The following is a 57,671-nucleotide window of genomic DNA, read 5'->3' on the forward strand; positions in this document are numbered from 1 at the left end:
GTCACCCGCTGCTAGCCCGAGGTCGCGGAATCCTGTGGCGAGTTTCCTGACGACGTCTCGCATCTCCTCGTAGGTGAGTTCGGCGTACTCGTGGTCGGGTGCCGCCGGGATGACACCCGATTCGACGAGCGACCGCTCGTAGATACCCCCTTTGTACCGTTGTGCAGCTCGCGAGGCGTTGCGCTCCGCGCTCTCTTCGAACATCCATGGAAGAGTCGTCCGTCCGATGGCCGGGTCATCGTACGCCGCCTCCGCGTCCTGCCAATCCATGTCCTGTTAGTTTTGATTCAACATTTAAAACTATGTACGTTCGGTTGGTTGAAAATCCACAGTACCGGGTATCGTGGGGTGAGGCTGCGGTTCTCTCGACGTGCGAGTCCAGCGTCCGCTTACGCTTGCTTGCTCATGTAGTCGAGATAGCCGAGGACGCCTCGAGTGTTCAGTCGCTCTTCGTCGTGGGCTTTCCGCGTGCCCCACACGTCGGCCACGTCGGAGTGTTCGACGAAGTACTCGATGACCGCGTCGTCGTCGTCGAGTTCTTCGCGCTTTTGGCGGACGGCCTCGACCCACTCGACGAGGACGCGTTTGTACTCTTCTGCGAACTCCGCTGTGTACGCCCGTGGGCCGAAGTGACCGAAACAGAGCATCTCGGGGGCGATGTCTTCGATCGTTCGAACGTCGTCGAGTGCTTTCTCCAGATGGAACTGTGCTGGCGGCGAAGTCTGTCGGACCATCTCGGTCTTCGGTTCCCAGATTCCCAGTGCGTCGCCGACGAAGAGCAGGTCGTCGCCGTCGTCGTGGAACATCACTTGATGGGGTGCGTGTCCAGGCGCGTGATAGACGGTGAGCGTTCGGTCACCGAGGTCGATTTCGTCGCCGTCGGTGAGTGGTTCGACTCGGTCTTCGTCGATTGGGAGCGGTTCGTCGTAGAAGCGCCACTGCTCTTCGACGGCAGCCTTCGTGCCTTCGACGAGGCGCGTCGGGTCCACGAGGTGCGGGGCACCGATTTCGTGCGTCATCACGGTCGCGTCCGGGTAGCGCTCTGCGAGATAGCCTGCGCCGCCAGCGTGGTCGAGATGGACGTGTGTCGGCAAGATGTATTCGAGGTCGTCGACGCCGATTTCGTCGAGCATTCCGAAGACGTGCTCACGGTCGGCGGCGATGCCAGTGTCGATGAGCGCGGGTCGTTCGGCGTCGATGAGGTAGACCGACCCGTACTTCTCGACTTCGTACATTCCCGTATCCACGTAATAGACGTCCGTGCTGTTCGGCACGGGTTCGACATCGCCAATTGCCATAGTTGACGGCCGTCGTCGGGGAGTAAAAGCATTCGGTCGGTCGCGAGACACCTCCACCGCACGGCTACTGAGTCGAGTTGATTCTCTCCCGGGTCGGCCCGATTCTGGCGATGCGATACGATTTTGCCGCCGGCGCAGGAACCACGGAGTAATGATCGACAGGCAAGTGCTCCGTGACGACCCGGAGCGAATCCGTGACGCACTCTCGGCCCGCAGCATGGAGGACGTGGACCTCGACCACATCCTCGACGTGTACGACGAGTGGCGCTCGCTGAAAGCCGAAGGCGACAACCTCCGACACGAGCGCAACGAGGTCAGCCAGAAGATTGGCCAGTTGAAACAGGAAGGCAAAGACGACGAAGCACAGGCGGCAATCGACCGTTCGGGTGAACTCAAAGACGAACTGCAAACGCTCGAAGCCCGAACTGCCGACCTCGAATCGGAACTCGACCAGGCGCTCCTCGAACTCCCGAACATCCCGAACGAGTCGGTCCCGATTGGAACCGACGAATCGGACAACGAGGAAGTGCGCCGCGTCGGATTCGACGACCTGCGTGCCCTCCCGGACGACGTGACACCCCACTACGAACTCGGTGAGAGCCTCGACATCATCGACGAGGCACGCGCCGCGAAGACGACCGGGTCGGGCTTCTACTTCCTGAAGGGCGAAGGTGCGATGCTCGAACACGCGCTCATCCAGTTCATGCTGGACGTCCACCGCGAACAGGAGTACGTGGACCTCTTCCCGCCGATTCCGGTCAAGACCACCTCGATGGAAGGCACCGGCCAGCTCCCGAAGTTCGCCGAAGACGCCTACCGAATCGGCGGGTCGGAGACCGAAGACTACGAAGAAGACGACCTGTGGCTCTGCCCCACCGCAGAGGTGCCGGTCACGAACATGTACCGCGACGAAATCCTCCTGAAAGACGACCTGCCGCTGAAGCATCAGGCGTACACGCCGAACTTCCGGCAAGAGGCCGGTGAACACGGGACCGAGACGCGCGGTATCGTCCGCGTCCACCAGTTCAACAAGGTCGAACTCGTCAACTTCGTCGAACCCGAGGAGTCGTACGACCGCCTCGAAGCCCTCGTCGACGAAGCGGCCGAAGTGCTCGACCGACTCGGCCTGCCGTACCGCGTGCTCTCGCTCTGTACGGGTGACCTCACCTTCGCGTCGGCCAAGACGTACGACCTCGAAGTGTGGGCACCCGGAACCCAATCGGACGACGCGCCCGAGGGGCTTGGTGGCCGATGGCTCGAAGTCTCGTCGGCGTCGAACTTCGAAGATTTCCAGGCACGCCGTGCCGGCCTCCGCTACCGCCCCGAGCGTCACGAGTCGGCCGAGTACCTCCACACGCTCAACGCGTCGGGCACCGCTGTCGGTCGCGTGATGGTCGCACTGCTCGAATACTACCAGAACGAAGACGGCACCGTGGACGTGCCCGAGGCACTCCAGCCCTACATGGGTGGCCGCGAGGTCATCGAGGGCCACGAACCGGTTGGCGAAGCGGCAGTCGGCGCGGGTAAGAAAGACTGAGACAGTCGTCTCTTCTGGCGCTCAGTTCGGCGATTTGACGAACGTTTTCAGTTCGGAAATCTGCCCTTCGCGCGTTCGAAACCGGTCGAGAAAGACGAACAGTTCGTCGCCAGTGCTATCTTCGAGGTGGCCGCGAACGACGATTTCGTCCTCGCTCTTCGACTGGATGTAGCGGTCGATGACGTGTGTCGTGTCTTTCTGTGGTCGGTCGTCACGCATGAACGAGACGAACTCTTCGCGCCCGTCGAGCGTCATCTCGCCTCGGTGCTGGACGAAATCCGGGTCGAGGATGTCCCGAAGCGTGTCGTAGCCGTGCTCGTCTAACGCCGTGTAGTACAACCGGGCCAGAAATGTCGCGTCGGGGTGCACGGTCCTCCTTCGTCCTCGGGTGACAAGAATCCGCCGCCGAGTTGGAGTTCGCTCTGGGAGATTTTCTCGACGAATCTGTACCCTGTTTTCGAGACGCAGACGAATCTGTGCCCTGCCTTCGGGACGCTTTTCTCTCGGACCCGCGTACGCGAGGTGTGGACCTGCACGTTCGATACGAGGGTGACGACGACCCGAAGAAGTGCACGGCGAAGAAACTCGAACGGTTCGACATGGCGGCCCTCCACGGGTCGGACCGGGCGACACCGTACGGCGTCGTGCTCAACCCGCACGCAGAGAAGGCGCTCTCGCCCGCCGACAGAGACAGTGGCGCGCTCGTCGCGCTCGACTGCTCGTGGGAATCCGCCGAGGAGGCAATGTTTTCGCTCCCCGGTGAACACCGCGCGCTTCCCTATCTCGTCGCCGCCAACCCGGTCAACTTCGGCCGGCCGATGCAACTGACGACTGTCGAAGCACTTGCGGCGGCGCTCGTCATCTTCGGCGAGAAACCGCAGGCCGAAGCGATTCTCTCGAAGTTCCGTTGGGGACACACCTTCCTCGAACTCAACGAGGAACCCCTCCGGCGGTACAGCGAGTGTGAGAATTCGACCGAAGTCGTCGAAATTCAGCGCGAGTACCTCGAACGCGGCGAGTGAGTAACTCGGCCAGCGGGCGCTGATTGGTTGTGGGTACTCTCCGCAGCGTTTGCCGAGCGATGTGTGCCGAATCGCTCGGGTGTGTTCGCTGTATCGAAGATACACATATGTGTCACTGGACGACTCTGTATGGAGTGAACAGACGATGAGTGATTGGCGAGTCAAACTTCAGCACAGAGTGGATATCTCTGTCCAGGACGACCGAATCCTCCCTCTCACCCGATGGGTCGCACGCATCATCATCCCGTTTCTGGCTGCAGCGTTTCTGGTTCTCTTCGGCCTCCCAGCTCGGACCACCGAACTGTTCGCGTGGACGATACGCCCCGAGATGACGCCCATCATCATGGGTGCTGGTTACGGGGCGGGCGTGTACTTCTTCTATCGGGTTTCGACCGCAGAGGAGTGGCACACTGTCGCCCCAGTCTTCCTCGGCATCGCCACGTTCACGTGGTTCATGGCAATCGCCACTGTGCTCCACTGGGAAAATTTCAACCACACTCACGTCACGTTCTCCCTCTGGGTCTTCCTCTACGCAATAACACCGATACTCATCCCTGCTCTGTGGGCACTCAACCGCCGGACCGACAGTGGTGAACTACGGGCTGGTGAGATCCGTCTTCCACGGGCTGTTCGTGTTCTCGGTGGGCTTCTCGGACTCGTCGTCACAGCCAGTGCCGTCGCCCTGTTCGTCTTCCCCGACCTGATGATTGGTGTCTGGCCGTGGACGGTCTCTCCGTTGACGGCTCGGATTTTGGCAGGGTGGTTCGCGCTCTTTGGTGTCGTGAACGTCGCTGTCGTCCTCGACGAGCGCTGGAGTGCTGCGCGGATACTGGTCCAGAGCGAGTTGCTCGGCTTCTCCTTGGTACTGGTCGGTGTCGGCAGAGTGTGGGACAACTTCGACACATCGAACGTGCTGACGTGGGGTGTCGTCGGGGGGATGATACTGTATCTGGGTGCGATACTGGTGCTGTATCTCGGTATGGAACGCTGGTGAAGTAGTCCAGTTATCAGCTAGTTCGAGCCTTGTGTTCTCCCTTTCACCCACGCGCCAACTGCCCCAGCGAGTGCGCTGTCGATGGCGAACAGGAGCGTCAGGATGATTCCGAGGACGAACACGCCGATGCCACCGAAGAGCCCACCCAGTGGCCCGCCGGCGAGTCCGAGAAGCCCGCCGAGGAATGCCGCGAAGAGGCTCACGACGATTCCCGAAATCGACCCCGCAACGAGGCCGTTCCACGCACCGTTCCCAAGCGACCCACCAGCGAGATAGCCCGTCGCGAACCCGCCGATGAGGCCGGCACCGATTTGCCCGACGACCGGGATAGCGAGGCCACCGGCACCGATAACGAGCATGACGACGAACCCGACGCCGACTGCTTTCCACTCAGTCATAGACCGAGGTACTGCGTCTTCGTGTAAGAACTTCGTGGCACGTGGGGGTCGAATCGTGTGGGCCTGTTGCACGCCTAATTCACCTCGCGAGGCTTCGAAACCCAAACAAACGCGCTTTTACGCCTCCGCCTTGTAGCCGAGTGCAATGATTTTCGAGTCTCTCCCGACCACGCCCCGGTCGGACGAACTCATCGACAAGGCCTTTTCGCGGGCCGCACGCTCGGGGCGAGCGAAGCAGAACAAGTTGGAGGCTCAGCAGTCGATGCTCCAGACGGCGTCGAACATCCTCTCAGACAACCTCGAAAACGTCGTCGTCGAGTGGCCGGACTTCGAGACGGTCGACCCCTTCTACTACGAACTCGCCGACGCCATCGTCGACGTCGACGAGGTTCGAAAGAGCCTCTCCGAAATCATGTGGGCGTCTCGGCAGGTCGACAACATCGCTCGCGAGTACCAGCCGAAACTCCGCAAGACCGACGCCGACCTCGCTCGCAAACACCGCAAGCAGGCGTTCGCCCGTATGGCCAGCGTCGTCGAAGAAGTCGAAGACGACTTGCTCCGAATCGGTGAGGCCCGCGACGCACTGAAGGGACTTCCAGACATCCGCCCCGACGAACCCGCAATCGTCGTCGCTGGCTACCCGAACGTCGGCAAGTCGTCGTTCGTCAATAACGTGACCCGCGCGTCCAATGAGATTGCGCGGTACCCGTTCACCACGAAGGGCGTCCAGATTGGACACTTCGACCGCGACCGCATCCGCTACCAGATTATCGACACGCCGGGTCTGCTCGACCGACCCGAAGACGAGCGAAACGACATCGAGCGACAGGCCGTCAGTGCCCTCGAACACCTCGCAGACGCGGTCATCTTCGTCGCCGACGCCAGCGGCGAGTGTGGCTACCCCATCGAAGCACAACTCGAACTTCGCGACGCCGTCAAAGCGCGGTTCGAAGAACGCGATATCCCCGTCCTCACTGTCTGTAACAAGAGTGACCGCTCGACCGACATGGACGCAGACCTCTACATGAGCGTCGAGACCGGTGAAAACGTCGATGCGGTCCTCGGTGCTGCGGCCGACGCAGTTGGGTTCGACCCCGACATCCCGCCATCGCGCAACGAGTAATCTGGGGTGGCAGCACGTCACCTGAGGCGTCGCGTCGGGGCACTGGCTTCGGCCTGCGGTGACTTGTGAACGTTGTTGCATCAAGGCCACACCCGCTTGCAAGTCGTGGGCTTTGCGCGGGACATCACCGAACGGACGACACACAAGCGCGAACTCGAACGCTACGAGTCGATGGTCGAGGCCTCGGGCGACCCAATCTACACCCTCGACAGTGACGGCCGATTCATCACGGCCAACTCTGCGTTCACCGAGTTGACTGGCTATTCTCTCGAGTCGATTGTCGGCACACATGCATCGACGGTTATGGGAGACGCCAACGTTGCGACTGGAGAAAACCTCATCAACTCGTTGCTGTCGTCTTCGGAAGACAACGGAACGTTCGAGTTGACGCTCGTCACGGCCACGGGTGAGCGCATCCCGTGTGAGAATCACATCGCACTGCTTCCGTTCGAAGACGAGTTCCGGGGTACCGTTGGTGTCATTCGGGACATCTCAGCGCGGGTCACCCGGGTAGAAGACCTCAGACACGAGCGTGACCTCCTCGACGAGTTCGCGAGTGTGGTGAGCCACGATTTACGGAGTCCGTTGACGGTTGCGTCGGGCAGACTCGCCTTGGCTCAAGAAGAGTGCGAGAGTTCTCATCTCGATGTCGTCGAGCGTGCACACGGCCGTATCGAGAGGCTCATCCAGGACCTGCTCACACTGGCGCAGGAGGGTGACGAAATCGGAGAGACCGAATCTGTCTCCCTCGCGAATCTCGCCATCTGTAGCTGGGACTCTGTCGTGGTGGGTGACGCCACGATAGACATCCAAACCGACCGGTCGGTCGAAGTCGATGCCAGTCGGTGCCAGCAACTGCTGGAGAACCTGTTTCGAAATTCGATTCAACACGGCGGTGACGGCGTCACGATTACTGTTGGCGACGTCGCGGGTGGATTCTACGTGGCGGACGACGGTCCCGGGATTGCGGACACCACTCGTGACCATATCTTCGAAGCCGGGTACACGACATCGACCGAGGGGTCTGGACTCGGGCTGAACATCGTCAAGGAGATTGCCGCAGCTCATGGGTGGGACATCGAACTCTCGTCGGGTTCTGACGAAGGCGCGCGGTTCGAGTTCACCGGCTGCTAAGAAGAGCGTGGGTGCGAAAACTGGACGGAGCAGAACTGGACGGAGCGGAGTTACTCGGCCGTGTAGACCATCTGGACGGTCGCCGAGACGGTCACCGGACCGGGAGTGAGTTCGGTCGGTGCGCCTGCGCTGGAGGCCCGAGCGGAATCTTCAGCGTAGGCGACGGGGTACGGACCGGGTGAGTAGCCCCCACCGACAGAGGCGGTGTGAACGCCGGTGATCTGCAGATTGGCAGCGGTAGCGACGGTGTCGGCGTCAGCTTTGGCCGATTCGACGGCTTTGGTCAGGGCTTCGCTTCGGAGCTCAGCACGCTTCTCGTCGGTAAGGGTGAAGAACACACCACGGACCTCGTCGGCGCCGGCACCGACAGCGAGGTCGATGACTTCACCAGCACGGTCGGGGGCGACTTCGATGGTGAGGCTGTGGATTGCGCGGTAGCCGATGAGTTCGCGCTCGTCACCGCCGTAGTTGTACTCGGGGTAGATGTTGAACCCGGTGCTCTGAATCGCATCCTCAGCGATGCCAGCGTCGGTGAGTGCGGTCCGAATCGCCGCGACGTCGTCGGCGACGACACCACGGGCCTCGTCAGCGGAGTCGGCAGTGTGTGTCACCGCGATGTTGACGACGGCGAGGTCGGATTCGGCGGTGACCTCGCCGGTGCCAGTCGTCGAGATGGTCGTCGCGTCCGTCCCGACATCGCCGCCGGAGGTCGTCTGGAGGGGAGCAGAGAGGCAGCCTGCGAGCAATACAAGACCTGCGATGAGGAGCGGACCGATAAGTCGTCGTTTCATACCTCTATAAGGAGAGATGAGATATTCAATCCGCGCTAGAGACAAAGAGCGATTGTCGCTACGAGGTCTGACGATTTTGTCGAAAGCGAACTCCCGGTGAGAGTCTCAGTCGGCGACGGCGATGTAGCGAACTTCGACCGTAATCTCCTCAGGTGCCCACGGCGAAAGCGGGTCGGGGGCGACAGCATTCACCCGGTCGCTGAGCGTGTCCTGAACGTCTGGTGGATCAGTTTGCGGGTCGTATCCGACGGTGACGACGACGTGGTCGGGTTCCGGGAGCGGGCCGGTGTTGTATCGAATGTCGAGCGACAGTAGCCGAGCATCTGCGTCTGCGAGCACTGTTTCGATGGCGTCCTGTGCGTCACTCTGGAATCCGGCGTTCCGGTACGTCGTGTACGTGACTGCACCGAGAAACGACGACAACACGAGCAGCCCCATCCCGAGGGCGACGATGCGGTAGGCGGTGGTTCGTCGGGCCTCACTCTGTCGAATCCAGCGTTCCGGTTGGTAGCCTTGCTTCCAGAGGACGGCAATCGCGACGAAGTTGACAGAGAGGATGTTGACGAGGACGAGAATCGCCGACCCGACGACTGCTTCGGGCGCACCCCACGCGATACCGATACCGACGACGGCAGTCGGTGGAATCAACGCGGCGGCAATCATGACGCCCACGAGCGCTGTCGACACACCGGTCGAGAGTGAGATTGCACCTGCTGCGCCGGCCCCTAACGCGATGACGAGCGAGAGGAGATCCGGTGAGAGTCGTTCGTCGATTTCGGGAACCGTCAGCACGTCCGCTGCGGAAAGCGGAACGGCACCGCTCTCTTTGAGGACGAATGCGAACACGGCGGCCGAACCGACGGCCAAGATTCCCCCTAACGCTTGCAGTCGGACGCCTCTGACGAACATCTCGTCATCGTCGACGACGGTTCCGACGCTGGCGGCCATCGCCGGGCCGACGAGCGGCGCGATGACCATCGACCCGACGACGACTGCCGGCGAATTGAGGAGGAGTCCGGCGGTTGCGACGAACGCCGATATGACGGTCATGATGACGTACGTCCGGAGTGACGGTGCGAGTTCAGCCGCCTTCGACGCCAACTCCTCGCGGGCGATTCGGTCACCGTTCTCCTCGTCTTCTTTGTATTTCTCTGCTAACGCGTCGAACCGTTTGGACGCCACCGTCTCCGCGTTCACGACGACGGTGTACGCGTCGCGCTCGATGCCGGCGTCTCGCAGTCGCGCCAAGACCGGTTCGACTGCTTCTTTCGGAACGGGGAAGGTGACGACGGCGACGAACTCTCTGCCGGAACTCTCGTCGGAGACGGCGTAATCGACGCCTTCGTCGTCGAGGGTGCGGAGGACTGTCTCGCGTTTTCCTGCCGGCACCAGTACCTGTACGAGTCGCACGCTCTCACGTCACTCCGGGCGGCCAAATAAGCAGGGGGCGTCTGGGTCGATTACTCGGGACGAAGTCGCTGTAAGACCGGCATCTCGTCTATCTGTTCGTCCGAGAGCGCGCTCCAGTCGATTCCAGGTGGTCGCGGATAGGGCGTCTCGGTTCGAATCGTTCTGTCGGGTGTGACGACGAGGTCCATCGGGACGTCGTGGTCAGCGGGTTCGGGGGCATCGTCTCGAATCTGTAACTCGTGAACTGTCGTCGCAATCGTCGTCGTCTCGTCGACGAGACCGAGACCCCGTAAGATTGCGTATTCGAGGTCGCTGAACCCTTCACCTTTGCCGATTCGTGCGCCCTGTTCGGTGACGACCACCGACCCCGAGACGACGATATCGATTGGGGGGACATCGTCGGGGGCGACGGTGTCGGCGTACGTCTCGACGTGTGACACCGTGGGTGCGCTGTCGAGGTTCTCGTCGTCGATACGAGCGGGGTCGAGTTCGTAGAAACATTCCTCGTCGCGGAGGCGCGGCACGGCCATGTAGACGGTCTTTCCCTCTCGGAGTGCACGCCGGCGAACCGGGAGCTGTGGCGAGTCTGGATTCGCTTTCACCGTCGTCGCAGCGTCCCATTCCGGTGTCGAAGCGAGACGGTCCGCTGCTGTCGCTGCGTCGGCGAAGTTCGGGATTCGTCCGTGTGGCGGGAACGGGAACCGGGCGGCACCCGACGCGTCTAGTTCGTCCCACACCGCCGTTCTGAGCTCTGCTTTGTCCATCAGTCGCGTCGACTCGTACTCGGGGTGAGCGGAATACTCTTGCCACGCTCGTGAATAGAAATTTCTCCGTTTTTGAGTAACGTTTTATCCACGTATATTTTGCACGAAAGAATTTTGGAACACCTACGCGAATAGTCACGTATGTTCGTCCGGACTGCGAGAGAGACCGACGTATCGGACATCGCGCGCATCTGTACCAGCAGGTCGCACCCCACAACTGGCGGGAGTATCTCAGTCGGTGACGGCGGGTCCGTTTCCGAGTTGCAGTTCGACGAGACACGTCTCGCACGGCACGTCCAGCAGTCTGACGAGCCCGGGTGGGTCGTCGCCGTCGACGACGACAGAATCGTCGCTGCCGCTGGCGGTGCGGTTCGCGACAGTTCGGTGGGTGAGGTCGTCTCGCTCCACGCCCACCCGGAGGTGCAGCTGACAGATGCCGGGTCGGCGGTCCTGCAGACCATAACCGCACAACAGGTCGTCGCGGGCGCACGCGAACAGTACGCGACGTGTTTCGCTGACGACGACGAGGCGCTCTCGTTCTACCGGGCACAGGGGTTCGACGTCGTCTCCGCAGACGCTGCTGCCGACGACTCTGCCGACACGGTTCGCCTCGTCAGACGCATTTGAACAGGCTGTTCGACCTACGATATCCTGGTCGACGGCACTCGCTGTCCGGGTCGTCAACAGTTTAATCCAGGTCCGCGGCTGACCGAGACAGGAGTACTTTTCGGAGAACAGTGTCCGCCCCGCGGCGGATTCGTTCGGAGGCGGCCTGCGGACTAATCCCAATCTCGTCTGCAACGTCCTGGAGCGTCGTTCGCCGCGGCACCTCGAAGTAGCCTCCGGAGACGGCTGCGATGAGGGCTTCCTGCTGTTGTGGTGTGATGTCGAACGTGTAGACGCCTGTCTCTTCTTCTGTGAGGGTGTAGATTCGTTCGACGTGGAAGTCGATTCCCTCCTCGTGACTGAGGTTGTGGAACTCGGTGAGGCCAGCGTGGTCCTTGAACCGAAGTCGGAACGTCCACGGATTGTTGCCGTGTGCTTCGAGGATGGTCGCTTCGCTTTCGGTGAGGATGGTGGTGAGACTGGAGACAGTATCACCCCAGTAGACGTGGTAGAGGACTCGGTTCCCGACACGCGCGACTGCTTCCAGTTCTTCGACGATTCTGTTTTCGCGTACTGCTCGCTCGAACTCCTCGAACTCCGACCCTTTCGCCCAGAAGAATGGCATCACGTCCCCGCCAGTCGGAACGACACGCTCCAGTTCGATGTGCATGTCGCTCGTCACTGCGGTGACTCTCCCGAGGTCGAAGTCCTCGGGTTGGATTGTTAGTTCGACGACGACTGCCATTCTATTAGTGCATACTCTACACACACCCTCTTAAACCGAGGTGACGATTCACTCCTGTTCCCCCCATTTGAATGGCAGGAGTGTGAAAGCACAATGAGAATACAACTCTGCTAAACACACTACTGTGGGGAAGTGAGCGTGACTACAACCAACTACCGACGACCGAACGCACGTGGTGCGTGCCGTGGGGGCACCACTGCGTACGGCGATGTGTCGAACGTGACCGTCGAGAGGCGGACCAGACTGCGGTCTGTCTCGCGACGGCCCGTTTCCAACCGTCCATGGAGTGCCATCGACGGGCGTACTGCTTCGGCGTCTTCCGAACGCCCGGAATCACCCGCTCGGATGCAGTGGGGTCGATGACGATGGCAGTGTCCGCTACCCCCCGCCTCGACGAGGCGTTTGACGCACTCAGAAACGTCCATCGGCGGCGATTACTCCTGAATCTCCGCCACGGGTCCGTCACACGTCTCGGCGGGGCGACACGGGTCGTTGCAGATGGTGGTACCAACGACCACGAACAACTGGAGGTGGAACTGTTTCATCTCCACCTTCCGAAACTCGACAGTGCCGGGTACGTCTCGTGGCACCGTGAGAGCGGTGTGATAGAGAAAGGGCCAGCGTTCGAGGACATCGTGCCGTTGCTCGAACTGCTGGAGAACAACGCTGAGGAGTTACCCGAGACGTTCGCCTAGGGTGGATTCAGCCCGCTGGTAACGCACGAGTCGGGCACCGAATCGGTGTTCTCCGACTCGTGTTTCTCTGGTGATGCTCTCCGACGAGTCGCATCCGTGTCTTCACGAGTCGCAGTCGTATCTCCGACGCATCGCTTCCGTCTCTCTTATCAGTCGTGATGGCGAACTGCGGGTATGTTCGAAGACCGACCGAATCGCGACGAAATCATTCTCGTCGGCCGGTCGAACGTGGGCAAGTCCACCCTGATGCGAGAACTGACGGGTCACAGCAAGTTCACGACGGGGAAGAAACCGGGTGTCACCCGCAAACCGAACCATTTCGACTGGACCGCAGAGAAGTTCATGTTCACCGACCTCCCGGGGTTCGGATTCATGTCCGGTGTCGAAGCCGACACTCGTGAGGCGATCAAGACCGACATCGTTCGCTACATCGAAGAGAACGCCGACGACATCCTCGCGGCGGTCCTCGTGGTGGACGGAAAGAGCGTCGTCGACATCATCGACCGCCACACGACCGACGAATCCATCCCGCACGACGTGGAGATGTTCTACTTCCTCGACGAACTCGACATTCCGACCGTCGTCGCGGTGAACAAGATGGACAAAGTCGGTGACCGAGACGAACGCCTGAACGAACTCTGTGACCGGCTCGGACTGTTCCCGCCGTGGAAACAGTGGCGGAACGTCATCGCGCCAATCACCGCCAAACGCGGTGACATCTCGAATCTCGAAGATGCGCTTCGAACGCATCTCCACGAACAGGGGCGCGACGACCTGTTCAAGTTCGTCTGACCGTCGTTTCTGACTGGAAGCGCGTCTCGTTCAGACGATACGGTTCATCATCGCTTCGCCGGCGCGGACGTTGTGAACGTTCTCGCGGACGAGTCCCGCGATGTCTTCGTGATACTTCCCCGTCGCAGGGCTCACGTGGGGAGTGAGGAGAACTTCGTCGAAATCCCAGAATGGCGAGTCCTCCGGGAGTGGTTCTTCGGTGAACACGTCGAGCGCCGCGCCGGCGATGTCTCCGCTTCGGAGTGCGGAGATGAGGTCCGATTCGTCTGCGACTTCCCCGCGTGAGACGTTTATCAGGTAGGCATCTTCGCGCATCGTCTCGAACTCCGGTGTGGCGAACATGCCTTCGGTCTCTCGCGTCAACGGCGTCGCCAACGCGACGAACCGGGCGTCTTCGATTGCTTCGTGGAGTCGGTCGGGTGTGTAGACCACCGAGACGTTGTCGACCGGGTCACCTGACCGCCGAACGCCGACGACGTCCATCCCCAGGGCTGCCGCCCGGTCTGCGATGCCGCGACCGAGCGTGCCGAGACCGACGACGCAGAGTTGCTCGTTCTGGAGCGTGAACGATTCGTCGTATCGCGGGCGTCGCCACTCGTGGTCGAACTGAACGTCACGGTAGGTGTGGAGTCGCCGGGCGAACGAGAGCATATAGCCAGTGACTGTCTCTCCGATGGTCGTCCCGTGGATGCCGGTGCTGTTGGTGAAGACGGTTCCTGCTTCGTCGTAGACTCCGATTGGGAACTCGTCGTATCCAGACCGGACACCATGGACCCAGTCGGCGTCGATGAAACTGTCGTGGTGGTCGAACGTCACGACGACGTCTCCCGGTCCGAACTGTTCGTCGTCGCCGACGACTTCGACCGAGACGCCGAGGTCGGAGAGTTCCTCGACGAGAAGCTGTCGCGGCATGACGGTTCCCACTGACTCGTGTACGGCGAGTCTATCGATGTCCATAGCCGACCGTCACACTGATAGACGAAGGAACTTGCGCCCACGTCGCCCACCGTCCTACGCTGTCGCTTACGGCCCCCTCATTCGGTGCTCACGTCACTCTCATTCGGTGCTCACGACCTCCTCCATTCGTCGGCTGATTCACTGTCGATTACGCCGTCTTCAACCACGGTGAAGAGCGCGACTCGATTCTGGGTTACTCCTCGTCGCGTTCAGTGTCGGTCTCTCCCTCCACTGGTCCGTCTGTCGTCTCGAGGCGGTCTGACTCCGAATCGAACGCTTCGCGGTCTTCTCCGAACTGGACAGCGAAGATGCTCCGCAGAACGACGACGAGGTTGTTCTTCGTCCCCCGACCCCAGATTGCGACCTCGATGGATTCGCCGTCTCTCAGCGGGCGGTCGACGCTCACGAGCGTAATCTCGTCGTCGACGAGGAGAATCCGAGAGATGTGCGACCCAGACCACGTCCAGAGCGTCTCGACGACGGTCGAATCCGATGGAATCGCATCGGTGGTCTCAGTTTCGTCGGTGACGCCGGTGACGTAGACGTCGACATCCCTCTCTTCGGCCCTCGCGAGTGCGTCCGTGATGGGTTCGGTCAGCATCGCTGCATCGCTCATCAACACGATTTCTCCGTGGGCATTGTCGACGAACTCGACGATTCGTCTGGTGACGTTCTCCGAACCGGTGACCGTCCAGACCCCAATCTGTTCTGTCACCGTCTCGGTGGGGCGCAGTCGGTTCAACGTCACCGAGAGTTCTTCAGTTAGGTCTTCGTACTTCACGGCGAACTTCTGAACAGTCGTCTCGTGAGAGACCGGGATGAACTCCTTCGGCGTTCCGTACCGAATGTCGACGAGTCCCATCTCGTGGAGTGACTCGACTGCGTCGTACACACGCGAGCGGGGAACTTCGACGACATCGCTCACCTCCCGTGCGCTCCCCCTCCCCAGACGCAGCAACCCGACGAACGTCCGTGCCTCGTAATCGGTCAACGAGAGTTCAGTCAAAAGCTTGACTGCCCTGTCCTCTGTCCGTTCACGATCGAGAGACACCATGACAACGATACGTCGTATTGAGTCTTCAATGTGGGCGTGACTCTCCGACACAATCGTGGACGAGACGCCGCCAATTCGTGGACGAAAAACCGCAAAAAGTGACTCTCTGGGTGTCTGGAACGAGGATATCTGTTGTTACAACCGAAGTCTTAATACTCGCTTATCTAACTGAACTTCGTCTGGTCGACTATGAACGCGAAGAGACCATCGAAACGACGCCACACGTCTACCGATGAGATATTCCACCTCCTCGGAGACAGACGCCGACGAACCCTACTCACCGAGTTCGGTTCGACGACTGACTCTATCACACTCTTTGCTCTCGCAGACAGACTCTCGCAGTCCGAGACGAACCACGAAGGCACGCTCGATACGGATATTCTGGTGACGTTGCACCACGTCGACCTTCCGAAACTCGACAACGCTGGGCTTCTCACGTACGACCCGTCCCACCAGGTCGTCAGGTTCGATTCTGCCGCCGTGGACCTTGGAACTGCGCTCGAGGACGTGGAATCAGTACTCGAGTCGATGCGCAACGCGCTGTAGGACCGTTGTTTGACGGTGGAGGAGAGAACAGAATCCACGCAGAGACTTGTCCGTGTTGATGGTGTGTTCGTACGGTGGTGGGAAGATGGAATCCATCATCACAGAGGGCTGCGTGCTCCCCGACGACGAGCAACTCTATGCGTATACGCGAACGCTCAGCGACGAGACGGTGTTGGTCGTTCTCAACTGGTCCGACGAACCTGCGACCTTCGACAGTAGTACGGTGGAGATGACCGATGCAGAAGTGATGAGTAGCAACTACACTGATTCGACGAACGCCGTCGTCACAGCTACTCGTACGTGCTCCCCGAGCACATCGGTGTCTTTTTCGAAACAGTTCGATTTTCAAAACAGTTCCTTTTTTCCAATTTTGTGCATTTTTCCAATATTCTAATTGAGATTACTGTGTGGTTTTCAAGAAATTCCACAAAGTATTTACTAACAACTCCTGTTTTTCAGAACTGTACCCCTACCCCACGTGATCCCAGCGAGTATCCCTCCGTCCCGTCTCCTCTGGTGCGAATAGGGTAGAAAGCTGCTTCACCGACAGCAGATACATCTCTCAAAAATGACACACAAAAAGCAAATTCGCGCAGTCGTGCTCGCTGTGCTGATGGTCTCCTCGGTGTTCGCCGGGTCCATCGCATTCGCGGGCAGTGCCGCTGCCGCGAGTCACGAACTTACGTATGACACGTCGAGTGCCGTTCACTTCTATAACGGCTCGAACGCTGTCATCGAGGTTGCGTTCAACGAACAAGTCAGCGCATCCAGCCTGACAGCCGAGAACTTCTCCGTCACCGACGACGGTTCTGAAGTCTCGGTCGCTGGTGTTTCGCAGGGCCCCGACGGCCGTGTTCTCATCGACCTCGGCGCTGGTGAGGACTCTGTCGTCAAGTCCAACGATATCGAGGTTACCCTCGCCTCCGACATCCAGAACGCCACTGGCGGTGCCCTCTCGAACCCGGACACGTACAGCGTCGACTTCGCTGCAACGACGATCAACGAGGGCGACGGTGACACGTCCGCCTACAAGGGCTCGAAAGTCGCGGTCACCGCGAACGAGGCTAACGCTCAGGTCGTCGTCGAAGACGACTCTGATGACTTCTCGTACTCCTTCAGAGGCTCGACCGGTGCCAACAGCACGGTCTTCCTGCTCGACACGGCCACCCTCGAAACCGGTGATTACACGGTCACCGTCAACGGGACCACGACCGACCTCACCGTTCGTGAGCTCGGTCTCGACCTCTCCGTCGACGACCTGAACGTCACGACCGACGACGATATCGAAGGGACGGTGACCGCTAACAGCGGTGATCGAGATGTCCGCGTCCAGCTCTTCGACGCAGACGACGACGAAGTCGCGAACGACACGATTACCCTCAACGGTCAGGGTGAAGCTGACTTCTCGCTCCCTGTCGACACCGCTGGCGACTACACAGTCGAAGCAACTGACCTCGACACCGGTGTGGCCCTCACGTCGGACACGGTCACGGTCACGAAGGCCGCTGGCTCCACGTCGGACTTCGCCACCTCGGTCGTCACCGACCAGTCTGGTGACGTCGTCGAGATTCCCGTGACGATGCGGGGAACGGACACGGCCGAAGTCACGATCGGCGGCGACAACGTTGGCTACACGGCCGACGTCACCGTCGAAGATGGCAACGACGACGGCGAAGTCGTCCTCCTGTTCAACACGTACGACGCCGACAACGTGAACTCGTTCGACGTTGACGACAGCGACGACGACGTCACTGTCGACGGCATCGACACTGGCGTCACGCAGGTTCTCGACGCTGGCGACTACGACCTCGAAGTCTCGACGGGCGGCGACGCCGACAACGTCGGCACCCTCGCCCTCGAAGAGCGCAGCACGGACAGTCAGTCCATCTGGACGGCACCAACCGGTGACGCCGCAGACCTGACCGAAACCGAAGACGTCTACGACGCAATCGACAGCGAGACCCTGACGCAGACTGACTCCGTCGCCAACGGCGACGTCGTCGTCCACCAGGTTGTCGCAACCGGTCTCGAAGGCGCATACGAGACGGACAACCTCGACGCCGAGACCAACCTCACCATCGAACAGGCGAACCCTGGCCCGAACCGCGAGCCAAAGGTTCTGAACGACTCCGCTGCAACCGTCATCGCTGACGGTGACAATGACACGTACTTCTTCGTGTACGACCTCTCCGACATGGATGCGTCACGCACGGAGTTCTTCCAGTCCGGCAGCGCAACCGAACGCGTCGAGGACGACGACGCGTACAACGCGACGTTCACCGTCCTCGAAGACGGTGAGCTCACCGACGTCGAAGACGGCGAGGAAGTCTCCGCCGGATACGACGTCGTCGCGCCGGAACTCAGCCTCGACGAGGACCCGGTCACCGTTTCGGCAGCCGCCAACCAGACGGTCTCGGGTACGGCTACTGTCGCCCCCGGTACGGAACTCACCATCCGTGTGAAGTCCACCGGTGACACCCAGCCGCGCTTCCTCAAGACCAAACCGACCTCCGTTCAGGCTGACGGAACGTTCTCGTCCACCTTCGACTTCTCCGAACAGAAGGCCGGTGACGAGTTCGAAGTGACTGTCTCCGTCGACTCCGGCACGGCTGACGACATCACCGCTGACGGTACCGTCGGCGACGCTCAGGCCGAAGAGACGACCACGGAAACGACTACAGAGGAAACGACCGCTGAAGAGACCACCGAAGAGACGACTACCGAGAAATCGACCACCGAAGAGACCACCGAAGGGACGACCACGGAAACGACCGAAGAGCCTGCTGAAGAGACCACCGAATCCAGCACGCCTGGCTTTGGCATCGCAGTTGCGCTCGTCGCGCTCGTCGCAGCAGCACTCCTCGCTGTCCGCCGCGACTAACGTCGCTTCCTCACTAACCGGTCCCCTCGATTTCTTTATCGACCAACCGTCCACAGCGGCGGCAGTGGTGCAACCATATTTCGTCGAGTAGTCGAAACCACTTGCAGCACGCACAGTGACACTTTGGGAGAGTCCTCGACCACTCGCTCTCAGTGGCCACACAAAATTCCAATTCCATAATTAACTAAAACATCATATATTTGATTACCAAAATCAGCGTACCGATGTATATAATTATCTTTAATTATGTTTCTGTTGTGATATCTATTTGGGGGAACTGTCAATGGTGAGATTTGAAACGGGGGGCAGGCACAGAATAATCTCCAGATTTGTCATTTGGATGATTGTCGGAATCGTAATCTCTAGCTTCGTAGTCAGTGGGGTTAGCGCAACAGAACCCAAAGACGGTGAATCCGCATCGCATTCGGTGATTCCAACACGTATTCCAGACAACGAATACGCACAGTATGCACAGACTCCATCTCAGAGAGAACAAATTCGAATAACCTCAGGGCAGAACCCACAGACTGGGGGAACTAGTACTGGAGCCTGTGACGTGGAGGAAGCAAATCCTGAGCTCAGCTTCGATTACAATTCCTCGCAGAACGGAAACTTAGGTTTCCGCATATTCGGAGACACGGTTTCCAACTATTCGGCCACGGACTTGGCATCACAGGAAGCCGAAATATCCGTCGCTGCAAATTCAGGACATGGTCTCGGGGCAGTCGGTGCGTTAGGGACGACAAAATTCTACACCACAACCTGGACAGCACCATGTACTGGAAACTATACAGTCACGTTTGAGTACGAGTTAGACGGGGATGTTGCCCAACACCGAGGGGCGGGTTCGTACGCGAAAGGCGTCTCCAGAGTGACCGTAAACTCTCGAGTTACAGTTGTAGAACACCCCGATGTGTCTACGTGGAACGCCATTCGTGAGGAGAAACATTCAGAGTGGAATACGACCATTCCAACACTTGAGACATTAGGACACGATGGGTTGCGGAGTCTCTTTGCCGCAACAGTCAGTCGAATCACTGGCTTTCCGGTTGGCTCAGTGGCTGCCGAAGAAGTCGGGATAGACCCAAGAGAGACCGAAATCGAAAGATCGATCTCGACAGCCGACGGGCAGGTCTCGGTCACATTTTACGCCCAGGAAGACCGCCAATATCTGTTCGTCCATACCTTGGAGGCAGGGGCTATCGCAGCCAGTATCGTCGGAGAGGCTGATGCTCAGGCGAACGTCGTATCCGAGGTAACCAACGTAACGGTCCGTCCTGCCAACACGGCAGAGATGGGGGACGGAGAGACCTCCGCCCCGTCCTCCACGTCCGATCAACCGATGGATAACACGCTCACAGTACTCAGTACGAGCAATGAACGGGCCCACTACGAAATCGCGATCGACGGGGAGGTTGCACTTGGAGCCCAGGCAAATCCTGTGGACGCCGAGTACCCCGACACCGTAACTGGACAGACGGCACAGGGCTCAGTCGCCAAATACGGCACAGATACGTACCAGTTCTCCGGAACGGTTACGAACGTCAATCTCGAGGGACCGGCAACGATTCTGGTAAACGGTGAGCGTCTGGACCTTCCCGTCTCGAACGGGAGCGGCAAGCAAGCCGACGGTTCCGATCTCTCGAACACCGTTACTATCGTCAGCACGAGTGACGAACGGGCGTTTTATCAGATTCTGGTAAGTGGGCAAGCAGGCCCAGGAGCCGGAGCCGACCTGACCGGGGCATTATACCCAGATACAGTCTCGGACAATCGGATTAGAGGATCGAGCGCCGAGTATGGGACAGATTCCTTCCGGTTCTCGGGTGAGGTGACGACGATTCTCCTGAGTGGTCCTGCGAACGTGCTGATCAACGGACAAGAGGTTGACCCATCAGATTACGGTGGTGAACAGCAGATAACGACAATCCGAATCGTGAGTACGAGTGAAGAACGAGCGTTCTATGACTTCACTGCAAGCGGCACCGTTCTACCGGGCGACGAGGCGGATATGACTGGGGCGACACACCCGGATTTACTCATCGACGGGGTTGCATCCGGATCGGTCGCAAATAGCGGCAGTGATACGTTCCAGTTTACCGGAGAGCTCGTCGAGTTCAGACTAAATGGTTCGGCAGAAGTGTACGTCGATGGTGAACGGGTCACCCTAGAGTTGATTCGGCCTGAAGCCGTCTCCTGCAAGCCGACTTGCACAGCTAATTCGGTATCTGTGACTGTTGTGGACTAGTCGGGCTCGACTCTACCCCGCTCTCTGCTTCGTTCTTCTGGGAGTCTCTCTACACTCTCGGCGTTTATCGATCGCTTTAGTAAGATGGTGGCTCAGCGAGTGCTATACTATGGATTTGAAAGAAACGTGTGAGCGTGAGCCGACGGTGCCGTGACGAGACACAAGGGCGTCTCGTTCGCACACCAGAAATCTGCCTCGTGCAATCCACCAGAACAGTCGTACCATTTTCCGGGTGGTTTCTCGCCACCGACGACAATCTAGAAGTAACAGAAATTTGGTTTTACCTTTGATATATTTCTTATGTTATGTATTCCGTCGACGAAGACCAACGCTGATTCGGGCGAGTCAACCTCGTCGTCGATGCGTCAAACCTGCGACGCTGACAACGCCCGTGGGTCTGGGACACTGGCCTCCCATACGAATACTTTACCAACCGTACCGAGCAGGTCATTCTCGCCTCTCTCGGGTAATTCACGAAGGAATACACGCTTTGGCAACTGTAGGCATTCGAGTTTCGAGCGGTAAATCGATAACTCGCCGTTGAAGGCGCAAAGACGCCGAGGACAGGGGCGAAAATGCCCGATTTCCCGTGGTTGCTGGTACAGCTCTGAGATTGATCACGTAGTGCAGCGGTTCCGTGCAACTCACTATCCGTTCGAACCTACTTTGCCAACCGCATTCGGTGGGTTTCAACTCAATTCGTTGTCCGTCTACCACGAAATTATATCTATTTTACATACAATTACGAATTCTGATATATTTCGCGCTCTACGTCCCATCTGCCGGTGCTCCTAACTGTATCGATGCGAAATAACGTCGTTTTCAAGTGTCAAATTGCAAAGCATTGATGGAACTGGAGGCAGTGTTCCCACCCACCCAATCGATACGTACCGGGTACACTCGTCACATGAATTTCCGCAAAATAGCCGGTTCTCTCCGCCGGAACTGGAACGACCGACACTGGTACACGGACGTCTTCAACAGATACGTGCCCCGCTATTACTATCAAGAAGTCGTCGCCAACGACGGAGCGTACGTCGTAGAGCGAGACTGGGACAACCTCTTCATCTTGGATGGTTGCCGGTTCGACCTTTTCGAGGCAGTGTATCGCGAAGACTATCAGACGGTACTCGGTGGTACTCTCGAACATGCCACGTCGAGGGGAAGCGCCTCCACCGAGTTCCTCAAGGAGAACTTCCACGGACGCGAGTTGAACGATACCGTCTACGTCACAGCAAATCCGTTCGTCTATCAGATTCCAGGCGACCCGTTCCATTACGTCGACCACGTCTGGATGAGTGACTGGGACGAGGAACTCGAAACTGTCCGTCCGGAGACGATGGTCGAACACGCAAAGGAGGTACACGAGGAGTATCCGGACAAGCGTCTCATCGTCCACTTCATGCAACCGCACTACCCGTTCATCGGTGAGTTTCGACTCCCAGGCGACCGGGGGTATCTCGGAGCGGTCGCAAAGTCACTCGACAACGATGTCCCCGACGTAAAACTCGTCTGGGAACGACTTCGTGACGGTGAAGTCACCGAGGAAGACGTCTGGCGAGCGTACCGGGACAACCTCGAACTCGTTCTCGACCAGGTTCAGGAACTCGTCGATTCACTCTCCGGGAAGCACGTTATCACCGCAGACCACGGAAACGCACTCGGTGAGTGGTCCGGACCATTCCCGACCAGGGTCTACGGCCACGATGATTACCTCCACATCCCGGCGCTGGTGGACGTTCCATGGCTCGAACTCCCTGCGGACGAACGGCGCGAAATCACGCGGGACGAACGCCAGACTAAGGAACGGGGGTATCAGGACGAAACCATCCAGCGACGCCTCGAAGCGCTCGGTTACCGGTGACGCGTTTCACTAAGGCAGTGACTCAGGTGTAATTCCTCATCACGAGGTGCTGCGTGGGACAGACAACGTTTCTACTAATAGATTGCTTGGTGCGGAACTGTCTCGTTACGCCAGTTTGAGATGCGAGCAGGTCGGTGAGTGTGTTTGGATTGCTGCTCGCAGCCCTGCTCAGCGAGTGTTTTGCTATGGATTTGAAAGAAACGTGGGAGCGTGACCCGACGGTTCCGTGACGAGACACAAGGGCGTCTCGTTCGCACACCAGAAATCAAGATTTCTGGGAACGTCCCAAACTCGCAAAGCGAGCTTGTGGTCTCGAAAGGTGAGTCCGTCTTTCGAACATTCACAAGGGTTTTGCTCTCGTACAGCCCACCAGATCCGCCGCCCTATTTTCCACGTCGGTGTTTCGTCAATACGTTTATAATATTGCTGACAAGAATTTTCAGTATGCCAAAGATAGCGTTTATTGGAGCAGGAAGTATGGTCTTCGCTACGAATCTGATTGGTGATATTCTCACATTCGACGAACTAGCGGACAGTGAAATTGCGTTGATGGATATCGATGAACACCGCCTCACGCAGACGCACCGGATTGCCGAGGCGATGGTCGAAAACGAAAACCTCGATGCAACCGTTCATGCGACCCTTGACCGTAAAACCGCGCTCGAAGACGCTGACTACGTCCTCAACATGATCAACGTTGGTGGCACCGAACCCTTCGAGAACGAAATTCGCATTCCCGAACAGTACGGGGTGAAACAAGCAATCGGAGACACTACAGGGCCGGGAGGAATCTTTCGCGGGCTTCGAACGATTCCGGTGGTACTCGACCTTGCCCGGGACATGGAGGAACTGTGTCCCGACGCGCTCTTGCTCAACTACACCAACCCTATGGCGATTCTCTGTAAGGCCGTCTTCGATGCGACCGACATCGAGGTAGTCGGCCTCTGCCATTCCGTTCCGCACACGGCGGCAGCAATCGCTGAGTACGCCGAGGTCCCACAGTCGGAGTTGGACTACTGGGTCGCGGGTATCAACCACATGGCCTGGTTCCTGCAGTGCGAACACGAAGGAAGTTCTGTGTACCCGGAACTGAAAGAGGCCTACGAGGACGAAGAGACATATCAGAAGGACACCGTGCGCTTCGAGATGATGAAACACTTCGGCGCGTTCCCAACGGAATCGAGCCACCACATGAGCGAGTACATCCCGTACATCAGGACAGACGAAGCGACCATCGAAACGATGAGTGGGACCAAGTTCGCCGAACGAATGCCGACCGCTACGTACCTCGAAGGCTGGAAGGCTCGATCAGCAGACCGTGACAACCCCGATTTAGACGTCAATCTTGACGAGGTCGGTATCGAACGCTCCGAGGAGTACGCATCGAGACTCATCCACTCACTAGAGACAGGGACGCAGCGTCGGTTCAATTTGAACGTCTCCAACGGAACAAATGCTATCGAAAACCTTCCAGAGGACGCCTGTGTCGAAGTACCGGTCTATGTCGATAGCTCCGGACTGCATCCCGCCTCAGTGGGTGAACTCCCGCGCCAACTCGCCGCGCTTGACCGCCAGCACTCCACCATCTATGGACTCACTGTCGAAGGTGCTCTCGAAGGGAACCGCGAAAAGATTCATCAGGCAGTGAAGTTGGACCCCCTCTCCGGGGCTGCCTGTTCGCTCGATGAACTCTCCCAGTTGACTGAAGAACTCATCGAAGCCAACTCGGAATACATTCCAACACTCGAATGGCCGTCGGATTCCACTGTTTCGGAGTCTGTTCCGACAACGAAGTGAATTTGGGGGTCCACATAGGGGGTGAGTACTGTTTCAACATCGGAATAACATTTGGTGGTGCACGCAAGCACTATCTGATTACTGAGACGTCGTCGTTCGGACCGAAAACACTCTCGGCGTCGAAAAGTACACATCGATGGCAGGTCTACGTTTCACTTCGAACCGCCAGAGGAAGCCGCCCAGAATCGGAGACTGGAGAGTCAATCCTGTACGTCGTTTTTCGCACCGATACTTCAATCCCGTGAGAGTTAGAGAATTCGGTCGAGTGCCTCGGATATCGTTTCGACCGGTGTCACTCGCAGACCCTCAACGTGTACATCGGTGTCTTGCCCGGCTGGAATCACTAGTTCAGTCGCGCCAAACGCACGTGCTGCCCGTGCTTTCCCCTCGATACCTCCGACAGGAAGCAACGTGCCTTCCCGATCGACGATTCCCGTGATGAGTGTCTCTTCGGTGAGTGGCTGCTGACGAAGCGCTGCGACGAGTGCGACGGTGAGTCCACCTTCCCAGCTTTTCCCTCTGAGTGCCATACGTCTGGACCCCGGTGTCTCGAACGTGACGTGCGTAGAGAGTTCTGAGAGTGAGCGACCTGTGAGTCCCGTCGCCGTCTGGACTGCCTCTCGAAGCGCGAGCTGAATGTCGTGGCTGACTTCTGCCCCATCCAGGTCGACGAACAACTCGCCACTCCCTTCGGAGAAGGCAAACTCGACGCCAACGACGATTCCACCGTCGGACGAGTCCACTGCAGGGAGGTGATACTGGGTACGCATCGGAAGTGCTGCACCACTTGCGAGTGTCGCTTTCGATTGGAAGCCTGCTTCGGGGCGCGCGAGGCCAACGAGTCCTGCCCCGACGGCGCCACCCACGCCGAGTCCAGTGAGGAACGAACGACGTGACAGAACCGTTTGCTCGATTCGTTCGACGATGTCACCACTCGCCTCAGGTGCGGTCACATCGGTGCGGTTGTCGGTAGACATAGTTGGACGGCCACGGATATCCGTGTTAGATGTTGACAACTACCACGACCCTGCCGATAAAGGTTTTTGAAGACGAAAGAGAGGCGATGGGGTACACCTATCCGAACGACCCGAAACTACTGTAACAGATTCTCGAACGATGACGACCCGACACCAACCGCTCGTTGGACTCGCGATAGTAAGTGCCGGCGTGACCGGTGTCGGCGTCTGGGTCACGTATCACCTCGAACTCGCGTTACTCCAGACGGCAGTTGCTCCATTCCAACCGCTTGCCGTCGGACTCGTCGAGGAGTCGTTCGTCAGGTTCGTCCCCTTGATTGTAGTCTTCTATCTCTGGAGTTACCGACAGGGACGGCTACTGACGAAGACCGAAGGGTTGGTCGCGACGATCGTGTCTGGCCTCACAGTGGCAGGCCTCGAAGTCGTACTCAAGCTACAGTTCCTCTCGTACGTCGAAGAAACCGCCAGACTCGACGCACTCGGCTTACCGATACTGTTCGTACACATCCCGTTTGCGCTGGTGGCCGGACGGTTCGTGTACGCCCTCGGTGAGCGAATTCACGGCCACGACACCGTTGGAGTTCCATCTCCATCTCCCCGAACAATAGCGATACTCGCCGCTGGATATCTCCTCTTAGCTCTCGCACACGTCGGGTACAACATCGTGTTCTGACACCGTTGGAACTGTCGTCTCACTCGATATCGACAGGTCGTGTGTTCTCAACGGGTGAACACACGAGGAGCCAACGCTATTACCGGTGAGGGAAATGGGAAGAAGTTGCCAGACACACCGTCTCACTGCCGAAACCACGCCGATACGAACGATATCAGCGGGTCAGGCTGTCAGAGACCCTCCCGGTCTAGATCGAGGGGTTAGTGCTCGTGACCGAGCGCCTTGTTGACCATCTCGTTCAGTTCCTTGAGCTTGCTCTGAACTTTCTCGGGCTTGTCCGACGGCATGTTCTCTAACGCGGGTTGACCGTGTGCGTCCGGTTCGCCGACGATGACCGTCGAAATCATGCCAAGCGCTTCGTGGGGAATGCAGTAGTAGTGGTAGACACCTTCGGTTTCGAAGGTGTGTTCGAAGGTTGCCCCTTCTTCTGACAGGATACCACTGTCCCACGATGCTGCCCCGTCGGGGACGAGCTGGGGCTGGTCGTTATCTGGGTGGTACGCCGTCGCCGAGTGCGTGCCACTCTCGTTGTGGAACGTGACCGTTCCGCCGACGTTGACGCGTACGACGTGCGGTTCGAAGTGGTACCCACTGTCGTTAGTAACCATCTTCACTTCCGCAGTGTCAGTCGGTGCACCGACCGCTTCGTCGTGTCCGTGCTCTTCTTCTTCGTGCCCGTGTCCTTCTTCTTCTTCTTCTTCCTCGCTGTGACCCGATTCTTCGTCGCTGTGGCCTTCTTCTGCTGCTTCGGTCGTCGTCTGGGGTGCCGCAACCTGGCTCTGTCCATCGTTCGTTGGTGCGCCTGCACAACCAGCGAGCCCGACAGCAGCAGCACTGCCAGTCAACTGGAGCATCCGTCGGCGGGTGAGATTGTCTTCGGACATGGTCTTGGTCTCCTTACAGATGGAGATTCGACACCAAGGGATATAGTACGGAAAGCACATTTGCTGACCCAGCAAACCGCCGTTCTTTTTTATACCACTCCCTCGAAAGATGGGTTGTGAACGAGGAGCGAGACGGTCGGGAGATCTTCGCCATCCTCGACGATGACTATGCACGCGCAATTCTCGAAGCAACACGTCGCGAACAGCTCTCTGCAAAAGCTCTCAGCGAAGAATGCGGCATGTCTGTTTCGACGGTCTCCCGACGAGTCAACACGCTTCTGGAGCACGATTTACTCGTCGAACGAACACACATCGACCCGAACGGACACCACTACAGTGAGTACGAAGCGCAACTCGAAGGAATCGATGTCAAACTCCTCGAAACTGGGTTCGACGTTCGGGTCGAACTCCGCGAAGACGCAGCCGACCGCTTCACGCGCATCTGGGACGAAATGAGGAAAAGATAGTATGCACATCGAACTCGTCATTGCGAAGCTCGTTACGATGCTTCTTGGATTCTTGATTGCCTACCAGGCCTACCGGGGCTACCGCCGGAACGACAGTCAACCGATGTTCTACGTCGCAGTTGGCTTCGTCTTCATCAGTTTCGGTGCCGTCATCGAGGGAGTCTTATTCGATGTACTCGGCTTCTCAGTCTTCGATGCGGGGACGGTGGCAACGGTAATCGTCGCAATCGGAATGTTGAGTGTCCTCTACGCATTATATGGCGCAGAATACACAGAGGTACGAGGATAATACGATGGTCGATACGATTACTGCAGTGTTGGTTGGTGTCCGGTTGGTTGTACTCTCACTGGGCGTCTTGATAACGTTCTACAGCTACCAAGCCTACAAGAAATCCCGTACGTACTATCTTCGAAACTCTACAATCGGATTCGGTATCATCACCGTCGGCGTGTTTATCGAAGGGGTACTCTTCGAGTTTGGGGGATTCGATATCGTCGTCGTTCACCTCATCGAGTCGATCGGAATCGGTCTCGGCTTTCTCGTTCTTCTCATCTCTCTTCGCCGCTAGCACCGGTGGAATTCACGCTTCAGACAGTATTCTTGCGTCATCATTGGCGTCCAGCGAATCTCGGATGGTCCGATCCAGTCAACTGTCGGAGAGAGTGAGCGAGGACAGAGTCACGACCACCACTGAACGACGTCGCCCACGAACTGGCACGAACGGATTCGATTACAGTTCGACGAAGACGTCTCCAGTCTCCCCACTCGAAAATTCGTAGATGGAGAACGGTTCGGTCTGTTCCCCGGGCATCCCCGGTGAACCGGCCGGCATACCCGGTAAAGCGATACCCGAAACCGACCGCTGTTCGAGTGCTGCCACGATTGCGTCGATGGGGACGTGCCCTTCGACGACGAGGCTGTCGAGAACCAGCGTGTGACAGCTCAAAAGGTCGTCTGGGACGCCATACTGTTGTTTGATACCGCCGATATCGATCGACGAACGCTCGACGAGTTCGACGTCGAGATACTCCCGCAGGTACGTCGCGTACTCTCCACAGCAACTGCAACCAGGTGCACTGAACTGTGTTGCCGTCGTAACCCCGAGTTCGTCGCCGGACGGTGGCAGTTCGCTCCCCGACTCCAGACAGCCAGCTACACTAACAATTGCAGTACCCAGGAGTGTGCCTAAGAATCGTCGCCGGGTCCAGTGTGAGGCCATACAGAATACTGGCCGCCGAGAAAGATATCAACGAATTGTTGTTCTCGCGTTTCGAGAAACCGGGCGATGCGGATTCAGGAGAACAGATACGTTAACACGGGGTAGCGACCGTTGGGAGTTCCCGTGTTGGATTATCTGCCTCTGGCTTTCGAACCATAACCGCAGTATCCAGTAGCTAGCTGTCCGTAGACTGCCGAAACCGTGTTTTTACTCCAGATATTGTGCTTTCTCTCATTCGAATCGGGTGACAGAAGGGAGCAAAATCTTGTGATGAAATCAGTCACACAGATACTCCTGTAAAGTCAAAATCCACTCCAATCTACTGAGCGATATCAGTGGTGGTTGCCACGAACGTCCACCCCTCTCATCGTCGGTTTTTGGTCATACATCTGGGGCACCCCAAACGGAGTCCTGTTCACGTAACTCTCGGGCGAGATGTGACAAGCCAGATATTCGCCGCACAGCACAGACCAAACTACGCACGGCCGTTGGAGTCGGATATGCGCACGTGAGAGTTCACTTACTTCGACTGAGGTCTCGCACATGAACCGACGCCAAACAGATTCTATCGTCGAATTCGTCAACGTTTCTATCGTCGTAGTGGGAGGAATACGTAGCTGGCAAGCACACAGGCAACAGCAATCGTTTGACTCGACCCCTGATGTATGCCTCCGGTGAGTAGTCTCGGTTCGGGGCAAGTAGCGAGCGTGCCGAATTCTTCAGCGATGAACGGTACTGTGAAAAATAAACGGTTAGATTGCTTTATAGACGTTCTCGGACGTTCTCGTGAGACAGTTCACACCCATCGTGATAACTCCAGAGCCGTCCTACGAGTAACCGAGGAGAACAACAATGACTACCTTCAACATCAGCCGCTGGCTGCTCGTGGTGCTCGCAATCGTCGGACTCGCATTCGCAGTGCCCGTAGTCAGTGCACACGGCAACGGCACCGCTGCTGGCGACGCACCCCCGTACGACGGTACCGCCACTGAGTGGACCGCGTGGATGGAATCGCACATGAACGACCACATGGGCCCCGGCGCAGTCGAGTGGATGGAATCCCACATGGGCATGACCGTCGAGGAGATGGGACAAGACATGGCCGAGAACGGCCGAATGACCGGCCACGGTGGGATGAACGGATACAGTGGAATGGGAGGTGGGGGTCACTGCTAATCCCAACTGAAGTAGAGAGGTTCCCGAACCAGACCAGAGAGTGACTCCGACCGTCCACTAACTCAACTTCGTGAACGGTACGCTCGTGGGGAGATAGCGGACGAAGAGAACCACCCTCGGCGTGCATCGCTCACCAAGCAAATACACACGCATCAATATTGCACAAACAAGAAACTACACTATATACGTACGGTATTGGTATCCAACTCAGAAACGAGACATAGCCGGTTTTATCCGTCTAGAACAAATACTGTATTGTAGAGAAATAACACCACTATTGCGCTTGAGTAGTCACGGGTAGCAGCCACCACTCACGCGACTGAAATCAAAATCAACCTCAATTCCACACCATGACGTACACCATCACGACAACGATCGAAGCACCGTTCAACGACGTCCTCGATGCAGTTTCAACCGAACTGCAGAACGAGGGGTTCGGCATCCTCGCCGATATCGACGTACAAGCCACGCTCAAGAAGAAACTGGACGTCGAGACCGAACAGTACCGGATTCTCGGCGCCTGCAACCCCCCGCTCGCACACGAAGGACTCACAGAAGACCCGAATCTCGGAGCCTTGCTCCCCTGTAACGTCGTCGTCTACGAAGACGATGGCGGCCACGTCGTCGTGAGTGCAGTCGACCCAGGACGACTCGTGGGTGTTGCAGAGAACTCCGAACTGGACGGTATCGCGGCCGAAGTCACAGACCGGTTCGAGAACGTCGTCGACGCGGTCGACGAACAGTTCGTACCTGGTGGTGGCGCCCGATGACCGACGCGGCCCGGATGAGCACATCGACCATCGTCCTCCTCGTCATCGGAGCACTCGTCGGTATCCCGCTTCTCGCGATGGGGGGTGGGATGATGGGAGGCGGCTTTGGAATGTTCGGCGGTGGGATGTTCCTCTGGCCCCTCCTCTTCCTCGTGGGTGTCGGCGTGCTCGTCTACTACGCACTCACCGGGGGGAGCGAAGCAAAGTCCTCGGACGACGCGCTCGAAACCCTCCGACAGCGGTACGCGAGAGGGGAGATTACCGACGACGAATTCGAAGAACGAAAACAGACTCTCAAAGAGACAGACGCCTGAGCCAGTGACTCACTACTGAAGGGCGCCTTACACGAAACATGACCGACGTACTCCTCTTCAGCCAAGAGAGCTGTGGGGGCGTGTGCCACACAGCGAGAACAGACCGGTGGCATCGAAGGGGAGTTCCCCGCCGTCCAGTTTCGAGCAGTCGACAGCCAACAGGGCCTCGACACCGCTGACGGGACGACCTCGAAGACAACATCACATCATGACATATACGAGAAGACAGTACCTCCAATTGCTCAGCACTGGGGCCGTTGCAACTGCAGGGATTGCTCGAACGGCAACAGCACAGCAGACACCCGTCGTAAAGATGGGCAACAACTACTTCGACCCAATCGGACTGTACGTCGAGCCAGGAACCACGGTCCGATTCGAAATCTCAGCAGGGGCGCACTCGGCGACCGCCTACGAAGACCGCATTCCGTCGGGTGCGACTCCGTTCGACAGCGACACTATCTCACAGGGGAGTTACGAGTACACGTTCGAGACATCGGGGACGTACGACTACTACTGTATCCCACACCGTGGTTTAGGAATGGTCGGGCGAATCGTCGTCGGTCAACCCGGCGGTCCGGCCGAGGAGTCTGCGCTTCCAGACGGTGACGTTCCATCGAGCAACGACATCGTTCAGCAGGGTGCGATTGCCGACGACGCCGACTCCGACTCAGACAGTGGCACGATGGGCTGGGGGATGGGACACGGAATGATGAACGGCGGTCGAATCGGATGGGTATACGCACTTCCATTCATTGGAGGAGCACTCGGTACGCTGGCACTGATTGGTGGGGGACTCTACTGGGCACTCACTCGAACGAGCGGCGTAGAACCGGACGATTCAGCGATGAAAACACTCCGCAGTCGATACGCAAGCGGAGACATCGACGAAGCGGAGTTCCAGCGTCGTCGTGAACGCCTGCAGAACGACCGAGACACCTAACTCTTGGGCAACAAGCGTCGCTGTTTCGACTGAACTCTCGTTGAAGTGGGCGGTTGCGTGTTGGCGACTGAGTTTATTGAGTCAGAGGCCCTACATCTACGTGAGATACGATGTCCACAGAACGCAGATCTGACGGGTTCCTCCGGGTAGTCCTGGTCGTGATCGCCGCAATCGTCCTGCTCCCGATGTTGATGATGGTGTTCGCCGTCCCGATGATGGCGATGATGGGGTGGTGGTGGAGCGGCGGTATCGCAGGCGGTTTCTCCCCGCTTTTGGGAGCCGGGATGATGCTCCTGTGGCTCGTCGCCCTCGTTGGTATCGGGTACCTCTTCTATCGTGGCCTCGTCGGCGGTATCGGACCGTCGCTGATTGGCGACAGCGCCCTCGAGGAACTCCGATTGGCGTACGCCCGCGGCGACCTCACTGACGAGGAGTTCGAAGCGCGTCGTGCGAACCTCCGCCGCGAGGAGTATCAGTAGCAAGATTGTGGTTCCATCCCCAGTGTACAGTCGGTGTGTTCGTAAGGTGGTGGCTCAGCGAAAATCCATCATCACAAGGGGCTGAGTGGGGCAGACACCGTTTCTACGAATAGAATTCCACGTTCTCTACTCCAATTCTTCGTTCAAACTGTCAGCTCCCTCCAATCGAGCAGTTCGGAACAGCGCGTTCAAATACATCGAGACGACCAGCGTGTGTTCCAGACTACGAGTCAGTCCCGCAGTGTGACCGCGACGGCTTCATAATCCTCCATGAAAGCACCCGGTCCACCGAAGCTTACCTCTCCGTTTTCGGTTTGGAGATAGATGTTCGATTCCAGTGTGTAGTCGTTCGTCGACGGTTCGACGAACGCCTGTCTCACCTGGTTGACCTTCCCAGAGAATTCCTCGCCATCTTCGGTCGTGATGGTGGCCCATAGGTCGGAACCTCGCTGCAGGTGAAGATACGAGTGCAAGACCGCATCCCTGAACCAATCGAAGGACTTCGGGAGCGAATCAGGGTCCGTTACGTAAACCTCCGTCGCCGCTGGCCAGTACGCACCGAGATACATCCCATGAATCGAACCGGTGAGATGTCGCTGCGTGACGGAGACAGCCTCTTCGTCGCCGTGTGGCCCCCCGAGGAAGCCCGGGTCACCAATCATCGCGGATTCGTCGTCCACAGCGTAGACGAAGGGAAGACGAGCCTCCCACGTTCGGACGACGTCGGCGACGGTGGCGAATCGGCTTGTGGCCTCGGAATCGCTCTCGGGGGGTGTTGCCTCTCCGAGGATCAGGAAGACGAGGAGGCCCCTCTCCTTTGCGTCTTGCAGGTCCGCTTCGATCTCCGGATATTTCGATTCGGGAATTGCGACGTAGACCTCTTTTTTCGCCTCACGAAGCTGGGCCCGCATTCGATTGAGGGCCGTCTCCGGAGACTTGACGATATTGACTTCCGGCGCCTCTGACGTCGCCTTGTTGAATCGCTCCCCGAGTTCAGACGTTATCGACTCAAGACGCGTAGAGAGATTACCGATCGCTTCTTCGGGAGGCAACGCACTGATCATCGTCGGCGAAGCATGCTCCTTGACGCGAACGAGGCCCTTCTTCTCGAGTCGTTCGGCGATGCTGTAGACTGAGCGCTGAGTGACATCGGCGTCTTCAGCGATGACACGGGTGGTCGCTTCCCCGTGTGAGAGGAGGGCGAGGTAGGTGTCGATTTCCGTGTCAGACAGCCCAAGGATACCCAACTCCTCTCGGAGTGCCGTATCGGTCTGACCGCTCGAGTTAGCCATCGTGTGTGTTCGTAGTGAATTGTCGTTCATATACTTCTTGACTACGGCTGAACCGCAGAGTCGTGCTATCAGCGAACGTACCGTTATCTGGAACGAAACGCTCACTCCATCGAAACGGTCACGAAGCCATCGAAGCCGAGGATGACGTCCTGTGTCCGGTCACCGAAGACAGCCTTCCCGGTCGGTGACCGGCTGGTCCCCGGAACGAATACGTGGTCACAACCGCTTCGGTCAGCGATCTCCAGCAGGGTTGTTGCCTGGTTACTTCGCTCCGCAACGACGGTCTCAAGCTCGTAGTCGACCGACGAACCCAGGACGTCATTGGCCATGTCGTCTACGTCTCCGGATATGCCTTCGAGGACGTCGTGCTCGTCGTAGTGAGTGTGCTCGACGCGACCGATTGCGTCCAGTGTCTCTTCGACCTCCTCGTACTCGCCGGGCGTTGCAAGCGCGACGACGACGAGGTCGATTCGTTCGCTGAAGGCAAATGCTCTGGCTCGTTCGAGGAGTGCTCTGTCACGGTCTATGTCTTCGATTGCGATGAGTGCACGTTTCATAGGTATATCTCGGTCAGCGTGGTCTCTCAGGCATGGTTCTCGAACAGTTCTTCAAAGGGGTCCCAGTCGGCGTAGATGAACGCCGCAGACAGCACGAGCATCGTCCCGAGCATGCCGGCGCTCAGTACCGTGACGACGAAGGCGGGCGTTCCGGGCTCGAGTGACGGGACCGACAGCGCGAGCAGCGTCAGTAGCACGACGCTACAGACGAAAAACGCACGCCAGACCGCAGTCATCAGTCGTCACCCCCGGCCGGCTGGGAGGAGGTCGACCGTTCCGTGGCTTCGACACCCTCAAGCGGCTCGCTGTCCCAGTACTCGTGGTCCGGGTCGGTCCGGAAGCAGGACGCACAGTGTGCGCCAGGGACGTCCTCGTTCTCGCCGAGCTCCGGTTTCTGGCTCGTACACACCTCGCGTGCCTCTGGACAGCGAGTGTGGAAGCGGCACCCCGACGGTGGGTTCACTGGGTCCGGGATGTCGATAGAGCGCACGGGTGGGTCGACCATCTCCTGACTGCTCGGGTCGAGGTCCGCTGTCGCCCACTTCAGCACCTTCGAGTAGGGGTGGTCTGGGTCGCCCAGAACCTTATCGGGCGGCCCGATCTCGACGATCTCGCCGAGGTACATGATGCCGATCCGTCCCCCCGCTTTCTCCGCGAGGTAGCGGGCGTTCGACAGCGTGTGTGAGATGAAGACGAAGGAGGTGTTGAACTGCTCTTGGAGTTCGAGCAGGAGGTCCATCGTCTCCACCCGCAGCGACACGTCGAGTGCCGACACCGCCTCGTCGGCGAGGATGACGTCCGGGTTCATCAACAGCGCCCGTACGAGCGCGACGCGCTGTTGCTCGCCCCCCGAGAGTTGGTGCGGGAAGCGGTGTGCGTAGTCCTTCGGAGGCTCCATCCCGACGCGTTCGAGCAACGCGTAGATGCGCGCTCGCCTGTCTTCGGTGGACATCTCGGGCTTCCATCGCTCGATGGGTGCTTCCAGTGACGTCAGAACCTTCCGGTTGGGATTCAGTGCCGCCCCGGGGTCCTGGTGGATTATCTGGAGCGCCTTGCGGATGTCGCCGTACGGAATGTCGACGTCTCCCTTCTTGTCCTTGGCGTCCCAGACGTCCTGCCCACGATACTCGACGCTTCCCTCGGTGGGGCGCTGGACGCCGATTATGGTCTTCCCGAGCGTGGTCTTGCCACACCCGGACTCGCCGACGAGTGCGAGGACGTCGTTCTCCTCGATGTCGAGCGAGACGTCGTCGACGGCCTGCACCCTCGGCGCGTCGTTGAACAGCGAGTCGACAAGACCCTGTTCCTTCTCGAAGTGGACCGAGACGTCGTCTAAGGACATCACCACGTCGTCATCCTCCATCGACTGCTCGTTACTTCTGCTCACGACTGTAGCACCTCCATCTCGAAGGGGACGGCATCTTCAGCGTCGTCGTGGTGGAAACAGGCGGTCCGCTGGTCGTCGGCGACGTCGAACCACGGCGGCTTCTCCTCGTGACACTCCTCGGTCGCCAGCGGACACCGCGGCGCGTAGTGACAGCCGTCGGGTGCGTGCGCTGGGTTCGGCGCGGTCCCCTCGATGGGTTTCATCGTCTCGATGGGTGCGTCGAGGTTTGGGACGGCCTTCAACAGTGCCCGGGTGTAGGGGTGCTGGGACTCGCGGACGATTTGTTCACTCGGTCCCACTTCTGCCAGTTCGAAGGCATAGAGGATGGCCAGGCGGTCGGCCAGTCCCGCCACCAGCGGGAGGTCGTGGGTGATGAACAGGATCGAGAGGTCGTACTTCTGCTTGATGTCGTCGAGCAGACTCAGGATGGAGCGCTGCATCAACAGGTCGAGAGCGGCGGTCGGCTCGTCCATCAAGAGCACGTTCGGTTCGAGGATGAGCGAGAGCGCGATGAGCGCGCGTTGACTCATCCCGCCCGAGAGCTCGTGGGAGTACGAGTCCAGCACCCGGTCGGGGTCCAGATACAGGTCTGTGAGGATCTGCCGGGCTCGCTCCATCCCCTCGTCGACGTCGTAGTCGTGGGCTTCGAGCGTCTCCTTGAAGTGTCCACGGATGGACATCGTGGGGTTGAACGACGACAGCGCGCCCTGGAACACCATCGAAATCTCCTCCCAGCGGAGCTCCTTCAGTTCCTTGTCCGAGAGGTCGAGGACGTTCACGGGGTCACCGCCGGACTCGGGATAGTACCGTACGTCGCCGGTGGTGATGCCGGGTTCCTCGACGGCGTCCATCATGGCGTTGGCGAGCATCGACTTGCCCGACCCCGACTCACCGACGACGCCGAGTATCTCGCCCCGTCGAAGGTCGATACTGACGTCGTCGAGAACCATCGCCTCTCGGTGCTCCAGGTCGTAGGTGACGCTCACGTTGCGGACCTCGACGATGGGGTCCGACGGGTCGCGTCCGGTCTGGTCTCTGTCTCGTGGCATCTCAGATACCTCCCGAGGAGGCGCTCGAAGTCGGCTCCTCGTCGTCGCTCGCGATGGACTTCGCGTGTCGAGCGCGGACACGTGGGTTGAAGATGCGGTCGGCCCCCTGTGCGAGCAGCGTCAGGCCGAGCGCGAGGATGATGATGGTCAGCATCGGCATCAAGAGCCAGTGGAACGCCGCCGGCGAGGAGGTCGCCCCCGCACGGTTGACGGCCGCGTTCATCATCACACCCCAGTTGATCCCGGTGTACGGCAACACACCGAGGAAGTACAGCCCAACCGACCCGAAGATGACCGCACGGGCCTGCTGGACGAAGTTCATCGTGATGTACGGCATCAGGTTCGGGATGATGTCGCCGCCGATGATCGTCGGCGTCTTCATCCCCATGATGCGCGACGCCTCGACGTACTCGGCGTCACGCAGCGTGAGCACCTGTGACCGAATTGCGCGAGCGAGCCCCGCCCACGCGTTGACGGTGATCAGGATCCCGATGATTATCGGGCTCCCCTTGATCTGGAGGGCCGCCGCGAGCACGATGGTAAGTGGCAGGCCCGGGATGGTCATCATGATGTCCGTCACGGTCATGATGGCGCTGTCCGCCTGGCCGCCCTTGTAGCCCGCGACGGTGCCGAGCGCCGTGCCGAGGACGACGGTGAACACCGCGCCCGAGGCGATCATGAGCAGCATCGACGGCGTTGCGTACACGATCTGTGAGAGGATGCTCACACCCGATGCGGTCGTCCCGAGCGGGTACTGGAGCGTCCGGAACGCCCCGACGAGGAGCGGTCCCTGGTTCGGCCGGGGCTGGGAGACCAGCATCGGACCGAGCAGTCCCATCAGCAGGTACAGCGTGACGATGGTGACGCCCGTCCGGGCACGCCAGTCGTCCCAGACGATGCGCGCCGGTGCCAGCACTTTCTCCTCTGCCCACTGGCGGCGACGCTCGGCGTCGGTCATCGAAACCTCGGCCATGCGGTTGAACTCGGAGGCCGTCGATCCGCCGTCGGCGACGGCCCGTCCGGTCCGGTCGTGGCCGGTGATGGCCGACCGGGTTGACCCTTCCACTTCGCCGTCAGCGTCGTCAGTAGGACTCACGGGAAGCACCTCCTTTGGCGCGCGGATCGAGAAATCCGTAGGTCAGATCGGCAATGGTGATACCGATGACCATCGCGACGGTGATGAGGATGAACCCACCCATCATCAGCGGGTAGTCGCGGGCGTTGATGGCCTGGATGAGGTAGAAGCCGACACCGGGATAGGCGAAGATGTTCTCGATGATCACGGCCCCGCCGAAGACGGTGCCGATGGCGATCATCAGGCCAGTGTACATCGGCAGGATTGCGTTGCGCGCGACGTAACGGATGGCGATCCGTCGCGTCGGGAGTCCACGGAGGCGGGCCACCCGAAGGTAGTCCTCACCGAGGACGCGAATGGAGTTCCCACGCATCGAGAGAGCCCAGCCACCGAAGCCGACGACAGCCATCGAGAGGATGGGCATCGTCCCGTGGTAGAGGACGCTCGTGAGGAACGGAACGTTGAGTCCGACTGTGAGTTCGGAGGCGTAGCGCCCCCCGGTCGGGAAGATGTCGAAGCGGTAGCCGAGGAAGGCCACCATCAGCAACGCGACGACGTAGCCCGGCGTCGAGTTCAAGAAGAGCCCGATACCGGTGCTGGCGACGTCGAAGTTCGAGCCTTCTTTGTAGGCCATGAACGCGCCCAGCGAGACGCCGACGGTGAACGCGAGGAAGAGCGCCGACGCGGTGAGAAAAACCGTCCACGGAATGGCCGGCCCGATGACGCTCGTGACCGGTTGCTCGTACCAGATGGACTGGCCGAAGTCGCCTTGGAGCATCGCAGCCATGTAGTCGGCGTACTGGACGTACACCGGTTCGTCGACCGCGATGTTTGTCTGGGCGGCGATTCGTCGGTTGATCTCGGCCATCGACAGGTCGCTCCCTCCCTGTTGAATCGCCTGCGCACGGAGGTAATCGAGTGGACCGCCGGGGAGCAGGCGGATGAGACCGAAACTCGCGGATATCACCACGAAGACGGTGAGGACCGACTGCCCGAGTCGCTTCAGGATGTAACTCATGTGCTGGATCCTCGCTTACTCGGTGGTGGTCGACAGGTCGGTGACGAGGTCGGCCGGGACGACGGACTGGCTCTCGCGGACCTGGTCGTGGAGGATGGGTGACTCGAACTCCTCCGGGAGGTTCCATGCGTTCTTTGCGTCCCAGGAGCCGAAGATCCACTTGTAGTGGAAGTAGGGATAGGACTGGTTGTAGTTGGCCCACCCCTGGAGGCCGACGACGAAGTCGGCGTTCGTGTAGTCCTTCCCCCAGTAGGTCGAGGTGTCCTTCATTACAGCCTCGGCCTCGATGCCGAACTGCTGGAGCTGGGAGACGACGGTTTGGGCACCCGCGACCCAATCAGAGAAGCCTGCCGGCCCCTTGATGGGGATGGTGAGCGCCTCGCCGTCTTTCTTCCACGTGCCGTTCTGCTTCTCGTAGCCGGCGTCCTGCAGGAGCGAGGCGGCCTTGTCGGTCTGGGCCGACCCGCGGCCGTAGGTCTCGAACTCGTCGGCGACCTCTTCGAGCCACGCACCTTCGATCTGGCCGTTGAACTCGCCCGTGAGGCCACTGGGGTAGGTACACGCGATCTTGGAGTTGGTGCCGGCACCGGAGTTGAGTGCGACCGACTCACGGTTGACGACGTGCGCGATGGCCTTGCGCACGCGGACGTCGTTGACGGGCTCCTTCTCGAAGTTGAACACGAGGCCGAGCCCCCAGTGACGGGGGATGAGGCTGACCTGCACCGAGTCCGGAAGCTGGTTCAGTTTGTTGTTGGGCATGAACAGCGTCGCCGAACCGTCGGTTTGCTCGTTGATGAGCGCGTTCCAGCGCTTCTGGTTCGACGGCATATAGAGATACTCCGCCTCGGGGTAGTTGATCTGGCCGGCGTCCGGGTGGTCCTCGTACTGCGTGAGCAGCGTCCGCTGGGTGTCGGCGTTCTCGAACTGGAACGGGCCGTTGCCGACCGGTTCGGGGACCGTCAGACTCGTGAGTTCGGCGAGAGCCTTCGACCGGGCGTCCTCTGACTCCGCCTCGTCGAGCTTGGTCACGTACTCGCCGTAGGTGCCCTCGTGGGCGACGAGGTACTTCGGCTGGAGGTACGCGAGGATGATCTCCTCGTTCGCCACCTTCGCGAGCGTGATCTCGACGGTCGTCTCGTCGGTCGCGACGACGCGCTCTGAGATCATACTCTGGTCCTCGGGCGCGATGAACTGACCGAGACTGCCGCCGTTGTAGAGATCGAGTTTTATCTGGTTCGCGACGTCCGTCGCGGTCAGATCGTCGCCGTTGTGCCACGTCTGCCCCTCGCGGACCGAGAGCGTCAGTGTGTCGTCCTCCAGACCCCACTCCTGGATGACGTAGGGTTCGTGGCTCTGCTCGGCGAGGTTGAACCTCATGAACCGGTCGAATAGGAGCCGACGAGCCTCTGCGAAGTTCTTGCCGTTCCAGGGGTTGTACTGGGAGTCCTTCGGAACGGCCCACTGCGCGAAGGTCAGCCGGCTGTCGTCTGCGCCGTCGGCCTGTGTCCAGTCTCCCGAGCGCGGCAGCCACTCGGTCGGCCAGTAGAGCTGAGTCTTCTGGCTGTCCTTCGAGGGGACGTTCCAGTCGTCGGTCGTCTGGAACGACTGTGCCAGTTTCTCCTGGAGCGGCAGGACTGGGAGCGTCTGGTTCGTGATGTACGCCAGTTCCTGGATCTTCCGCTTGGTCTCACTGTCAACCGACACCGGGGTCGTCGTCGCCGTCTCGGTCTGCGTGCTTTCACCACCGTTGCCCGAACTCTCCGTCGTCGTCTGGACCGCCTGCTGTCCACCACAGCCTGCGAGTCCAGCAGTGAGTCCGGTTGCGCCGAGTGCCTGCACGATCCGCCGCCGCGTGAGCGTTGTCTGCCCCGTGGTTCTGTCATCCTTCTCTGTCATAGCCACTTGCAACACTAACGACCATGAAGATAAAACTTTGGACGAAGTTCTTCTTCAAGATTCTTTAGAACTAAGTGCCTGGCCGTATTCGGGAGAGGATGAGAAGGACAGCGGGTTCCTGAAACAGGCAACGATGAAGCAGAATCACAGACAACAGACGCGTGAACCGACTACAGGCACATCCGAGAGAACGGATAGTCTCAACCGTACGTGGTGGAAGGAGGCAGTCGTCTACCAGATTTATCCGAAGAGTTTCGACGACGCCGACGGTGACGGCATCGGTGACCTTCGGGGCATCGAACGTCGAGTCGACTATCTGGACGACCTTGGCGTGGATGCGGTCTGGCTCTGCCCGGTCTACGAGTCCCCTCAGGCGGACAACGGCTACGACATCAGTGACTATCGCTCGATACACGACGCCTACGGCGACATGGACGACTGGGAGGAACTCCTCGCGGAACTCCACGACCGGGACATCCGACTGGTCATGGACCTCGTCGTCAACCACACCTCCTCGGAGCACGAGTGGTTCCAGAAGTCCCGCCGCGAGGAAGAGGGCTACGAGGATTACTACTACTGGCGCGACGGCGACGTCGACGACGAGGGCAACCCCGTGCCACCGAACAACTGGGAGTCCGTCTTCGGTGGGCCGGCGTGGACCTACGACGAAGCGAGAGAGCAGTGGTATCTCCACCTCTTCGACGAGAACCAGCCAGACCTGAACTGGCGAAACCCAGACGTCAGAGAGGCCGTCTACGAGATGATGAACTGGTGGCTGGAGAAGGGAATCGACGGCTTCCGGATGGACGTCATCAACCTCATCTCGAAGGTAGAGGGGCTCCCTGACGGTGACGAGGACGGTGGACAGACAGGCACAGAACACTTCTTCAACGGGCCGAACATCCACGAATACCTCCGTGAGATGCACGACAGGGTGCTCTCTGACGAGTCGCTCCTGACGATCGGCGAGACACCCGGTGTCGGCGTCGACGACGCACGGGAGTACGTCGGAGAGGATGGTGACGGTCTCTCGATGGTGTTCCAGTTCGAGCACGTCACCTTCGACCACGACGAACACAAGTGGGACGCCGGTGACTGGTCACTTGTCGAGTTCAAACAGATTCTGTCGAAGTGGCAAACGGGCCTCGCGGACGACGGATGGAACAGCATCTATCTGAACAACCACGACCAGCCTCGGATGGTCTCCCGGTTCGGCGACGACGGCGAGTACCGCCGCGAGTCGGCGAAACTCCTCGGGACGCTCACCCACACCCTCCAGGGGACGCCCTTCATCTATCAGGGTGAAGACATCGGGATGACGAACGCGTCGCTCGCCTCACCGGACGAACTCCGGGACGTCGAGGCGATTAACTTCGTCGAGGATGCGCTCGAAGAGGGTGACGCGGAGTCCTACGATGACGTCCGAGACGCGATCGAGAACGTCGGACGGGACAACGCCCGGACGCCGATGCAGTGGTCGAACGAGGAGCACGCGGGCTTCACCGACGGCGAACCGTGGATTAAGTGCAACGCGAACTACGAGACGGTCAACGTCGAACACGCCCGCGCGAACGGGGACTCGGTCTGGCACTACTACCGCGACCTCATCGAACTTCGCCACGAACGCGACGTTCTAGTGTATGGTGAATTCGACCTTCTCCTCCCGAAGCATCCGTCTATCTTCGCCTACACGCGAACGCTCGGAGACGAACGTGGGCTCGTGGTTCTCAACTTCGAGCCCGAGCCAGTCGAGTGCACCGTGCCCGAGGGTGTTGCCCTCGACGGACTCGAACTCGCCATCGCGAACGCCGACGTACCGACGACCCCACAGGAGACGTTCGAACTCGGTCCGTACGAAGCTCGCGTCTACCTGACTCCGCAGTAACACAATACAGATACCGACACTCAACTCACAGCAATGACTCACAACAGTTCCCAGATGACGACACAGAGACGGCACACAGACATCGATAGACAGTGGTGGAAGGAAGCGGTCGTCTACCAAATCTATCCACGGAGCTTCAACGACTCCGACGGTGACGGAGTCGGTGACATCCCCGGAATCACCGAGAAAGTCGACTACCTCGACTCACTGGGTATCGACGTCGTCTGGCTCTGTCCCGTCTACGACTCGCCCAACGCCGACAACGGCTACGACATCCGTGATTATCGTTCGATACTGGACGAGTTCGGGACGATGGCAGACTGGGAGGAACTCCTCTCTGAACTCCATGCTCGCGACATCCGTCTCATCATGGACCTCGTCGTCAACCACACCTCGAAGCAACACGAGTGGTTCCAGAAGTCCCGACGACGGGAGAGTGGATACGAAGACTTCTACCACTGGCAGGACGGTGACCCCGACGAACCACCGAACAACTGGAAATCGATCTTCGGCGGTCCTGCGTGGACGTACGACGACGAACGCGGGCAGTGGTACCTCCACCTCTTCGACCCCGAGCAGCCAGACCTGAACTGGCGGAACCCAGACGTCCGAGACGCTGTTACAGACGTGGTCACGTGGTGGCTCGAGAAGGGTATCGACGGCTTCCGTCTCGATGCAATCGACCACCTCTCGAAGGCCGACGGGTACCCCGATGGAGAGCCGGACGACCCGATAAATGGACTGGAACACTTTAGCCACGGTCCTCGTCTTCGTGAATATCTCGACGAGCTCGCGGCGGTATTCGAGGACTACGACACGATGACCGTCGGTGAAATGGGTGGCGCAGACATCGAACAGGTAGACGACTACACCAGCATGGACGGACTCAACAGCGTCTTCCAGTTCGATCATATGGAAGTCACTGCAGGCCCGAACGGCCCGTGGCATCCAGAACAGCTCGGCGAGTGGGACCTCACTGACCTCAAAGAGATAATCAACCGACAACAGGGCGAGATCGACTGGCCTGCCCTCTTCTTCGGGAACCACGACCAACCCCGACTCGTCTCTCACTTCGGCGACGACGGGGACTACCGTACGGAGAGCGCGACACTCATCGCAACGTTCCTCTTGACGTTGCGGGGTACCCCATACATCTACCAGGGAGAAGAAATCGGGATGACGAACGACGAGTTCGGCAGTCTCGAGGAGGTTGACGACCCAATGACCACCGGTATCGTCGAAGACCTCATCGCTGACGGCGTCGCTGACTCTTACGCGGACGTTGCGGACCTCGTTAACTACCGGAGCCGAGACCACGCCCGCACACCGATGCAGTGGGACGACTCCGAGAACGCTGGCTTCACCACTGGTGAGCCGTGGTTTGCCCTCAACGAGAACTACACCGAGATAAATGTCGAGTCGTCACTCGAAGAAGAGGGTTCGGTTTGGGACCACTATCAGCGACTGATCGACCTCCGCAACGACGAGGACGTGTTGGTCTACGGTGAGTATGACTGCTTGCTCCCCGACGACGAGCAACTCTACGCGTATACGCGAACGCTCGGCGACGAGACGGTGTTGGTCGTCCTCAACTGGTCTGATGACACTGTAACCTTCGACAGTAGTACAGTGGGGACGACCGATGCAGAAGTGATGATTAGCAACTACACTGATTCGACGGATGACCCATCTACCGAGTCGCTCAAACCGTACGAGGCAACGGTTTACCGACTCGATTCACGCTGAAGACGTGTCGTTCGTTTTTTGACAGCACTGAGTCCGGGGAAATCTACTAACGACTGCTCTGCATCTGAACACCGAGTCGTCGGCCAAACACTGTTTCTACTGATAGACCGACGGTGCCGGTTTCTTGTTTCAGTAAGATGGTGGCTCAGGTTTAACTCATCATCACAAAGGGCTGAGTGGGGCAGACACCGTTTCTATTAGTAGACTGCTTGATGCGGCACTGTCTATGTCTGCCAGTTCGAGAAGTGAGCAGGTCGTCGAGTGAGCTTGGAACGCTGCTCGCAGATCCCACCGTCGCGGCTGCTCACTCTTCTGTCCCGTCGGACTCCTCGAGGTAGTCGAACCGGAGGCCGCTCGACACCTCACCGGTCCCTGGGCGGACCCTTCGACTGGACCAGACGTGGGTGCGGCCGTCGAGCCACGTCGTCGACTCGTAGCTCCGGGTGATTCGAACGCCACCGCGGGGAATCTCCTCGTCGTAGATGGCCGCGTCGGGGTCGAGTATCCGCCCGATTGGCGTCGGAATCGCGTCGACGCCCCCCGAGAGTGCGTCGCGGTCGAGTAGCAACCCGAGTTCGAACCGGTGGACTCCTGCGTCTACCGACGGGAGGTAGGGGAACCAGTTGTCTGGCGCCTCGTTCGCGAGGTGGTATGCAGGGTACTCCGTGAGCTGGTTCTGGTCGACTGGCTCGACCGTCACGAGCCCTTCTGTACCGTCCTCGAGCAGTCGGGTCAGTGAGACGACGCGGTCGGGGGCGAGGATGGGTGTTGCACGCTCTAGGTGGCGCTGTTCGTCCGTATCGAGGGTCGCATCGCCACCGGTGACCACCCGAACCGTCGACTCGGGTGGGAGCGTGACCGACGATAGGTCGAGCGTATCAGCGTTCGACGCCGAAGCCGGGTCGGCGAAGGCCGAGTGCTGGGCATAGAGTGTCCACCCTGCGAGTGAGAGAGGTGCGTCACCGGGGTTAGAGAGCTCGACGAACTCCGCGTCGGCGGCAGCCTGTCCGGTGAGCCCCTCCTCGGCGACGTGGAGGTCCGCGACGGCGGCGGACGGGAGACGGAACTGGTCGCGGTCGAGTGGGAGGCCGAGTGCACCCTCGGCCGTGGATTCGATGCCGAAGACGAGGTTGGCCACCTCGTCGCGGGCGAACAGTACGTCCTCGACGGTCTCTCCCGTCAGTGACGTCCCGACGACCGATGGGAGGAACAGTCCTGGTTCGGTGTGGTTCGGGAGGTCGAAGGTGAACATGCTCCAGTTATCGGCGTCCGGCTGGTCGACGGTCGCCGGCACGTCCTCCGTCTGCATCCCGAAGGTGTCAGTCACCGAGAGGTCTGTCACACGGGTGACTGAGCCGACCGGGGCCTCGAGCGGGATGGTAAACCAGTCGTCGCCCGCGATGAGCGCGAACTCGATGAGGAACAGTCGCGAGAGGTCGTCGGCAGCGGCCGATAGCTCGGCGAGGTTCACCGCCGCATCCTCGAGTTCCCAGAGCCGACTCGACGGCATCCCTCGGAACGTGGCCTTCGTCGGCAGCCGTTCGAGTGGGGAGGGACTGGTCGTCGCGTCACCGGTTTCGCGGAGTGACCCCTCGGCATCGACTTCGAAGTCGTGCCAGTCGAGTCGGCCACCGTCGTATTCGGTGGCCCTGAACACGGTCTCGTTCGCGCCGGCACCGGCAGAGACGGTGGCGTCGTACTCCAGGCGGTCGGGGTTCCAGGCATCCTCGTCTGGACCGGGTTCGGCGTACAGGTTCGCGTACCACTGCACGAACGCCTCGGCTACCGGTTCGAACGTGGCGCGGTCCCAGCTCTCGTCCGCGAGGAACGTCGTCACGGGGCTCTCGAAGCGTGTCCAGTCGACGGTCGTCGCCGGCTGCGACGCTGTTGGTCCGACGAGCTCGGTGTAGATGGCGTGGCCGTCGAGTCCACGGGCCGAACGGGTGCCGTCGTCGCCCATCCCGTCGAGGACGTCCGCGTATCTGCGAGCTGCGTCGTCGACGGTTCCCGGTTCGTCGAGGCGGTACTCGGCGGCGAAGTCCGTGATGGCCCACGACCGCCCGTCGAACGCCCGGCAGACACGGTCGAGGAAGTTCATCCCCGCCTCGACTCGGCGTTTGTAGGTGGGCGTCTCGCTGGCCGCCGCAACCGGCTCTCGCTCGACGAGCGTCTCGACTGGCGGGTCGGTCGACGGATCGTACTCGAGTGTGGTTTCACCCACCTTGACGCGGGTCAGGTGGTCCAGTTCGTACTCGATGCAGGCCTCGACAGGGGACCCGGCGTCCTCGCCCCGGAACTCTCCGAACTGGCGCTGGCGGGTGAGCAACCACAGTGGATCTGCCAGTTCGGCCCGAAGCGTACCGGTTAGCTCGCGGTTCCGCGTGAGGGGTTCGAGCCGTTCCCACACTGTGTGTGAGCTATCGTCAGCCATCAGAACCACCCCTCCCAGTCGAACTGGGTAAGATCGACCGAAGGTGTACCCGGCAGGACATTTTGTCCATCCATGGTCGTCTGGCGGTTGTAGGGGAGACAGAGCATCGGCAGGAGATGTCCGAATCGGTCGAACGCGTCCAGGTCGACCGAGCGGAGTTCGATCAGGTCCATCGTCTCGTCGAGGGTTCGCTCGAGGAGTATCTCGGTCCACTGGGTCGCTCCAGCGTGGGTGACGACACCGGTCGTCTCGTCATTGTTGGCCTCCCACGTTGGCGGCACCGCCAGTAGCACAGACTGTGGAGCGCGGGTACTCGGGTCGTCGTACTGCAGGCCGAGGCCGACGCTCTCCGTTTCGGCCGGAACTCGATCGACCCACTCGTCGATTAGCAGGCCGGCGAGTGCCGGTCCACTCTCCCCGGGAGCTCTCGAGAGTGGGGAGTCCTCACCAACCGTGTTGGCGAACTCGATGGCGAGGGAGAGTTCACCACCTGAGGGCGTGACTCCGTCGCGGCCGAGCCAATCGGCCCCTGGCGTGTAGGGGAGTTGGCCGACTGTCAGCGACCGCCGTAGGCCGTCGGTCCCGCCGCAAGCGAGACTCAGCGAGTCTGCGTAGGTGCGGATTCGGCCGAAATTACTAGGGAGGTCACGGACTCTCCCCATCCGCTGGAGCCACGTATCTGGTTCGTAACGGTCTGCTAGGAGTCCGTCGTCGGTCAGCGTCGCGTGTAGTTCGCCTGGGTTCGTCGGGGCGAACGGTGGGAGGACGACGAACGACTCGCCGAGAAGTGCATGGATGCGGTCTAGCTGACCGTCGACAGTGGGGAGTCCACCACTGGGTGGGTGGTGCCGGGCCGCCATCGCGAGTCGGGAGAGAATCTCCTCGGAGACGGTGTCTAGCTGAGCCAGTAACGTCTCCTCGTCCGTAGCCGTCCCGCCGGCTGCAGAGGCGGGGACGGTGTTGTAGATGCCGAAGTACGACACCCGCAGGAGGAGATGCCGAACTGACTCTAGCACGCCACGCCGGAACGACTCCGTCGGACGTGGATGAGCTGTTGCGACCAGGACGCGGTCCTGGAGTTCGGAACGGGCCACGTCGGCCGCGGTGGTCAGCTCAGCCGCGTACTTCGGCAGGTAGGCCGCTGATAGCTCGGTCGTCGTGTCACCATCGAGGAACGCATCGACGGCACGCTCGAGAGTGTCACCGTGGGTCGAGAATCCGTCGGCGAGTACTTCGAGGTCGATGCCCTGTGCGGCGAGTCGGTCGACGACTTCCGGAGCCGACGCTTCGACCGTCCGGTGGAGCGTATCGGCGGCGGTGCCAAGCTCGCCGACACGCCCGGCCTCGTCGAACGACTCGGCGTGGTGGAGGAGGTCGTGGAGCCCCGTTAGCAGGCCGATGGGTGCCGGTGAGACCTTGGCAGTGCTCTCGACCAGAGTGACCGGGGCCGCGACGACGCGCTCTATCATCCGGACGAACGATTCGTTGAGTCGGCCTTCGGCGAGGAGGTCCCGCACCGGCGGTGTGTACGCGCCGTATCGGGCTGGCGAGTCGGTTCGGGGGTAAGACCGGAGCCGTTCGAGTCGGGCCCGAACCTCTCCCTCGGGTGACTTCGGGACGATGGTCTCCGGTTCGGGGTTACTGGCTCGCCACGGGCGTTGTGCGTCGGGGCGGGCAAGATCACCAGTCAGCGTGAGCAGGTCGGTCAGTCCGGTCCAGGCCGCTGGGGCGACGACCGCACGGACGGCGTCGGCCAGCGTGCCCAAGTCGAGCGGTCGGAGAGCGAGGAGGTCGGTCACCGCCGCGAGGTCGTCCCCGTCGAATGCCTGTGGCCTACCCGTCCCGTCGTCAAGGAGTTGCCGGACTCGCGCCAATGGCTCGGCCTCGACGGTGTCCCAGGGGACAGCGGCAACGGCGTCCCGGAGCGTGGTGGCCGCACCGCCACTCGTCGGATCGATATCCGGCAGTACGCGCGCTAGCCAAAGGATGGATGGGAGGTACTCTTGGTCGGCGAGCACCGCGGGGAGGTCACGCCAGCCACCGGTGGTTTCGGTGTCGGTGACTCGCCCCGTCTCGGCGTACACCGCTCCGGTCACGTCGGTCGTCTGCTCCCGCCCGACGACAGTGAGGTCGTGGAACCGCGCGGCGACGTTGGCTCGGCAGTACAGCCCCACGGACCCCTGTTCAAGTGCCGTGTCTGTGACCGAACACAGCGGTTCGTCGTCGAGTCTGACCGACAGGGCGGTCCCGATGCAATCGATGGTGACCCTGTACGGCCGGTCGGTCTCGAAACCGGTATCATCCTCCCACAGGAGTCTGACCTCACCGTCTACGCACCTGATAAGACGGCGGTACTCACGCTCCGCGTCCATCGAGAAGCGGTAGAAGTTGTCCCGGTCCTGATAGCGGAACACGACGCCGATGGCGTCGTCGTCTCCGGAGGTCATGTGCGCGGTGAGACGGTAGTCGAGCCACGCTTTGTCGCCGACGACAGCGAGCGTCCCGGGAGCCTTGAACGGCGGCCCAGCGAATCCGTAGATGTTGCTCGTCTGGCGAAGTTCTCCCTCGTCGGGGTGGAACGTCCACTTCGAGGTTTTGGTCGTCCGCGGCGGTTCGTCGACAAACTGCCAGTCGTCCGGACGTGGCCGCTCGAACGTTCGTTCGAGGAGGACCTCTCGGTGCAGGGCGTCGACGAGTTCGGCGAACCGCGTCGCATCGTCGTCCAGCAGTTGCTCAGCCAGGGTTCGCCACCAGTCGTCGTCGACAGCACGAAGCCACGTGTGCTCCTCAGGTGACGACCCTAATTCGTCGACGACTGCCCAGAGTACCGCGAGCGGACGGGCTCCGTCGTCGAGCATCTGGGCGGCTCCGGTGACCAGTGTGTTGAACTCGTCGTTACCTCGAAGTGTATCGGGTGTCTCAGAGACGCTCTCCGCGACGAGCATAACCAAGAGGGCACCTTTGCCTTCGATAGATAGCCGTTCGAACGCTTCGACTATCTGTTCGGTGTCGCCCTCGCCATGTCGGTTCGGCTCGGCTACGACCACCGGTGTCGCGAAGACGGCGAACTCGGTCCCGACGGGTACGCCATCGAAGTCGAACTGGGCGGCGAACTCACCGGTGGCATCTGTCCTCACCTGCACTGACTGCGGGTCGAATCGCACTGCATCGGACAGCGAGTGAACTGTGACACGGAGGTCGGTCGGGACGTCGACGTCCGCAGTTCCCACAACCCACTGTTCTGACTCGTTGACGACGATATGGCCGACACCGTCAACCGTGTCAGGCCCTGCCCGGACGTGTTCGGCGACAGTCGCTAGCTCCGCTAGCACCGTCTCGCGGACTGCCGTGTTCGTCTCGTCGGGATGGTCGCGTGCCAGTCGTGCGGTCACGTCGACCACCTGTGTGAGCGGGACAGTGCGACGGAACGCTCGAAGCGCCGCCTCCAACTGTTCGACCCTGTCACAGATGTTCGGGTCGCCCGAGAGCACCTCTCGACGCTCTTCGAGCATCACGGCGAGGTCTGAGAGCGCCGATTCGACCTCTGTGGCACGATTCTCCAGGGTTCCTGCGGTGCCGTCGGTTCGTTCTGTCACTGGGATGTATCCTTCATCACCCGCCTCGCTCGGGTGGGCAAGGTCGCTGGCGTCGGCGGGTCGGGCCTCGCCGAGCAGGTCGGCCACCCGCCGGGCAACCTCGATAAACTCGGCGAGGCTCACGTCGTGGGCCGAGGATGGTTCCGTGAACCTGAGGTCGAGCGTGGCGTCGCTGGGAACCGGTGGCCTGCTCGTAGGCCGGTTCCGGAAGGCGAAGTAGCCGATGCGTCGCTCCAGCTGTGAGTCACCTGTCTCCCCGATCCCCTGTGTCAACGCGACGGCATCGAGCGGTGAGAGGTCGAGGTCGGCTAGCGAGACACCATCGTCGCGGCTCTCGTCGGGCCACGCGAGTGGCACGGAGAACGCTTCGGACCGTGGTGTCTCGGGCCACACCCGATACTGGACGATGGGCTGGCTTCCTTCGGGAACCCCTGAGAACGTGAGCGTGAAGCCGTCCTCACTGCAGGCTTCGAGACGGACGTCGATTCCCGATACCGATTCACCGGCCTCGGTAGCTGGAAGGCCGGCAACGATGGTACGGGATCGAACCACACGTCCGCTATCGTCGGTCAGACCCGCGCCGAGTGCCTGTTGCTGGAACGGGCTGGTCGCCGCCCCCAGCGACAGAGCCGCGGCTGCGTAACCGACAGACGTGGACGCCGAGGAAGTCGTCCCGCTTTGCCCATCGAATCCGGGGAGGAGGCGGAGTTCGATGAGTCCTGGGCGGAACCCCGTGTCGACCGTGACTGTCTCCCCATCGGTCGGCGAGGCAGTACTCCCGAGCGCCGGTCGGTGGAGCGACTCACCCGCCGATGTCTCTGTCGTGGGCGACTCGATGGCGACGTAAGTCGCCAGCACTGAGCCGAGGTAGTTCGTCCCCGACGGTGCACGCACCGTCAAATCGAGCGAGCCGTCGTGCGTGAACCCGTCGACGGAGATCTCGATGCCAGTCCCGTCACCGGCCTCAGTAGCAAGAACGGCGTCGTCGCGTCCCGTCAAGGTGTACGACCCCTGCGCCGGGTCGAGAGTGACGCCGGCGGACTGCTGGACGATACCGGTCTCGTCGGTCATAGCCTCACCGTGGACGAAGCCGACGTCGGTCTGTGTGCTGGTTTGGTCGCCGATACACGCACTCAACAGGACGTGGTCGGGCGAGAACCCAGCGGCTCCGAGTCCGGCATCACCCTCCACTGGAACCGACAACGTCTCGGTCGGTTCGTCCTGTGGCGTCCGGAACGTCCCGACACGGACGCTCGTCGGGTCGGCGAGTTTCAGGGCTCGATACTGCACCGTGACCCGTTCCGGGCCGTCGACCGGAAGCCGAACGGTCGGGAACGACATCTCGAACCCGTCCTGCGTCGTCGACGATACGGAACCACTCACTCGTGCGGTGTTTCCGTCGCCGTCCGTGGTGGCGAAGGTAAGTTCGACGGCACGGTCAGTTACAGTCGACCGGTGGACTGTACCGTCGTGAGCGGCGGCTGCGACTGTGGCGTATTCCACTGACGCAGTTCCCGTGATGGCGCGTTTGAACACACCGTGGCCCCACCCAACCGCGTGGCTCTCGGCGGAGCCGTCTCCGGTCCCGGCAGGGACGGCGGTGAACTGCACCACGTCGGGCTCGAACCCGACGCTGTCGACGGTTACCGTCCCCGCTTCGCTCGGTGTCTCGAACTCACCGACGGCGAAGGCCCGATCTCGTTCCCACTGGAACTCACCGGTGCAACCGATACGGGACGGGTCGGGTAACAGGTCGCCGACCCATGCGTCGAGTGACGGTTCGGCCGTCTGGCGAACCTGTATCGACTGGAGCAGTGTCGTCCCGAGGTGAGATGCCTCACGCAGCCGTTCGGTGAGGTTCTCCAGGTCCATCACGTCCGCGAGCCCCTCCGTGCGGAGTCGCTCGGTGATGTCCTCGAATCGGGAGCGGTCCTGCCAGTCGAACTCGGTCTCGTCGGTCGTCGCTTCGTCACTCTCCGAGTCGTCCGTGAAGTCCGATGGTTCCAGCAACGCCCGCTTCGGTGGTTGCCACGGCTTCCGTGTCGTCGGGGTGTCGGCATCGCCGAATCCTAGTACCAACCGGTGGGTGACACCGGTCTCTGACCGTGGTGTGTCAAACACTGTGGGTTCCGGTGGCGTCCCGCCACGCGAGAGCGCTTCGAGTGCGGCCGCCGCTCGTTCAGGGCGGCCATGGACGAGATGGTGGACGCCCTCTGTGAGCAGCACGTCGTTGACTGCCTCCATCGCCCGATGGATGGTGGGGAACACGCCGGTTCCCGTCGACCGAGAGAGCGCTGAGCCACCGAGAGCACGGACCAGATCCGCGGGAAGTGTGTTCACCTCGAGGACCGCCCGGAGCGGCTGCTCGAGCGAGTCGGTCTTCCATAGTCGGTAGAGTGCCATCCCGTCGACCACGTCCGATCTTCGCGTCTCGACCGTCGTGTCGTCGCGGGGGAGTTTGCCCTCGACACTTGGGGCGATCGACCGGAAGTCGTCGAGGTACTGCTCTAGGTCCAGTCCGTGGTTCTCGGCGTAGACACGGAGGCCACGCTCGAACCGGTAGCCGAGCAGCTCCGACAGTGCAAGCCCTCGGCGGATTCCACGCATCACGCCGTGGGCGAGTCGGACCTGCTCCGGTGAGCAGTCTACCGCGAGCGCGTCGGCTTCGGTCGGGCCGGCCGACCGTGACCGTGCCTTGTGTGCACTTCGAAGAACAGCCGCCGTCGTCGCCTGGTCGAGCGAGGGCGCGAGCAGGTACTCGGGGGTCGACCCGGAACGTGGAGCAAGGTCCTCGACGAAGCCATATGCCGCCAGTTGGATACCGTCACTCGTCTCGCGCTGTTCGGCCAGTCGCCGCGTCGCTACCGAGGTCAACCAGGCGTCGAGCCGGTGGCTCGCGAGGTCCATCGTCTCGCGAGTGAGTCGCCCGAGTCGCTCGGGGTCGACGGACGTCAGGTGGTCGAGGGCGGCTACGAACTCCGTCAGGGCCGGGTCGACCGGTAGCTGACCCGTCTGCACTGCGGTCGCAGTCGTCTGTAACACGTCGTGGAAGTCGTCGCCGGCGGTGAGACTGGGGTGGTCAGCGAGCGTGTGGCTCGCGTCGATGGGCTTCCCAGTCGGGAGTGTGTCGTCGAACAGGTCGAACACCGTCCGGTCGGTCGGACCGTACGTCGTCGGTTCGGCCGGGAAACTGACGAACTCCCCCGTTGCCCAGCCGTAGGTCGCGCCCAACCGGACGCGGGCGGCGACAGCTGCCTGGAGCGTGGCAAACCGGAGGACGTGTCGGAGTAACGACGCACCAGAGTCGTAGTCTGCCGTCTCGGTTGACGGGTCGACGATACGTAGGAACAGCTCGCGGGGGATATCGATACTCGACCCAGAAGAGAAGCGGAACGTCTCCATCTTTGGATCGGTCCCCAGCACCTGGAGTGCCCGAAGCGGCACTTGGGAGCCGAACAGGTTGAGGAGTGTAGTGATGTACCCCGGCACGCCCTCGTCGGTGATGGCGAGCGAACGTGGTTCCATCGAGGCGCCGAGGAACAACAGGTCGGCGATTCTGGGGTCGAATGAGGGCAAGTCGGCCTGGGCCAGATCATCGGAGATTCGTCTCGTGGCTGTCGGTCGGTCACGCTCGAGGCCCAGTTGGTCGTATATCGGATTGTCGTCGCCGAGGAGCCAACTTTGCCGACGGTAGGAGAATGCGGTTGCCTCCATCGCGAGCATGGTCAACAACTCGTCCTCGGAGAGGTCGGTGGACTCGGCGAGAGATGGGACGGACTCCGAGAAGTCGAGCCACTCGTCGTCTACTGCGGAGACACGGTTGATGAGTTCAGGAACGAACCGCTGGGAACCGATGCGTGGCACCGACCACGGCTGGAACGGCCCAGTACCGGCGGCACCTGCTCCGAACAGGTACGCCGAAGAGTCACGGTTAACGTACCACGACTCCCCGGTATCGTCGTCCGCCGTCGGGGCCCGGTCACCGGGCTGGACGTCGACGGGAGAGACCGGGAGTAGACCGTACGGCTGGGTTCCCGCCCGTAGTGTCTGGAACGGGCCGCCAGCTCGAACGTGGCCGACGAAGTGGTCGCGGTAGGTCTCGAGCCACCACAACAGCGACGGTGGCCCCTCGCCGGTGTCGCTCGGTCCCGTCCCGATCATCCCCGGTGCGGCCGTCTCATCCCGCTCGTCACCGGTTGAGGAGACCAGGAGGTTCCGTGCGAAGTAGCCGATGGTCGCGGGCCACAGCGTCCGATTCATCGCCGCGGCGTCGCGGTCGCGGGTGTCCCCTGCTCCGGGGACGTGGGCGAACGTCGACTCTGGGACGCCGAGTGCCTCCGCGAGACGCCAGCCGTCCGTCCTCTCGCTGACGAGCGACGGCCCCGTCACCTGCCTCAGGAGTCTCGTTGCGTCACGAGCCGAGGACCGAGCAGCCGGTTCGTCGGCGTTGTTGGTCGGCGTTCCGGGTTCAAGAAGTTCGAGCCCGTCGGTGTGGTCGGTGGCTGCGAGCAAGTCGGCCAGTGCCGCCCGTGAGTGGTCGGCGTCCATCGTGGTCTTCGCACCCGTGACGACGACCTTCGAAAAGCCCACAGCGGGGTCGTAGTCCTCGCGGGTCGGTAGCGGGACGCTGATACCAACACCGGCGCTCTCGGCCTCGTCGAAATCGGTCATCCAACTCATCGCCGTCGTCGCGTCTGCTTCGTCGGCAGCGACCGCCTCGGGGCTCGGACCGACCGCTAGGGGTTCGCGGACCACGGGTCCCGCTACCCGACGGACCCAGGTGTCGCCCACGCGTCGCTCGTAGACCAACAGGTCGCTTCCACGCGGTGTCACATCGGTCCAGTCGGTCGTCGTGGCACTCCCATCGGCCCGGTAATGGGCCTGGACGACGAACCGGTCGGGAAGGAGCGACGCACTCGGTGTCTGCGTCCACGAAGATGGCCGCATGTCAACGTCGGGGAATTCGACCTCGACCGCCCCCGAGAGCGGAGCCGCTTCCTCGAATCCCCTCCGGAGTCGTTCCGAGACGGGCGTCCCGTCGTCGTCGGTGACCGGGGCGAGTGCCTCCAGTACGTAAGCCGCTCGATTCTCGCCGAAGCGTTCGACTCCACTGGCCCAGGCCCGCTCTCTGACCTCCTCGTACCGAGTCTCGGGGTCGGCTGAGAACTCCGCAGCAGCGAAGGCACGGAGGAGTTCGAGCGCGATTTCTCGGGGCTTACCCGCCGGAAGTTGGCTCGGGACCAGATACTCGTCGGTCTCCTCGTCGCGAAGGTCGGACGGGACGACGAGTTCGCCGGCCACTCGTCGAAGCGCAGATGGCGGCACCGTCGTTTCGCCGACTGTCAGCACGGCATCGGGGTCGGGGAGTCCCGCGGCCCAGAGCCGCGTCCAGTACCCGACACCCCACTCCCGCTCGGCCTCCGTGAGTTGGTCCTCGTGGGTGTCGACGTGGAGTGACTCCGGATAGATGCGTACCTTGAGTGCGTCATCGGTGAACCGCGTCTCTAGCCGAACGGGTAACATCGCGACGGGGTCGGTCCAATCGAGCGTGACGAACGGGTCCGCTGCGTCGACTGACATGTCGACGAGTCGCTGGTCCGCCGCTGCCAGCGCTGCGACGTGGTCTTTCCGACGCTGTTCGAGCTCCGTCCGAACTCCCTCTACCGGGTCGTCCTCGCTCCCGACGACAGCCAGTCGAGCGACCTGCCCGACTGCACCGACCAGCGAGACGCCACGCACCAGCGCCTTGGGGTCATCGCTTGTGAGTAACTCCGAGTACCGTTTGTACAGTTGCTCAGCTTCGGCCTTCGTCTCCGTCTCCGCATCTTTCGCACTGTCGAGCAGCACCATCAGCGTCTTCGAAAATGGGTCTGCGGTCAGGTCCTCCAAGAGCGCGTCTGGGTCCCGGGCGAGGAAGCCCCTGTCGTCTCTATCGGAGACCGCCTTACGCTCCGTCTCGCCCACGGCCAGTACGTCAGCAAGGTTGTGCTTGTAGTACGACCTGGCGAGCGCCTCGATATCGACCTTCGTCATCGCGTTACCAAGGTATCCGAGCGGTCGGACGCCGTCGAGGTGACGACGAAGTAGCCGGTCGAGATGCTCGAGCAGTGCCGCGTCGGACCGTATTCGTTCTTCCGCGTGAACGTACCGTTTGGTTCGGTCCGTAAGCGTCACCAGTACCATCCGCAGGTCGACGATTGTTCGTTCGCGCCGTTCGTGTTGCTCGCGTAGCTTCTGTACCCTGTCACGGGTCTGTGTCAGATCAGATTCCATTGTTAGTTCCCCCACTGTCGCCGTTACCACCGACCGGCAGCAGGTCGTCGGCGTGGATGGCGATTCGAACCGGTCGCTGCCAGGTGATGTACGCCATGTGGGCGCTGTTCTTCCCCCAGACCGCTTCTTGCTCGGCCGTGATGGTCGCACTCCCGTCGGCGACCCACGGTGTGTCTGACTTCGTCTCCCACCCACCTTCGCCTGGGCGGTCACGGTAGACGGAAACGTGTCGCTTGTCGGCGAGCGAAGCGGCGTCGTCGACGAGGTGCCCCCACGAGAGCGCACTCCAGCCGTGTTCGGGGTTCTCGTCCGGGTCGTCGGTCGTGGAAGTCGTTCCCGACGCGTCGGTGATGCCCGGTGGGGTCGTTCCAGCGTCATCCTGGTCTGCGTCGAGGCCGAACCTGACCTCGCCGGGTGGTTCTGCCATGACGAAGAACCAGCCGAGGTCGTCGGTGCCATCGTCGTTCACCCAGTGGTCGGAGTCGTCCGGCCGCGGGTCTCCTACCGACGCCATCGGGGTCTCCCCGGTCGCCTCCTCGGCAGTAAGGTCGAACCCGAGGAAGGAGACGTCCGGATCCAGGCGACCACGGAATATCGGGAAGCGGTGGAACGCCGTGTCCACCTCCGCTGCCTTCTCGTTCGGTGTCGGCCACTCTGGAACCCTGACCGAACCGGTACCATCGGCATTCGGAACCAGTTTCGCTTTCGTCGCGTAGATGGTCGTCGTCGGGTATCGCTGGAGCAACTCCCCACGCACGACGACGACCACCTGGGAGTTGGGGTCGGGGCCCTGTCCGGCAGGATCCGCGCTACTCCCGCCAGCACCGCTCATCACGTTCGAGCCGAGTTCGCTCCGACCGATGTTCGACGGGCCCTTGTCGTCCCAGGTGTGAATCTCGGTGATGTCCTT

The 57,671-nt window shown here is 60.5% G+C and carries 49 protein-coding genes (2 of these 49 running past the window's edge); 25 read left to right on the forward strand and 24 right to left on the reverse strand.

Features of this window, described 5'->3' with window-relative positions; all coding sequences use genetic code 11:
• On the reverse strand, positions 1-270 hold the beginning of the coding sequence (locus ACK3SC_RS10845; protein ID WP_416840189.1) for an AMP-dependent synthetase/ligase. The gene continues 1,734 nt to the left of window position 1, outside the view; only the first 270 of its 2,004 coding nucleotides appear in the window; it begins with the start codon at positions 268-270; its stop codon lies beyond the left edge, outside the window.
• A 119-nt stretch (positions 271-389) separates the two neighbouring features.
• Positions 390-1,298 carry an MBL fold metallo-hydrolase gene (locus ACK3SC_RS10850; protein WP_416840190.1) on the reverse strand — a complete coding sequence of 303 codons (909 nt, stop codon included), beginning with the start codon at positions 1,296-1,298 and terminating at the stop codon, positions 390-392.
• Positions 1,299-1,449: 151 nt separating this feature from the next.
• On the opposite strand from ACK3SC_RS10850, the gene serS reads away from it, so the two are divergent.
• Positions 1,450-2,835 carry a serine--tRNA ligase gene (serS, locus tag ACK3SC_RS10855; RefSeq protein WP_416840191.1) on the forward strand — a complete coding sequence of 462 codons (1,386 nt, stop codon included), beginning with the start codon at positions 1,450-1,452 and terminating at the stop codon, positions 2,833-2,835.
• 21 nt (positions 2,836-2,856) lie between these two features.
• On the opposite strand, the gene ACK3SC_RS10860 is transcribed toward serS, so the two are convergent.
• Positions 2,857-3,204 (reverse strand): nuclear transport factor 2 family protein, encoded by a 348-nt coding sequence (locus ACK3SC_RS10860; RefSeq protein WP_416840192.1) that lies wholly within the window; start codon positions 3,202-3,204, stop codon positions 2,857-2,859.
• A gap of 155 nt (positions 3,205-3,359) precedes the next feature.
• Here ACK3SC_RS10860 and ACK3SC_RS10865 point away from each other — a divergent pair, with 155 nt between their 5' ends.
• Together ACK3SC_RS10865 and ACK3SC_RS10870 are read left to right on the forward strand one after the other, a co-directional pair.
• Entirely contained in the window at positions 3,360-3,857 is a 498-nt protein-coding gene (locus tag ACK3SC_RS10865) for a DUF367 family protein (protein WP_416840193.1), read from the forward strand.
• A 145-nt stretch (positions 3,858-4,002) separates the two neighbouring features.
• Positions 4,003-4,851: a hypothetical protein gene (locus ACK3SC_RS10870; RefSeq protein WP_416840194.1), complete on the forward strand. Its 849-nt coding sequence runs from the start codon at positions 4,003-4,005 to the stop codon at positions 4,849-4,851.
• Between the two features lie 17 nt (positions 4,852-4,868).
• Here ACK3SC_RS10870 and ACK3SC_RS10875 read toward each other — a convergent pair whose 3' ends face one another.
• Positions 4,869-5,249, reverse strand: a complete 381-nt coding sequence (locus tag ACK3SC_RS10875; RefSeq protein WP_416840195.1) for a DUF5518 domain-containing protein — start codon at positions 5,247-5,249, stop codon at positions 4,869-4,871.
• 145 nt (positions 5,250-5,394) lie between these two features.
• On the opposite strand from ACK3SC_RS10875, the gene ACK3SC_RS10880 reads away from it, so the two are divergent.
• The gene (locus ACK3SC_RS10880; RefSeq protein WP_416840196.1) at positions 5,395-6,372 is read left to right on the forward strand and encodes an NOG1 family protein; all 978 of its coding nucleotides are present in this window, start codon (positions 5,395-5,397) and stop codon (positions 6,370-6,372) included.
• A gap of 105 nt (positions 6,373-6,477) precedes the next feature.
• Positions 6,478-7,506: a two-component system sensor histidine kinase NtrB gene (locus tag ACK3SC_RS10885; RefSeq protein ID WP_416840197.1), complete on the forward strand. Its 1,029-nt coding sequence runs from the start codon at positions 6,478-6,480 to the stop codon at positions 7,504-7,506.
• Positions 7,507-7,556: 50 nt separating this feature from the next.
• On the opposite strand, the gene ACK3SC_RS10890 is transcribed toward ACK3SC_RS10885, so the two are convergent.
• The 3 genes from ACK3SC_RS10890 to ACK3SC_RS10900 form a co-directional block, all read right to left on the reverse strand.
• Positions 7,557-8,297, reverse strand: coding sequence for an SIMPL domain-containing protein (locus ACK3SC_RS10890; protein ID WP_416840198.1), 741 nt, complete (start codon positions 8,295-8,297; stop codon positions 7,557-7,559).
• A 105-nt stretch (positions 8,298-8,402) separates the two neighbouring features.
• Complete coding sequence (locus ACK3SC_RS10895) at positions 8,403-9,707, reverse strand: TIGR00341 family protein (RefSeq protein ID WP_416840199.1); 1,305 nt, start codon at positions 9,705-9,707, stop codon at positions 8,403-8,405.
• Positions 9,708-9,757: 50 nt separating this feature from the next.
• Positions 9,758-10,471 carry a 5-formyltetrahydrofolate cyclo-ligase gene (locus tag ACK3SC_RS10900; RefSeq protein WP_416840200.1) on the reverse strand — a complete coding sequence of 238 codons (714 nt, stop codon included), beginning with the start codon at positions 10,469-10,471 and terminating at the stop codon, positions 9,758-9,760.
• Positions 10,472-10,612: 141 nt separating this feature from the next.
• Between ACK3SC_RS10900 and ACK3SC_RS10905 the strand changes: the two genes are divergently transcribed.
• A complete protein-coding gene (locus ACK3SC_RS10905; RefSeq protein WP_416840201.1) occupies positions 10,613-11,098 on the forward strand; it encodes a GNAT family N-acetyltransferase in 486 nt (161 codons plus the stop codon).
• A 61-nt stretch (positions 11,099-11,159) separates the two neighbouring features.
• Here ACK3SC_RS10905 and ACK3SC_RS10910 read toward each other — a convergent pair whose 3' ends face one another.
• Positions 11,160-11,822 (reverse strand): helix-turn-helix domain-containing protein, encoded by a 663-nt coding sequence (locus tag ACK3SC_RS10910; protein WP_416840202.1) that lies wholly within the window; start codon positions 11,820-11,822, stop codon positions 11,160-11,162.
• A 281-nt stretch (positions 11,823-12,103) separates the two neighbouring features.
• Here ACK3SC_RS10910 and ACK3SC_RS10915 point away from each other — a divergent pair, with 281 nt between their 5' ends.
• Complete coding sequence (locus ACK3SC_RS10915; RefSeq protein WP_416840203.1) at positions 12,104-12,517, forward strand: hypothetical protein; 414 nt, start codon at positions 12,104-12,106, stop codon at positions 12,515-12,517.
• Positions 12,518-12,691: 174 nt separating this feature from the next.
• The gene (gene engB / locus ACK3SC_RS10920) at positions 12,692-13,309 is read left to right on the forward strand and encodes a GTP-binding protein EngB (protein ID WP_416840204.1); all 618 of its coding nucleotides are present in this window, start codon (positions 12,692-12,694) and stop codon (positions 13,307-13,309) included.
• A 30-nt stretch (positions 13,310-13,339) separates the two neighbouring features.
• Here engB and ddh read toward each other — a convergent pair whose 3' ends face one another.
• Together ddh and ACK3SC_RS10930 are read right to left on the reverse strand one after the other, a co-directional pair.
• Positions 13,340-14,266: a D-2-hydroxyacid dehydrogenase gene (ddh, locus tag ACK3SC_RS10925; RefSeq protein ID WP_416840205.1), complete on the reverse strand. Its 927-nt coding sequence runs from the start codon at positions 14,264-14,266 to the stop codon at positions 13,340-13,342.
• Positions 14,267-14,459: 193 nt separating this feature from the next.
• Positions 14,460-15,320, reverse strand: coding sequence for a TrmB family transcriptional regulator (locus ACK3SC_RS10930; RefSeq protein ID WP_416840206.1), 861 nt, complete (start codon positions 15,318-15,320; stop codon positions 14,460-14,462).
• Between the two features lie 189 nt (positions 15,321-15,509).
• Here ACK3SC_RS10930 and ACK3SC_RS10935 point away from each other — a divergent pair, with 189 nt between their 5' ends.
• The 6 genes from ACK3SC_RS10935 to melA all read left to right on the forward strand — a co-directional run bounded on the left by ACK3SC_RS10935 (position 15,510) and on the right by melA (position 24,656).
• Complete coding sequence (locus ACK3SC_RS10935; protein ID WP_416840207.1) at positions 15,510-15,866, forward strand: hypothetical protein; 357 nt, start codon at positions 15,510-15,512, stop codon at positions 15,864-15,866.
• A gap of 85 nt (positions 15,867-15,951) precedes the next feature.
• Positions 15,952-16,260, forward strand: coding sequence for an alpha-glucosidase C-terminal domain-containing protein (locus ACK3SC_RS10940; RefSeq protein ID WP_416840208.1), 309 nt, complete (start codon positions 15,952-15,954; stop codon positions 16,258-16,260).
• A 174-nt stretch (positions 16,261-16,434) separates the two neighbouring features.
• Positions 16,435-18,747 carry a BGTF surface domain-containing protein gene (locus tag ACK3SC_RS10945; RefSeq protein WP_416840209.1) on the forward strand — a complete coding sequence of 771 codons (2,313 nt, stop codon included), beginning with the start codon at positions 16,435-16,437 and terminating at the stop codon, positions 18,745-18,747.
• Between the two features lie 556 nt (positions 18,748-19,303).
• The gene (locus tag ACK3SC_RS10950; protein WP_416840210.1) at positions 19,304-20,995 is read left to right on the forward strand and encodes a hypothetical protein; all 1,692 of its coding nucleotides are present in this window, start codon (positions 19,304-19,306) and stop codon (positions 20,993-20,995) included.
• Between the two features lie 847 nt (positions 20,996-21,842).
• Complete coding sequence (locus ACK3SC_RS10955; protein WP_416840211.1) at positions 21,843-22,859, forward strand: hypothetical protein; 1,017 nt, start codon at positions 21,843-21,845, stop codon at positions 22,857-22,859.
• A 444-nt stretch (positions 22,860-23,303) separates the two neighbouring features.
• Complete coding sequence (melA, locus tag ACK3SC_RS10960) at positions 23,304-24,656, forward strand: alpha-galactosidase (RefSeq protein ID WP_416840212.1); 1,353 nt, start codon at positions 23,304-23,306, stop codon at positions 24,654-24,656.
• A gap of 248 nt (positions 24,657-24,904) precedes the next feature.
• Here melA and ACK3SC_RS10965 read toward each other — a convergent pair whose 3' ends face one another.
• Entirely contained in the window at positions 24,905-25,633 is a 729-nt protein-coding gene (locus tag ACK3SC_RS10965) for a S16 family serine protease (protein WP_416840213.1), read from the reverse strand.
• Positions 25,634-25,772: 139 nt separating this feature from the next.
• Here ACK3SC_RS10965 and ACK3SC_RS10970 point away from each other — a divergent pair, with 139 nt between their 5' ends.
• Positions 25,773-26,306: a hypothetical protein gene (locus ACK3SC_RS10970; protein WP_416840214.1), complete on the forward strand. Its 534-nt coding sequence runs from the start codon at positions 25,773-25,775 to the stop codon at positions 26,304-26,306.
• Positions 26,307-26,506: 200 nt separating this feature from the next.
• On the opposite strand, the gene ACK3SC_RS10975 is transcribed toward ACK3SC_RS10970, so the two are convergent.
• Positions 26,507-27,190, reverse strand: coding sequence for a plastocyanin/azurin family copper-binding protein (locus ACK3SC_RS10975; protein WP_416840215.1), 684 nt, complete (start codon positions 27,188-27,190; stop codon positions 26,507-26,509).
• Between the two features lie 116 nt (positions 27,191-27,306).
• On the opposite strand from ACK3SC_RS10975, the gene ACK3SC_RS10980 reads away from it, so the two are divergent.
• From ACK3SC_RS10980 to ACK3SC_RS10990, 3 genes are read left to right on the forward strand one after another with little or no spacing between them, the layout of a single operon-like run.
• Positions 27,307-27,657: a helix-turn-helix domain-containing protein gene (locus ACK3SC_RS10980; protein ID WP_416840216.1), complete on the forward strand. Its 351-nt coding sequence runs from the start codon at positions 27,307-27,309 to the stop codon at positions 27,655-27,657.
• A gap of 1 nt (position 27,658) precedes the next feature.
• Positions 27,659-27,946: a hypothetical protein gene (locus ACK3SC_RS10985; RefSeq protein WP_416840217.1), complete on the forward strand. Its 288-nt coding sequence runs from the start codon at positions 27,659-27,661 to the stop codon at positions 27,944-27,946.
• Between the two features lie 4 nt (positions 27,947-27,950).
• Positions 27,951-28,226 (forward strand): hypothetical protein, encoded by a 276-nt coding sequence (locus tag ACK3SC_RS10990; protein WP_416840218.1) that lies wholly within the window; start codon positions 27,951-27,953, stop codon positions 28,224-28,226.
• A gap of 162 nt (positions 28,227-28,388) precedes the next feature.
• Here the strand turns inward: ACK3SC_RS10990 and ACK3SC_RS10995 are convergent, their stop codons facing one another.
• Positions 28,389-28,877, reverse strand: coding sequence for a DUF411 domain-containing protein (locus tag ACK3SC_RS10995; RefSeq protein ID WP_416840219.1), 489 nt, complete (start codon positions 28,875-28,877; stop codon positions 28,389-28,391).
• 852 nt (positions 28,878-29,729) lie between these two features.
• Between ACK3SC_RS10995 and ACK3SC_RS11000 the strand changes: the two genes are divergently transcribed.
• The 5 genes from ACK3SC_RS11000 to ACK3SC_RS11020 all read left to right on the forward strand — a co-directional run bounded on the left by ACK3SC_RS11000 (position 29,730) and on the right by ACK3SC_RS11020 (position 32,556).
• Positions 29,730-30,053: a hypothetical protein gene (locus tag ACK3SC_RS11000; protein ID WP_416840220.1), complete on the forward strand. Its 324-nt coding sequence runs from the start codon at positions 29,730-29,732 to the stop codon at positions 30,051-30,053.
• A 350-nt stretch (positions 30,054-30,403) separates the two neighbouring features.
• Positions 30,404-30,823: a DUF302 domain-containing protein gene (locus ACK3SC_RS11005; protein ID WP_416840221.1), complete on the forward strand. Its 420-nt coding sequence runs from the start codon at positions 30,404-30,406 to the stop codon at positions 30,821-30,823.
• Positions 30,820-31,137, forward strand: coding sequence for an SHOCT domain-containing protein (locus ACK3SC_RS11010; protein ID WP_416840222.1), 318 nt, complete (start codon positions 30,820-30,822; stop codon positions 31,135-31,137). Before ACK3SC_RS11005 ends, ACK3SC_RS11010 begins: the two co-directional genes overlap by 4 nt.
• Before the next feature lie 208 nt (positions 31,138-31,345).
• On the forward strand, positions 31,346-32,077 hold the full coding sequence (locus ACK3SC_RS11015) for a plastocyanin/azurin family copper-binding protein (protein WP_416840223.1): 732 nt from the start codon (positions 31,346-31,348) through the stop codon (positions 32,075-32,077).
• A 110-nt stretch (positions 32,078-32,187) separates the two neighbouring features.
• Positions 32,188-32,556: an SHOCT domain-containing protein gene (locus tag ACK3SC_RS11020; RefSeq protein ID WP_416840224.1), complete on the forward strand. Its 369-nt coding sequence runs from the start codon at positions 32,188-32,190 to the stop codon at positions 32,554-32,556.
• A 230-nt stretch (positions 32,557-32,786) separates the two neighbouring features.
• On the opposite strand, the gene ACK3SC_RS11025 is transcribed toward ACK3SC_RS11020, so the two are convergent.
• The 8 genes from ACK3SC_RS11025 to ACK3SC_RS11060 form a co-directional block, all read right to left on the reverse strand.
• A complete protein-coding gene (locus tag ACK3SC_RS11025) occupies positions 32,787-33,848 on the reverse strand; it encodes a TrmB family transcriptional regulator (protein WP_416840225.1) in 1,062 nt (353 codons plus the stop codon).
• A 101-nt stretch (positions 33,849-33,949) separates the two neighbouring features.
• A complete protein-coding gene (locus ACK3SC_RS11030) occupies positions 33,950-34,405 on the reverse strand; it encodes a universal stress protein (RefSeq protein ID WP_416840226.1) in 456 nt (151 codons plus the stop codon).
• 26 nt (positions 34,406-34,431) lie between these two features.
• The gene (locus ACK3SC_RS11035; RefSeq protein ID WP_416840227.1) at positions 34,432-34,641 is read right to left on the reverse strand and encodes a hypothetical protein; all 210 of its coding nucleotides are present in this window, start codon (positions 34,639-34,641) and stop codon (positions 34,432-34,434) included.
• On the reverse strand, positions 34,641-35,792 hold the full coding sequence (locus tag ACK3SC_RS11040) for an ABC transporter ATP-binding protein (protein ID WP_416840228.1): 1,152 nt from the start codon (positions 35,790-35,792) through the stop codon (positions 34,641-34,643). The genes ACK3SC_RS11035 and ACK3SC_RS11040 overlap by 1 nt, the downstream gene beginning before the upstream one ends.
• Positions 35,789-36,841, reverse strand: coding sequence for an ABC transporter ATP-binding protein (locus tag ACK3SC_RS11045; protein ID WP_416840229.1), 1,053 nt, complete (start codon positions 36,839-36,841; stop codon positions 35,789-35,791). Before ACK3SC_RS11045 ends, ACK3SC_RS11040 begins: the two co-directional genes overlap by 4 nt.
• 1 nt (position 36,842) lies before the next feature.
• Positions 36,843-37,937 carry an ABC transporter permease gene (locus ACK3SC_RS11050; RefSeq protein WP_416840230.1) on the reverse strand — a complete coding sequence of 365 codons (1,095 nt, stop codon included), beginning with the start codon at positions 37,935-37,937 and terminating at the stop codon, positions 36,843-36,845.
• Positions 37,924-38,934 (reverse strand): ABC transporter permease, encoded by a 1,011-nt coding sequence (locus ACK3SC_RS11055; RefSeq protein WP_416840231.1) that lies wholly within the window; start codon positions 38,932-38,934, stop codon positions 37,924-37,926. The genes ACK3SC_RS11050 and ACK3SC_RS11055 overlap by 14 nt, the downstream gene beginning before the upstream one ends.
• A 15-nt stretch (positions 38,935-38,949) precedes the next feature.
• Positions 38,950-40,830, reverse strand: coding sequence for an ABC transporter substrate-binding protein (locus ACK3SC_RS11060; protein ID WP_416840232.1), 1,881 nt, complete (start codon positions 40,828-40,830; stop codon positions 38,950-38,952).
• 133 nt (positions 40,831-40,963) lie between these two features.
• On the opposite strand from ACK3SC_RS11060, the gene ACK3SC_RS11065 reads away from it, so the two are divergent.
• Together ACK3SC_RS11065 and ACK3SC_RS11070 are read left to right on the forward strand one after the other, a co-directional pair.
• Positions 40,964-42,715 (forward strand): glycoside hydrolase family 13 protein, encoded by a 1,752-nt coding sequence (locus ACK3SC_RS11065; RefSeq protein WP_416840233.1) that lies wholly within the window; start codon positions 40,964-40,966, stop codon positions 42,713-42,715.
• A 54-nt stretch (positions 42,716-42,769) separates the two neighbouring features.
• Entirely contained in the window at positions 42,770-44,461 is a 1,692-nt protein-coding gene (locus ACK3SC_RS11070; protein WP_416840234.1) for a glycoside hydrolase family 13 protein, read from the forward strand.
• Positions 44,462-44,765: 304 nt separating this feature from the next.
• Here ACK3SC_RS11070 and ACK3SC_RS11075 read toward each other — a convergent pair whose 3' ends face one another.
• The 3 genes in view from ACK3SC_RS11075 to ACK3SC_RS11085 are tightly spaced (each overlapping or abutting the next) and all read right to left on the reverse strand, a layout consistent with a single transcriptional unit that may run on beyond the window.
• Complete coding sequence (locus tag ACK3SC_RS11075) at positions 44,766-46,892, reverse strand: lamin tail domain-containing protein (RefSeq protein WP_416840235.1); 2,127 nt, start codon at positions 46,890-46,892, stop codon at positions 44,766-44,768.
• On the reverse strand, positions 46,892-56,761 hold the full coding sequence (locus ACK3SC_RS11080) for a hypothetical protein (protein ID WP_416840236.1): 9,870 nt from the start codon (positions 56,759-56,761) through the stop codon (positions 46,892-46,894). Before ACK3SC_RS11080 ends, ACK3SC_RS11075 begins: the two co-directional genes overlap by 1 nt.
• Positions 56,751-57,671, reverse strand: partial view of a hypothetical protein gene (locus ACK3SC_RS11085; RefSeq protein ID WP_416840237.1) — the final stretch only. The gene runs 2,733 nt beyond the window's last position; only the last 921 of its 3,654 coding nucleotides appear in the window; its start codon lies off the right edge, out of view — the gene reads right to left on this strand; the stop codon is at positions 56,751-56,753. The genes ACK3SC_RS11080 and ACK3SC_RS11085 overlap by 11 nt, the downstream gene beginning before the upstream one ends.

Origin of the sequence: Haloferax sp. DFSO52 (assembly GCF_048158745.1) — an archaeon.
Lineage (GTDB): Archaea > Halobacteriota > Halobacteria > Halobacteriales > Haloferacaceae > Haloferax.

Excerpts from the sequence above, each read along its gene's own strand:
- ACK3SC_RS10850 (WP_416840190.1), bottom strand. The coding sequence starts at position 1,298 with ATGGCAATTGGCGATGTCGAACCCGTGCCGAACAGCACGGACGTCTAT.
- ddh (WP_416840205.1), bottom strand. The coding sequence starts at position 14,266 with ATGGACATCGATAGACTCGCCGTACACGAGTCAGTGGGAACCGTCATG.
- ACK3SC_RS11000 (WP_416840220.1), top strand. The coding sequence starts at position 29,730 with ATGACTACCTTCAACATCAGCCGCTGGCTGCTCGTGGTGCTCGCAATC.
- ACK3SC_RS11010 (WP_416840222.1), top strand. The coding sequence starts at position 30,820 with ATGACCGACGCGGCCCGGATGAGCACATCGACCATCGTCCTCCTCGTC.
- melA (WP_416840212.1), top strand. The coding sequence starts at position 23,304 with ATGCCAAAGATAGCGTTTATTGGAGCAGGAAGTATGGTCTTCGCTACG.
- serS (WP_416840191.1), top strand. The coding sequence starts at position 1,450 with ATGATCGACAGGCAAGTGCTCCGTGACGACCCGGAGCGAATCCGTGAC.
- ACK3SC_RS10945 (WP_416840209.1), top strand. The coding sequence starts at position 16,435 with ATGACACACAAAAAGCAAATTCGCGCAGTCGTGCTCGCTGTGCTGATG.
- ACK3SC_RS11045 (WP_416840229.1), bottom strand. The coding sequence starts at position 36,841 with ATGCCACGAGACAGAGACCAGACCGGACGCGACCCGTCGGACCCCATC.
- ACK3SC_RS11035 (WP_416840227.1), bottom strand. The coding sequence starts at position 34,641 with ATGACTGCGGTCTGGCGTGCGTTTTTCGTCTGTAGCGTCGTGCTACTG.
- ACK3SC_RS10985 (WP_416840217.1), top strand. The coding sequence starts at position 27,659 with ATGCACATCGAACTCGTCATTGCGAAGCTCGTTACGATGCTTCTTGGA.
- ACK3SC_RS11070 (WP_416840234.1), top strand. The coding sequence starts at position 42,770 with ATGACGACACAGAGACGGCACACAGACATCGATAGACAGTGGTGGAAG.
- ACK3SC_RS11065 (WP_416840233.1), top strand. The coding sequence starts at position 40,964 with ATGAAGCAGAATCACAGACAACAGACGCGTGAACCGACTACAGGCACA.
- ACK3SC_RS10870 (WP_416840194.1), top strand. The coding sequence starts at position 4,003 with ATGAGTGATTGGCGAGTCAAACTTCAGCACAGAGTGGATATCTCTGTC.
- ACK3SC_RS11005 (WP_416840221.1), top strand. The coding sequence starts at position 30,404 with ATGACGTACACCATCACGACAACGATCGAAGCACCGTTCAACGACGTC.
- ACK3SC_RS11055 (WP_416840231.1), bottom strand. The coding sequence starts at position 38,934 with ATGAGTTACATCCTGAAGCGACTCGGGCAGTCGGTCCTCACCGTCTTC.
- ACK3SC_RS11025 (WP_416840225.1), bottom strand. The coding sequence starts at position 33,848 with ATGGCTAACTCGAGCGGTCAGACCGATACGGCACTCCGAGAGGAGTTG.
- ACK3SC_RS10875 (WP_416840195.1), bottom strand. The coding sequence starts at position 5,249 with ATGACTGAGTGGAAAGCAGTCGGCGTCGGGTTCGTCGTCATGCTCGTT.
- ACK3SC_RS10940 (WP_416840208.1), top strand. The coding sequence starts at position 15,952 with ATGGAATCCATCATCACAGAGGGCTGCGTGCTCCCCGACGACGAGCAA.
- ACK3SC_RS11060 (WP_416840232.1), bottom strand. The coding sequence starts at position 40,830 with ATGACAGAGAAGGATGACAGAACCACGGGGCAGACAACGCTCACGCGG.
- ACK3SC_RS10905 (WP_416840201.1), top strand. The coding sequence starts at position 10,613 with ATGTTCGTCCGGACTGCGAGAGAGACCGACGTATCGGACATCGCGCGC.
- ACK3SC_RS10965 (WP_416840213.1), bottom strand. The coding sequence starts at position 25,633 with ATGTCTACCGACAACCGCACCGATGTGACCGCACCTGAGGCGAGTGGT.
- ACK3SC_RS10955 (WP_416840211.1), top strand. The coding sequence starts at position 21,843 with ATGGAACTGGAGGCAGTGTTCCCACCCACCCAATCGATACGTACCGGG.
- engB (WP_416840204.1), top strand. The coding sequence starts at position 12,692 with ATGTTCGAAGACCGACCGAATCGCGACGAAATCATTCTCGTCGGCCGG.
- ACK3SC_RS10970 (WP_416840214.1), top strand. The coding sequence starts at position 25,773 with ATGACGACCCGACACCAACCGCTCGTTGGACTCGCGATAGTAAGTGCC.
- ACK3SC_RS10915 (WP_416840203.1), top strand. The coding sequence starts at position 12,104 with ATGGAGTGCCATCGACGGGCGTACTGCTTCGGCGTCTTCCGAACGCCC.
- ACK3SC_RS10880 (WP_416840196.1), top strand. The coding sequence starts at position 5,395 with ATGATTTTCGAGTCTCTCCCGACCACGCCCCGGTCGGACGAACTCATC.
- ACK3SC_RS10975 (WP_416840215.1), bottom strand. The coding sequence starts at position 27,190 with ATGTCCGAAGACAATCTCACCCGCCGACGGATGCTCCAGTTGACTGGC.
- ACK3SC_RS10930 (WP_416840206.1), bottom strand. The coding sequence starts at position 15,320 with ATGGTGTCTCTCGATCGTGAACGGACAGAGGACAGGGCAGTCAAGCTT.
- ACK3SC_RS10890 (WP_416840198.1), bottom strand. The coding sequence starts at position 8,297 with ATGAAACGACGACTTATCGGTCCGCTCCTCATCGCAGGTCTTGTATTG.
- ACK3SC_RS10990 (WP_416840218.1), top strand. The coding sequence starts at position 27,951 with ATGGTCGATACGATTACTGCAGTGTTGGTTGGTGTCCGGTTGGTTGTA.
- ACK3SC_RS11080 (WP_416840236.1), bottom strand. The coding sequence starts at position 56,761 with ATGGAATCTGATCTGACACAGACCCGTGACAGGGTACAGAAGCTACGC.
- ACK3SC_RS10935 (WP_416840207.1), top strand. The coding sequence starts at position 15,510 with ATGAACGCGAAGAGACCATCGAAACGACGCCACACGTCTACCGATGAG.
- ACK3SC_RS11075 (WP_416840235.1), bottom strand. The coding sequence starts at position 46,892 with ATGGCTGACGATAGCTCACACACAGTGTGGGAACGGCTCGAACCCCTC.
- ACK3SC_RS11030 (WP_416840226.1), bottom strand. The coding sequence starts at position 34,405 with ATGAAACGTGCACTCATCGCAATCGAAGACATAGACCGTGACAGAGCA.
- ACK3SC_RS11015 (WP_416840223.1), top strand. The coding sequence starts at position 31,346 with ATGACATATACGAGAAGACAGTACCTCCAATTGCTCAGCACTGGGGCC.
- ACK3SC_RS10995 (WP_416840219.1), bottom strand. The coding sequence starts at position 28,877 with ATGGCCTCACACTGGACCCGGCGACGATTCTTAGGCACACTCCTGGGT.
- ACK3SC_RS10910 (WP_416840202.1), bottom strand. The coding sequence starts at position 11,822 with ATGGCAGTCGTCGTCGAACTAACAATCCAACCCGAGGACTTCGACCTC.
- ACK3SC_RS10900 (WP_416840200.1), bottom strand. The coding sequence starts at position 10,471 with ATGGACAAAGCAGAGCTCAGAACGGCGGTGTGGGACGAACTAGACGCG.
- ACK3SC_RS11020 (WP_416840224.1), top strand. The coding sequence starts at position 32,188 with ATGTCCACAGAACGCAGATCTGACGGGTTCCTCCGGGTAGTCCTGGTC.